The following is a 57,671-nucleotide window of genomic DNA, read 5'->3' on the forward strand; positions in this document are numbered from 1 at the left end:
CAAGCCATCAGTATTCAGGTTTAGCTATTTTGTTCAATAACAAGTTATTTGATGAGATGCCTGCTGATATTCAAGATATTATTACTGAAGCTGGTAAAAAAACAGAGGCAGACTATTATCAATTTGTTGATGAAGACGAAGAATCCATGACTACTAAATTTAAAGATGAGAATTTAATTGAAGTTACTGAACTGACAGCGGATGAAAGAGAGAAATTTATCGAGGCGGTTCAACCGGTTTATAAAAAGTATGAAGATATCATCGGAAAAGATTTAATTGATTTAGCTAAAAGCTATAGCGAATAATAAAAAATAGGAGGCGGCCAGCCTCCTATTTTTTTATAAATCCTACAGTTTCCTTTAAGGAGGGGATCCGCTTTGAAATGGAAAGAGCTCATAGATATTAAAATGGAAGAATGGTTACTTATAATTTCAACGCTCTTTATTGTAGCGCTGGTATTTCTTCAAGTTCTGTCTCGTTATGTTTTCAATATATCGGTTGGCTGGAGTGCTGAACTGGCACGTTATTTGCTTATTTGGATTACGTGGATCAGTATGAGTTACACAATTCGTAAAAATGATCATATTAAAATCACTTTACTGGTAGATAGACTTCCAGTGAATGTACAAAAAGTAGTACAAGTACTTGTGGTTTTATTGTGGTCTGTATTTGCATTTGTGATGGCTATAGTCGGAACACAGGTTGTGCAAACTCTTAAATTAATGGGACAAAAAACTTCCACGCTTGGATTACCAATGTGGGTAGTATACTTGATCATTCCAATCGGTGGAGTGTTAATGCTTATTCGTTTAGTTCAACGACTGTACTTTATTTTCAAGCCTGAGAAAATTGTCGTAAGTGGGGATTGATGCATATGACTATGTTGATCTTATTTGGAAGTCTTTTTGTTTTTATTCTATTAAGTGTACCTATTGGAGTGGCAATTGGTCTATCTTCGATGCTAGTTATTTTTTTCTCAGACTCAGTCAGTCTGCCCATGCTTATTCAGAAACTTTTTACTTCTCTTGATTCCTTTCCGCTCATGGCTATACCTTTCTTTATGCTAGGTGGTCTGTTGATGGGGAAGGGTGGTATTTCGGAGAGGATATTGAACCTGGCCAAACAGCTTGTCGGTTGGATGGTTGGGGGGTTAGCGATGGTCACGGTTGTCGCCTGCGCATTTTTTGCTGCGTTGTCAGGTTCGGGACCTGCTACCGTCGGGGCGATTGGGTCATTCATGATTCCATCTATGAAAGAAAAAAATTACAACCCTGCTTTTGCTTCGGCGATTACCGCAGCAGCTGGTTGTATTGGCGTTATTATCCCTCCAAGTATTCCGTTAATACTTTATGGTGTCATCAGTGGTACATCCATTGGTGAGTTATTTAAAGCAGGTATTTTGCCAGGCCTATTAATTGCAGTGATTTTGATGTTCGTCTCTTACAGGACAATTAAGAAGCAGGGCGATGAGATTGTCCAAGAAGATATTGATGTTAGTTTCTCTGCATTAATGAGATCCATTTGGGATGCAAAATGGGCACTGCTTGCTCCTATTATTATTTTAGGTGGAATCTACGGTTCAATCTTTACTCCTACCGAAGCATCTGTAGTGGCTATCATTTATTCATATATCATTGGCGCATTTGTTCATAAGGAATTAAAGTGGAAAGAAATCAAGGAGAGCTTGCTTGAAACCATCAACCTAACAGGCGCTACCATGTATATGATTGGAACGTCCATCGCTTTTGCCTATCTATTATCAGTTGAACGAATTCCCGCGATTATAGCCGAATCCATCGCTTCGTTTTCGTCTAATCCAATCGTGATTCTTCTTTTAATTAACCTATTTCTACTTGTAGTAGGTGCATTTGTTGATACGATTCCTGCCCTTGCCATGTTGACACCCATTCTATTGCCGATCGTACAGCAAGCGGGCGTAGATCCGGTTCATTTCGGTATCATTATGGTGGTTAACCTTGCCATCGGTTTTATCACTCCTCCTTTTGGTGTGAATTTGTTCATAGCTTCCAACGTCGGGAAAACTCCATTGGAAGACATTATCAAGAAAATGATTCCGATTATCACATACGTAATAGTAGGGCTAATGATTATCACGTACTTCCCAGCTCTTTCACTTGCATTTACCAAGTAAGTAGACAGCAGGGTATGTATAAGCTTTCATTGAAGGAGACGATTGTGATTGTTTAAAGTTGTGCGTACCTTTACATTTCCGGGGGCATTGGAGATAGAAAAAGAGATATTTGGTAATGAGTTGGAGATACTTGTGATCCCCTCTGCAACGGAAGATGAACTTATTGAAAACTGCCGTGACGCAGATGCTGTCATTTGTGCATATGAACCATTTACGCAATGCGTACTGGATGCGCTTCCTAAATTAAAATTACTTGCTTTCGGAACGATTGGTTTTAATTATGCAGATATTGACTATGCCAGAAAGAAAAATATCGCTGTTACGCATGTCTCGCAATACTGTATCAAAGAGGTTGCCGATTATACGGCAGGTATGCTGATCATGTTGAACCGTATGATCCTACCTTTCAATAAAAGCGTGAAAGAAGATCTGGTTTGGGATTTTAACTTGTTTCCGGCTATGCGAAGATTTGAGAACCAAACAGTCGGTCTACTAGGGTTCGGAAATATTTCTAGGCTTGTGACACAGCGTTTAAGACCCTTTAATTGCAACGTAGTAGCTTATGATCCGTTTGTAAGTGCTGAAATAGCAGCAGAATACGGTGTAGAACTTCTTTCTTTGGACGATGTTCTTCAACAGTCTGATTTAATCAGTCTTCATTTGCCAGCCAATCAGCAGACGAAGGAAATCATCAATTATTCTAGTATTGCCAAGATGAAAGACGGAGTCATCCTAGTTAACGCGGCAAGGGGTCAATTGATCAATGAGGATGCTATTATTCATGCGATTGATTCGGGGAAGATGGCATATTATGCTGCTGATGTTTTACAAGAAGAAGATCCGAATTTGCACACACATCCATTTGTCCAGAGAGAAAATATTATACTTACTCCACATATCGCCTATTACTCGCAGGAATCATTACGCGAGGCGACGGTGGAATGCGCAATGAATGTAAAACACTTTGCAGAAGGCGACTACTGTAAATGTCAAATTGTCAATGGTGTTAAGTTGTGAAGTTCATTGAGTAGGTACTGCATATCTAGATGCGATCCAACGCAAAAAAAGAGTCTTCATCCTCGATGAATTAGGGGATGCAGGCTCTTTTTGCCATTGATTCAGGACGTAAAGTGGACCACTGTCCATTTAAGGATTTGTGGGCCGCTGTTAGTTGATTTACTCGCTCAACCGATTTTAGGAATATGCATACTCGTTTGTTGCTCGAGCATTCTGACTGTAGTTTTTCTAATCAAGTCTGGCAATATACCAAATGAATAAGGCTTGTATACACGTTCTGTCCACTTATGTCCGTCTTTACCGTATACGCCCATATTAATAGACGGGATATTTAGTTTTTTAATGGTGTCAAAAGGAATTTCATACACATTGCCCCATTCTGGGAGGTTTTGTGTGAGTGGATCCAGTTCATCCTTTTTTTCATGCAGTGACAAGAAGCTACCATCAGCAAGATAGGGGAAAAACTTTTTTAATTCAAAGCTTTCACCAGTCGTGTCACCGACCTCTTTTAGTACCCTGGAAATGACAGATTGAATATGTGTGTCATGATTATCTTCAGCCCTCAAATAGTTATGTGGAAGAAATGGCGGAGCGAAGAATAAAATAACCCGTGCCTTTTTTTCAGGATCTGCTGCTTGAAGTGCGCTGACAATCTCAAAACAGAGGTCGCGTAAGTCACTCGTTTGCATTTCTGCAAGAACACCATCAATGATTGCACGTACATTAATGTCTCGACTTGCCAGGTAAGCGACATAATCCTCATAAGTAGTGACATCAATTTTCCACGATAAATCACGAGTCGGAAGGCCCGTTACTTGAGTATACTCTTCAAACTGTGCTTTCAGATACGTTTCGGCTTCCAGACAAGCTTCCTTCGCTTCCCGCATAAATTTCTCCAAAATAGTACCAACGGAATCTTCATAGACGAAACAATTAAAGTACAGATGGCTCGAAATAGCTGTTTGAACAGTATACAGTTCTTTCATATCACGCTGTTTCAATACAGTCGGTGGCAAGACCATCTCGCCAGGAATATTTTCGGCAAGCTTGTAGCGATTATGAATGCGTTCAGTAATTTTAGCTGAAATAAAGTTCGGATCAATACCAGAAAGAGTATCCCCGACGTGTACTTCACGACCATAAATATGGAAGCACGGTAGAATTTTGCCGGCAGCGCCTGTATATATATAGCGATTCGTATCGTTGTCATATAGTGGCGTGATGAAATCAGTGTTGATTGCAGTGATGAAATGAATACCGAGTTCAAGTTGTATGCGGTTAAGTTCGTTTAGTGCCCCGACCATTCCACGATGTTCGCTTTCTTCATCTCCATTACAAAGCAAAAGCACATTACCTTCCAGCTCTTCCAGATGTTCTGAAAAGTAAAGAATATTTGCGATGTGAACAGCAGCTCCGCTTTTCATATCAACTGAACCGCGGCCAAACATCCAGTCACCGGAACATGCTTCGGCTTGTAGGTCTGGGTCGCTGTCATAGTTGCAGAAGAAAGTTTCCAACTCATTTGGTGAAAATGCGTGTTCTTTTAAAGGTCCGAAATCCTCAACCGCGACTGTGTCAATGTGGGAATGATATAACACGGTCTGAGGAGAATGATGTGCACCTTCAACAAACGCAAAGACATTCTGACGTCCAATCGGATCATGCTGAATCTTCTGCAACCAGAGATTTTCCGGGTGTTCCTGGAAGTATGGGAATGTGGATAGAATTCTGTAAATCTCTTGGACAATACGCACTTCTCCGAGAGTACCGTTAATGCTATTTAATCCAACAAGGTATTGAGTAATTAATTCAATTTGCTCTTGTGTCTTCATATTTTTTAGCTGTTCATACATAATGTATTCCTCCCTTTATCATTTCAATTCAGTGGGTTTAAGAATTTATTGCAGATCAGTCATTTGATTAGCAAGGTATTTACTTTATTCCGCATAGTGGAATTGATTCCACAATTCGGAATAATACTTTTATTTTAGCTCTTTAAGGTGGTTCATGTCAACATCATTTACAACTTTTAGACGGCTACGAACTTACTGCGGACGAAATGGGAGATATTTGATACACTATTTAAAAGACAGGAGGAGAAATGGCTATGATTCAATCGATTGATCGGGCAATGGCAATTATAAATGTGCTGTCAGATGCACAGAAGACTAAATGGTTGCCAGCAGAGTTGGCCGAGTCTACCAGTTTACCAATCAGCACAGTCTATCGGCTTTTACAATCGTTGGAGTCGCACGCCCTCGTTTCCCTTGACTCAGAGACGAAACAATACGAACTAGGCTATAAATGGGTAGAAATCGGTTTGCAAAAATATGAGAAGCTAGATGTCCGTACCGTTGCACGGCCGATTTTGGAGAAACTAGCCGCAGATGTGCGTGAGACAGTGTATTTGAATGTACCAAACGAACTTGTTTCCATTATTATTGACCGCATCGATAGCCCGCGCAGTATTCGGATCATAGACGGTATTGGGGAGCGAATTCCCATGCATCTTGGAGCGGCCAATAAGGTGATGCTTGCAAATCTACCTCAAAAAGAAACAGAGAAGATCCTTTGTCAACTGGTCGGAACGATGGAAGAGCAAGAGGAACTTAAGAAACAATTACGAAAGATTAAAAGAAAAGGTTTTTCAATCAGTCAAGGAGAGAAAACAGTAGGCACTGTTGCGGTCGCTGCTCCTATATTTGACTTCGAAGGACGCGTACTTGCTGCGGTAAGCGTAGAGGCGATTGAGAGCCAGGTAACAGTTGAGCAAGAAGATTTGTTTATCGAGAGAGTCGTTGAAGTGGCTGAGAAGATTTCGGGGGAGATGGGGAAACATTGAGGTGGGTATGGTGGGATGGGTGCCGGGCGGAACGGGTGCCACGGAACGGGTGCCGATACGGGTACCAGGTCCCCACACAATTCCCACACAATTTACGTAAACGAACACAGAAGAGATGGGTCCTCCTATGAATTAAGAAAAAGCGTCAACTCCGAACTTCAGAGTTGACGCTTTTTGGTGACGTAAATGGTATAAACAACCAGCATTCATTGGTTCAATCCTTATCTTGATCAACAAACTCACCATAATCGGGAACCGCAATACGTTCGAAGTCATCGACTAACTTCTTTAAACTGTCGGCTAGTAACTCCTTTTCCATAGGCAATCCATGGCCCGTTATGGCGACAGTTGGTTGTAAGGCTTGGAGTTTAATTACAGATTGTAAAGCCGCATCCCAATCGGTTGTTAAATAGCGCGGTGGGCCACTGATTTCCTGTTCTTGGGTCAATACTTTATAGAGATATTCTTGCTTTACCGTGACAAATGCATCTCCGGCGATTAAAGCTCCGTCTTTCTGCCTGAAGAACGATACATGACCTGGTGAATGACCTGGGGTGTGAATCCACTGAAACTCCGGCAAAAAAGGTACACTGCCGTCAGATGGTAAGCTTTCGATATGGCTTCCCAATTGAACAGGGTCCGTTGGAAATATAGCGGACATCTTGGAAATCATCCCGCCTTCTACAGTGGTATCGGGATCTGGATAACTGGCTTTTCCGGTTAAAAACGGCAGCTCTAATTCATGCGCATACACTGGCACATCCCAATGCTTTACGAGCTCAATGACTGCTCCTACATGATCAAAATGTCCATGCGTCAATATAATGGCTTTCGGGCGACTATCCACACCGAAACGCTCTTCTACAACCGCTAGTATTTTCTCCGCGGAGTACGGCATGCCGGTATCGATTAACACAAAGTCCTTTGAATTGGGGTGGCCTACTAAAACGATATTGACAATTTGGATCGTATGGCAATATAGATCCGGTAGCACTTCTATTCCTTTTCCGCTTCCAATAGACGTGGCCATTATATACTTATAATCTTCTCCATTAGACAGTTGTGGATCCATGAAGACACCTCTCTCCTCGTTTATACAATGTTTCTCCATCATGTGTAAAAGGACACTTGTCTTATTCTTTCCCTTTACCCAATCTCAGTATTCACAAAACGGTAGCTATTATTCCATCCATGTACAGAACAAGTGGTGCATGCTTTAACCCCATGTTTCAAATTGGAATGAAATCAATCGAATATTCATAAGATGATGCGATGTGAAATTGAAGGGGGAAGTTTGTATAATGGATGAGAATAATTCAAGGTCGCATAATGAAAAGAAAGAGAAACAAAATCGGAAAAACGAGCAATTAGAACGATTCCGTATTCAAAATACAGGTAAACCTTTAACGACGAATCAAGGAAAGAAATTATCGAACGATGAAGACCAATTAAAAGCGGGTGTACGTGGTCCCACATTACGTCAGGATTATGAGTACTTTGAAAAAATGACGCATTTTCTACACGAAGAAGTGCCTGAAAGAGTAGTTCATGCGAGAGGCTATGGTGCGCATGGTGAATTTGAATGCTATCAATCCATGAAGCAATTTACGAAAGCCGGATTTCTACAAGAAGCCGGAAAAAAGACTTCGGTTTTTGTACGGTTTTCTACTGTGCAAGGAAGTAAAGGTTCCAAGGATACGGCAAGAGATTTACGTTGTAAAGGCGTGAAGTTTTATACGGAAGAAGGAAACTATGATTTAACGACCATCGCCATGCCGGTGTTAATCAATCAAGACGCGATGAAATTTCCTGACATGATGCATGCGTATAAACCCGAGCCACGTACTGGCATGCCGACAGCGTCCGCTGCACATGATAACTTCTGGGATTATGTGGCGAACAACCAAGAAGCGCTTCACATGGTGTTGTGGATTATGTCGGACCGAGGCATAGTCAGAAGCTATCGTATGATTGAATCTTGGTCGATTAATACCTATCTATTTGTGAATGAAGAAGGAGTAGCCACTTTCGTACGATTTGTATGGAAGCCAGTCCTAGGCGTTCATTCATTGCTTCAAGATGAGGCGCAAAAGATTGGTGGAATTGATCCGGATTATCACCGACGAGACCTAAGAGAGGCAATTGACCGCGGAGCGTATGCTGAGTATGAACTCGGTGTTCAATTAGTAGCATTGGAAGATGAATTTGCATTTGATTTTGACATTCTGGACCCTGCAAAGTTTTGGCCAGAAGAACTCATACCTGTACAACTGATTGGCAAGATGACGTTAAATCGAAATGTTGATAATGAATTTGCGGAGTTGGAACAAGTCGCATTTAACCCAGCAAACGTTGTGCCGGGTATAGACTTTTCCAATGACCCCGTTTTGCAGGGAAGGTTAATGGCGTATCAAAGTACTCAATATCATCGATTTGGTAGCGCGAATTTCCAGGACCTTCCTATCAACAGATCGATCTGTCCGTTCCATAATAATTCACGTCGCGGCAATATGAGGTATCGGATCGATGTAGATGAGGTAAATTATCATAAAAACTCTTTGGCCGATAACACGCCTTACACCACTCCTCCAGAAGAGGGAGGGTATGAATCGTACCCTAAAAAAATCGATGGGTACGCTATACGAGCACGAAGCAAATCGTTTGATGATTTTTATACTCAACCGAGAATTTTTTGGAATAGTTTATCTCCCATAGAGAAGCAGCATACGATTGAGGCATTGAGCTTTCAACTAGGGAGCGTAAAGAGTGTATCCGTTCGGCAACAAAATATAGAACTATTGGCTAAAGTCGATCAGGAGCTGGCAAGTTTGATTGCTGACAATATCGGAGTCAGCAGACCAACTAGTAGCCAGGTACCTGTTTCAACTAGTTACCCTTCACTAAGCCAGGCTAACACTCCGAGCTATGCCTACTCACAAAAAGTGGGCGTCTTACTAGGTGACGGATTTAACGGCGAAGAAGTAAGCCGAGTGTTAAAGACGTTAATAGAATACGGAGTGTTTGTAGTCACCGTCAGTGAAACACTTGGCACAGTTACTGGCGATAATGGGACAAAAATTGAGATTGATGAAACGTTTTTGACGTCCAGTCCTTATCTTCTTGATTCGTTATACATTGTGGGTGGAAGTCATAAGAATCAGAAGAGGTTCGATTACGACTTGAATTATTATGTGGATGTAGCCTATACGCATTACAAGCCAATTGGTGTTGCCTCTACGGGACAATCGTATGTACGAACATCAGAAAATCATCATGCGGCAGGCGTAGTGTTTGCTTCAACAAGTTCTGACTTCGGCGCGGAGTTCGTTTCAGCTGTTGCAACGCAGCGTTTTTGGGATCGGGAATAGAGATACAGGTAGTTAGTGGTACCAGGTCCCCACACAATTCATACACAATTTCGATAATTAAGCCTTAGTAGGATTACTTTCATAAAGATCATGCGTCCACTCGAATTTTTCGGAGTGGACGCTTTTGAATTTGAATGGAGACAAAAGCGCATATATACTATTATTAAGTTATAAAAGACCCAATACGCTAGATTGAAAGAGAATGAAAATTACTATATACTATTATTAGGTTTTATGGACTAGTGAAATAGTATGATTACTAAATTTATTAATAGTAAAATGGAGGCTCTTCTATGAATCAACATATCCTTTTGCGTAATAATGTTCAAGTCACTGGAAAAGGTGAAAAGACGATTATATTTGCGCCCGGCTTCGGCTGTGATCTGAATGTATGGAATTTGACAGCGCCTTATTTTGAAGAAGATTTCCAAGTGGTATTATTTGATTATGTCGGTTCAGGACAGTCTGATTATCAAGCGTATAGTGCTGAAAAATACCAAGACCTCCATGGCTATGCGCAGGATGTGCTTGATGTATGTCATGCTTTGGAATTGAAAGAAGCAGTATTTGTTGGACATTCTGTTGGAGGGATTATTGGGATGCTAGCGGCCATTCAGGAGCCGAATTTATTTGAACATCTTATAATGATAGGACCTTCTCCTTATTATCTGAATGAGCTGCCAGATTATTACGGTGGGTTTGAAAGGGAAGATATAGAAGGACTGATTCAGATGATGAACATGAATTATATTGGCTGGGCGAATTATCTTGCACAAGTCATTATGAAGAATCCTGAACGACCGGAACTTGCACAGCAATTGGAGGATAACTTCTGCTCGACAGATCCGGAAGTGGCCCATCATTTTGCGGTCGCAACATTTTTCTCTGATCATCGCGACGATGTGAGGAAAGTTGGGGTGCCGTCGCTCATTCTTCAATGTTCCGATGATAGTATTGCACCTGTTGAAGTAGGGCGTTATATGCACCGTCACCTACAGAATAGTAAGCTGGAAATCATGGATGCCACAGGACACTGCCCTCATATGAGTCATCCGGAAGAAACTGTTCAGCGGATTAGTACGTATTTGAATTCCGTATACAAGAGACCTGTCACAAATGGATAGACAGCTAGATTTTGCACCGTTCGGTTATTTCACATTGGATGATACAGGGGTCATTGTTGAAATCAATCAAACATTGCTTCGTTTACTTGGCTATCAACGTCATGAGGTGGAAGGCAAACACATCCATCTAATATTGCCGAACGCTAGCCGGTCTTTTTACCAGCTGTACTTTTTCCCGATGATCCGATTGCAGAATAAAGTAGAAGAGATGTATTTTTCATTCAAGTCAAAAGAGGGCCAGGAAATATCTGTACTGCTGAATGCGGTGCGTCAAGAACGAGATGGGAAAATATACAATGATTGTGCATGTCTGCGCATGACGAGAAGACTCGAGTATGAGGAAGTGATTCTTGCGGCCAAAAAACAAGTAGAAACACGTAATCTAATGAAGCAGAAACAAATAGCGGAATTGGACCGCTTGCGGATCGAGTTAGAATCCAAGCAAAACAAGTTATTGGCATTAAATGAGACACTTCAAGAGATGGCCATTACAGATGGACTCACAGGTCTCGGGAACCGCCACTACTTACAAGAAAGTCTTTCAACTTACTTCATGAGGCCGGATGAACAAACTTGTCCCCTTTCTTTTCTGTTGATCGATATCGACTTTTTTAAAAAGGTAAATGATACGTATGGTCATTTGACAGGTGATAGCATATTGCAGAAGTTAGGACAGGTATTTAGAGAAGAATCTAGAGAAGAAGATGTTGCTGCTCGTTACGGAGGAGAAGAATTTGCTTTAGTCCTTCCTGCTACAGAGAAAGTGGAGGCGTTAGAAATAGCGGAGAGAATTCGTTGCCGAGTTGAGAATGCAGACTGGAATACGTATGGTGTGACGGTCAGCATTGGGGTAGCGACCAAGGTGCCAGGAGATACAGAGAATTCGTTGCAGTCTAGAGCCGATCGGGCGTTGTATTCTTCGAAAGATAATGGGCGGAATCAAACTACATTTGGTTTGGTGGAAGGAACAAGGCCTTACAAAACTCGGGCAGTAGAATATGAGAAAGATGAGGGAGTCTTCTAATCGTATAAACGATTGGGAGGCTCTTTTCTCGCTGCTATGCCAGATTCCCGCGCCAATATATTATGAATGGGTTGCTAATAATTTTACTACGCAAAAAACTACGTCTATGACAAATCCTACAAATTAAAATATTTCTTTAGAATTCCCTCTTCCAAGTCCTATCAGTCAGTAGATGTGAATAAAATAACAGGACAACATATAATAGGGGGGATTTTGTGAATTCAATTTTTCTTTATATATTCTTGGGTGCATCTTTAGCCGCGCCAATCGGTCCTGTTAAAACCGTTCTTTTAAACACAGGAATTAAAAGAGGTTTTTTTCATGCTTGGGCTTTTAGTTTTGGTTCCGTGACTACGGATATTATGTATATGTTTCTTGTATACTTTGGAGTTGGGCAATTTATTGATTCACCGTTAATCAAAATCATTCTCTGGTCGTTTGGGTGTTTTGTGCTGATGTATACAGGTATCGAAAACTTGCTGACGTTAAGTAAAGTTGAAACGAGTGTGAAATTGGGTAAACGGGTTAGACTACGAACGTCTATGATGACTGGATTTTTAATGTCATTGTTGAATCCGCTTACGATTATATTCTGGCTCGGTATATACGGTTCTATTCTGGCCAAAACAGCTGGTGGAACAACAGGGTATCAAATCATTATTAACAGTTTTGCGATTTTATCAGGTATCATCATCGTGGATTTGATCATGGCTTTCTTATCCAGTGGAGCACGCAAATTCTTGTCCTCAAAACTTTTACTGGTTGTTTCTATTATCTCTTCTGTGTCCATGATCGGTTTTGGCATTTACTTCGGTATTCAAGCTTATCAAGCGTTATTTTGACAAAATTTCATTTTTTGTTGCTTGATTTTGTACATAAAACCATGTTCATGTTGGTAAAAAATATGAAAGTATAAAAACTTCTCGTTAGGAAACCATACCTTTAATTAGTAGAACAGAATAAGATGAGGTGTGGTAATGGAAAAAGGTGCAGACAAAGTTAGTGTGTGGTGTATTGTGAGTCTGGCTTCAATTCCTCTAATTATGACGCTGGGGAATTCTATGCTCATACCCGTGCTTCCTTTATTGGAAGATAAAGTGGGGATTTCATCGTTTCAATCGAGTATGATCATTACCAGTTACTCGGTGGCGGCTATTTTTCTTATACCTGTAGCCGGCTATTTATCAGACCGTTTCGGACGGAAGATGGTGATATTGCCGAGTTTGGTTTTTGCTTTGATCGGGGGACTGATTGCGGGATTTGCATCGTGGAAGATGGATGACCCGTATACGATGATTATTATTGGCCGGGTATTACAAGGTATAGGAGCGGCTGGCGCTATGCCGATCGTGCTACCGCTTGTAGGGGACTTATATAAAGACGATGCCGAAAAGAGCAGTAAGTGTTTAGGAATTATTGAAACGTCTAACACGTTTGGAAAAGTATTAGCTCCTATATTAGGTTCAGCATTTGCTGCTCTATTATGGTTCTTGCCGTTCTTCTCAATTTCTGCACTTAGTGTCATTTCTTTCATACTGATCTTTTTCTTTGTAAAGGTTCCAAAAGAAAAAGATGAACCTGTAAAGTTTAAGGCATTTATTAAGAACACTAAAAAAGTATTTGCATCAGAAGGTAAATGGTTGTACACCGTATTTCTAAATGGTGTTCTAGTCATGCTAGTATTATTCAGTATGTTGTTTTTTTTATCGGAAAACCTGGAGAAAACACATGATATTGAGGGGATTAAGAAAGGGTTCGTTTTGGCCATTCCGTTATTATTCCTTTGCATAGCTTCCTTTTTATCGGGTCGAAAAATTAAAGGGGAAACGAAAACTATAAAAAAGGTCATGGTCGTTTGCTTAATCGCCATGTCTGCCAGTGTCATTTTTGTTGGATTTGTAAGCAAGAAATTGATCCTGTTGTTGATTGTAACTAGTATAGTGGGGATAGCCATTGGCGCATTATTGCCTGCACTGGATGCGATTATTACGGAAAATATTGAAAAAGAGCTGCGAGGCACAGTTTCCTCATTCTACAGTTCAGCTAGATTTATCGGTGTAGCTGCGGGTCCTCCATTGATGTCCATTGCGATGAAAGATTTTCTGAACGGTAGTTATATCATTGCCACTGTGCTGGGAGTAATTTTAACTTTTATGGTGTTTAAGTTCATTAATGTCAAAGAAATCGAAGAATCCAATCAAAAAGATTGAAAAAGACCTGACAGTAAAAAACTGTCAGGTCCTTTTTCATTTACAGATATGTACGGAATGAAGAGTTTATTCAGATTTTAAACTATAAAGGATGAGAAAAATTCCTGCGAAAAGACAAATCATTCTTACTAAAGATACTTTTTCCGTGAGGCCGTGCAATGCGATTCCTGTTGTCACAATTAATATAAATGGGCCTACTAATGCAAGTAAAGAATTAATGTAAAACGCTTTTTCCAAGTCATTGAATTTAAACATGAGTGCAGCAGCCGTTATTTCTATACTTCCTGAAATAACTCGTAATAGAATAATCAAAAGCAGCGCCCTTTCAATCATGCAAACCACTTCCTCAATTTGTATTTATACTCACTATATGCAGCACGTCCATGAGTTATTTTACTTCCGCTTATAAACACTCGCTTCGTGTGAAAGTCTATCGATGACTAGAATAATTAAGGTGGATCTCCATCATGAACACATACATAAAAACAGTAGCTACACATAGTATGAATAGGGAAGATGTTTGCAGACTACTGTAAATGGAAACCGCTTCCTATTGCTGTGTGAAAAGACAATCTACTGTCAGAGACCTTGATGAACAGGGAGGGAATGTGTTGAAGAGTTTACAAGAAGAGATGACATTTGAATTGCGTTTTTGGTCGCGAATATTAGGTGATCATGCACGCTTCATTCACGATTCTTTAGCGCCGGATGAAGTGGAAAATATAAAGACAGCAAGCTATCATATACAGTTATTTGATGGCCTTCTTGCCAAAGCAAAGGGAGGTCGCGATACGCAATCTCTACAGGCGGTGGCACAAGAAGCTCTACAAGCATGTGAAGAAACCCGACAGTTTAAATTATTATTAATAGAACAGCACTTAGTTGGCAACATCAAAATTTCTTTGCCACCTTCCTTTATTAATCACATGGTGAATGAAGTGGAAGAGGCTATTCGCTTATTGACTTGTTTTGCGAAAGGAGAAAAACCCCCGACTGTACATCCTCTTCATCACGACTTGCTATGGTTACTAGATGCAGCAGGGCATGCAGGTGCTCTGGATGCAAATTTGGACCGTGTGGAAAAGAAGCTCAAAAAGAAAAGTGAAAAATTCACTAAAGAATGGGAAGCATTTTACTTAAAAGCAATTGAGATGGCTGGCTTTTTACGTACGAATATTTTGAAGTTCCCAGCGTTAACGAAGTTTCATCAAGATATTAACTTGGAAATGACGATTTTCACAGCATTTTTAAAAGAGTTGGAAGAGATGGGTCTGAAGAAAGAAACGCTAGGCACCCTTACCCCTTTAATGGCAGATCATATGGCGCGGGAAGAAACGTATTATTTGATGAAGTTGGCGGAGTCTACGGATATTCCGCCACCAAAGGGAGATCCGGTGAAACCGCGTGGGGAGTTGTGATGGGGAGTGGTGGATAGGGTATCTGGTGGATACGGTACCATGGATACGGTACCAGGTCCCCACACGGAGACACGGTACCAGGTCCCCATACAATTTCCACACAATTTGAGTAGTTGAAGAAAGAAAAGAGTGTCAACTCCAAAAAACGTTGGAGTTGACACTCTTTTTGACACAGTGCCAGGTCCCCACACAATTTCCATACAATTACGTTTATAGAGTATCAGTGGGTGAGGTTTGTAAGTAGTTTGGGAGAGTCGAGCGAACAGCAAGCGAAATGGCTGATTATTTTGAAGAGGTGGAAGAGATTTCAACATCCTTTTTAGGCGTTGTTTTTTTTCTTCTTTTCATGGCTTTTAGCAAATAACCGCCTTTAAACTTTCTTGGTTCATAGGTAATGATAAATGCGTTTGGCTGATATTCACCAATCATTTCATATAATCCTTCCTCTTGATTTCGCTTTGTCAGAATTTCGAGCTTATACCTGATACTGTCTCGTCCGGTACCTTCAAATACAGTTACACCATAACCTTCTTCCCGGAGTTTATCGATGAGGGGTTGGTTCAATGCAGGGATGTTTACTTGAATGCATGTGTAGCCAATTGCTAGTTTTTCTTCTACCATGGTCCCGATATAGATACCGATACTGAACCCGATCGCGTAGACAAGCATGCTCCAGAAACTTTGTTCTCCGTCAAACACTAGTGACAAACCAAAGATATAGATCAATGATTCCACAGCACCAAGGAGTGTCGCTTGCGTTCTGAGCTGCTTAACGATGAAGATCGTGCGTAGAGTGAAGCAGGGAACATACAGCAACTGCAAAAGCAAAATCATAAGGATGTTATTCATTACATATCTCCCTTCAGACATTAAGAGGAACTACTTTCATTGTATTCCGCTCATTTTACATATAGCTCAAACAGTCAGAGGAGAAGGGTTAATATTTTATGAATAGAGTGCCAGGTTTCTACACAATATATGTACAAAACAGCCGCCACTACTAAAGTGACGACTGTTTTTATTCATCAGTGTTTACGATGATGAAACAGCCCTGATAGGCCTTTCAGAATAATCGCCAAGGCGAACAACACGATGATGATCACCAAAATCACAGCCACAGCTAACAGTAGCAAGTTTCCACCGAGAGCTACTAATAAAGCGGGCACAATTAAAAACAAGCCGAGCAAAGCATATCCGGCTAAAATTCCGAAGAATAAAAGCCATTCATTGCTTACTTTTGTACATTTCGACATGAACTTCACCTCCCTGCTGTACTGTATGTGAGCTTCAGCAAGTCGATGTAATGCAAGAGACTCGGTTATGATTAAATATTAAAAATAATATAACGTTCTACACGTTGCCTAATCGGATTACTATATTTTTTCACTTAAAAAGAACCCAAATATTCCACTTTTATAAGTGGGTTATTTGGGTTCAGTTCATAAAGAAGATTTCCTTACAATCAAGAATCTTGGTGCTAGTTCGCAAATACTGCTAGTTACATTACTTCAAACGTGCCCCGCCGCCAACTTCTAGAACTTCACCAGTCACATACGATGCGTACGGAGAAGAGAAGAATAATACAGCGCCGGCTAGATCTTCAGGTTTACCAACACGCTTTAGCGGGATTTCTTGAATTAAATGCGGATATTTATTCGCTACATTTTCTGAATGGAAATTCGAGTCTACTAATCCTGGCGAGACGCCGTTCACACGAATTTTATCCGCTGCTAATTCCTTCGCAAGTGCGCGAGTTAAAGCATCGACGCCACCTTTTGCTGCTGTGTATGCACTACCACCGATAATTCCGCCATTTCGAATAACACTTGAACATAGATTCACAATAGATGAGCCCTCAGAAGACTGTAATAGAGGAAGCATTTCTTGAGTGACCAGATAAACGGATTTTAAGTTTACATCGCTATGCAGGTCCCATTCTTCATCCGTAATTTCCGAAAATGGCTTTTTTATTAACGACGCTCCCACGTTATTGACTAAAATGTCTAACTTTCCATACTGTTTCTCAATATGTAGTTTCATATTATGGACTTCAGCTCTCTTGGATACATCCGCTGCCACAAAACTTGCCTCTGTACCTTGTTGCTTTAACTCCTCAACGAACTCCAAGATATCGGGTGTTTCTACTAAGTTGTTTAAAACAACCTTTGCACCTAGCTTCGCATACTCGCTTGCGATCGCTTTGCCGATCCCACTAGCACTTCCTGTAACTAGCACTACTTTATCTGTAAATGCAAACATTTCATTTCCCCCTATTTCCGATAAATAATTCCTTATGTGAAAACAATTTTACTGTATGGAATCGGTAAATGTCAACAAAAATATGAATTTTCAGTATCCTTGTTAATGAAACGCTTCTATTAGTACAAATTACTAATGTCTACTTAAAAATTCTTATCACTAGTATTGTTTATAATCATATAGAGTCATTTCATTTTATTGAAAGATCAAATTATGAATTTATAGATACTTTTTAATATTGCACAAAATTCTATTGACAGAATACTTTACATTCCGTATATTTTAGTTAGGTAGTGAAATTAACTTTCGTATATGGAAAAAATCATATTACTACAGGGGGTATAGACGTTTCAAATGTAGATATACAATTATTCTCATTTGTTGTAATTGATTGTCGATGATTTGGTGACAGTGACAGATCTCCACAAATAGTACAGACTTCTCCATTTCAAATAATGGGTTACTGAATAGTAGAAACATATAAAGGAAAAATCTATTACATAAAAAATAAAGGGAGTGGCCAGGATGAATGAAATTTTCAAAAAGGTGAATGTCACAGTTAGTCAGGATACCGATAATCCATATTTAAAAGGGTTGTTTGAGCCGGTTGATACAGAGTATATAGCGAACACGGACAGCTTAAAGGTAGTAGGGGAAATTCCTAAAGATTTGAATGGTATGTATGTAAGAAACTCACATAACCAAGCGCACGAGCCACTTGGAACGTATCATCCGTTTGACGGAGACGGTATGGTGCACTCTATTCGTTTTGAGAATGGAAAAGCTGAATACCGTAATCGTTTTATTGAAACGATAGGTTTCTTGGCTGAGCAGGCTGCGGGTGGAAAGTCATTATGGCCAGGCATGCTGGAGCCACATTTGGAAACGTATCGCGGTTGGGGTGCAATGGGCACGATGAAAGACAATGCCGGTGTTGACGTAATCGGACATAACGGAAAAATTTTGGCTTCTATGTCTCAATGTGGCGAACCATATCAGCTAGATCCTTATACATTAGAAACAGTTGGAACAGCGAAGTGGGGTAGTCAGTTAATGCCTACTGGAATTTGTTCACACTTTAAAGTAGATGTGGACACAGGTGAGCTTATGTTCTTTAACTTCACGGAGAAGTTCCCTTTCATGAATTACGGTGTGGTTGATAAAAACCAGCAACTAGTTCACTATGAGCCGATTGAGTTGCCTGGACCAAGATGGCCTCACGATATGGGGATTACTAAAAATTATACAATCCTTCACGACTTACCATACCACTTTGATGAAAATGATTTAAAGCTAGGGATCCGTAAATTGAAGTACTTCCCGAATCAGCCAAGTCGCTTCGGTGTAGTGCCTAGAAGAGGTAATAATTCACAAGTTAAATGGTTCGAGGCTTCTCCGTGCTTTATCTTGCACCTAGCTAACTGTTATGAAGACGGCGATGAAGTCATCATGGATGGATGTATCCAAGACAATCCTGGTAAACCAGCAGTAGGTGTGCAGGATGGCAACCCTTACGATCGTATTCGTAAACACTTAGATAAGCATCATACGAAAACTCATATGTACAGATGGCGCTTCAATATGAAAACAGGTAAAACGACAGAAGAAGTATTAGATGATGAAATTACAGAATTCCCAGTAGTAGCTAACCAAACAGTCGGCAAGCCGTACCGCTATAGCTATAACGTATTATTTAAAGCGGGCGATTGGCATATGATGGGCATTAAAAAGTTCGACTTATTTACAGGAGGACAACAACGTTATGAGTTCGGCGATAATCGTTTTGGTAGTGAACCTGTTATTGCTCTACGTAAAGATGCCAAGAGTGAAGACGATGGCTATTTGCTAACATTCGTCACAGATATGAATACACTTACTTCTGAATGTATTATCTTGGATGCGAAAGAAATTGATGCGGGACCGGTTGCGGTCGTAAGTTTACCAGCACGTATTACAAATGGAACTCATGCATGCTGGATTGAGGAAGAGCGCTTAGATGGCGAAACCGCACATTCTAAATCCATCGCAAACGTTACACATTGAGTGAAGTAGACTTTTATCAAATGAAAGAAAGTCGGGTGAGGAAATGACTACTAAACAATCTGAAAATACAATTGTAGTTCGTAATCCACGTACAGGTGAAAATGACTATACTATTGAATCGATTACTGAACAACGATTAGCAGAAGTTTGCAAGAATATACGCAAAGAACAAATCGCTTGGAGCGATCTAGGCGTTGATGGACGAATCAAAGTTCTCGAACAATGGAAAGAAGTGTTGATTGAAAATAGACAAGTACTATTGGATGCTGTTTCGATCGACACAGGACGTCGTAGAGAAAGTACACGTGAAGTAGATAATATCGTGAAGTGGATTACGAAATGGAGTCTAGTTGCCAAGCAGCAACTAGCTCCGCTTACTACAGATACGTCACTACCCAATATAAAATCCACAACAGATTATTCGCCCTATCCGGTGGTTGGTATTATTAGTCCTTGGAATTTCCCGCTTTCCTTATCTTTAATGGATGCGATTCCTGCGCTCTTGGCTGGATGTGCAGTGGTGGTGAAGCCTAGTGAAGTCACGCCGAGGTTTATCGAACCATTGCTAGCGACAATCCAACAAGTTCCAGAGTTAGCCAAGGTTTTCACGTATGTTGTAGGCGCAGGTGATATTGGTGCTGCCATGATTCAACACATTGACATGGTTTGCTTCACGGGTAGTACAGCTACAGGTAAAAAAGTAGGCGTGGCTGCTGCAGAGAAGTTTATTCCTGCATTTTTAGAGCTAGGCGGAAAAGATCCTGCAATTGTTACAGAAACAGCTGATCTGGAACGCGCAACTTCAGCCATTTTAGTAGGATCTGTTCTTGGTGCTGGCCATCAATGCTACTCAATAGAAAGAGTATATGTAGCGGAGTCTGTTTATCCTCAATTTGTTGAGATGTTAACGGAGAAAGCGAAACAGATTACGATTAATTATCCTGAAATGGATACAGGGGAAGTAGGACCTCTGATTTTTGAAAAACAAGCTGACATTATTGCCGACCATATCGCAGAAGCAAGAGAGAAAGGCGCAATTGTTCAAACAGGTGGGAAAATCCAGAACTTAGGTGGTGGCCTGTGGTGCAAGCCGACAGTCATCTCTAATGTGGATCACTCGATGAAAATTATGAATGATGAAACATTCGGTCCTGTTATGCCAATCATGCCGTTCAACACGATTGAAGAGGCAATAAAATTAGCCAATGAATCTCCTTATGGTTTAAGCGGGGCTGTATTTGCCGGTACAAATGAAGAAGGTCTAGCGATTGCAAGGCAGCTGGATGCAGGGGGCATTAGCATCAATGATAGTGGACTAGCGCCATTCTTTATTGGAGATCGCGATGTGGCAGAGAAAAATGCATTTAAAGCATCAGGCTTAGGCGGTTCACGACTAGGAACAGATTCTATTAAACGATTTGTTCGAAAGAAAGCGCTTTTATGCAACTCTTCAAATGAAGCTTCTGCTTGGTGGTATACGAAGTAGTCGTACATTATGCAAAAAACAACTTGGAAACTACAAACAGAATGGAATGACTATAATGAAAAAAACAATAATCTTTTTATTAGCAGCACTTATGCTGATCGTTGCGGGATGTTCTTCAGACAAATCTTCTGCTAATGAAGTATCTGCTAAAGGTTCTTCTTCAACTTACCCTGAAAAGCCACTAGAATTGGTCGTACCATTTTCACCAGGTGGTTCTACAGACGTTTTCGCTCGTGCAGTTGCGAAAGAATTGCCAGCATTCTTGCCAAATAAGCAACAAGTTGCAGTAATCAATAAGCCAGGTGCAGGAACTACGCTTGGATTAACAGAAGTAGCAAAGTCCAAGCCGGATGGTTATACAATTGGTTTTACTACAAGCTCAGGTCTTGATATTCAACCAGCGTATGGAAAAACTTCTTATAAACCTGAAAACTTCGAACCGATCATTAAAACCTATGAACTTAATTCAGCAATTGTAGTAAAAGAAGATTCTCCATTAAATACGTATGAAGATTGGTTGACATACGTTAAAGAGAATCCAGGTAAATTCACGTATGGAACATCTGGCGGTACAGGCAGTGGTGGACATATTGCAATGGAAGATTTAAGTAAAGAACTAGATGTTGATACAAAGCACGTTCCGTTCGAAGGGGTAGCGGATGTAATGAACGCGGTAATGAGTGGTCAAATCGAAGGTGGCCAAATGCGTCCTGACACGGATGTAGGTGGAGATTTGAAACCATTACTATTCACAACCGATTCAAAAGGGGTAACTGATTACTATAAAGACACACCGAATACAACAGAACTCGGACTTCATGCAAGAAGTGAGTACTATGCGGGCTTTATTGCTCCAGAAGGTACATCAGAAGAAATTGTCACCATTTTGCACGATGCCATTAAAGAAGTGATGGATCTACCACAAATTCAAGAATTAATGGAAAAACAAAATTTAGTTGTTTCTTATGGTAATCCAGAAGAATTCACTACAACAATCGAGAATGCTGTAGAGCGTAATACAGTTGTCATGAAAGACTTAGGGTTAATAAAATAATCTTAAGTAACTAGTAACCATCACATGTTTTGTTCACTTGTGATGGTTACTCACTTATTTACAAGTGACTAGCAGGTTGATAAGGAGTGATCAAATGAGCAAAAAAAAGTTAGATATTTCTATTCTTATCGTCATCATCCTCATGGGTGTTTATTATATCTACACTGCCGTAAAAGCAAATGAAGGGACACCTGAAGGGGAATTAGGTTCGGGATTTTTTCCTATCATTCTTGGGGTAACTCTTATAGGTTTTTGTCTAATTAGTATTTTAAAGTGGTTGAAGAAAACAGACGAGGTGCTGCCTTTCAATGGAATGAAAAAAATTCTAATCACCATTGCAGCTATTGTCGTTTACTTTCTCGTCTGGGAATATATCGGATACTTCTACTTCATCACATTTATCTTGCTAGTTGTATTATTTACGTTCTTCCGTTGGCCACTTGCTATGAAAAAGTCTCGCATGATCACCGTTAATCTAATCGTCTCGCTCGTTTTAATGGCGTTTGTATATCTCGTGTTCAATAACTTGATGTATATTGATTTCTAAAATAAAGGTGGAATACATATGGACATATCAGTACTTATAGCCTGCGGAAGTGCCATCTTTATTGGACTTTTCGTTGGCATGCTTATGGGAGCGCTTCCAGGGTTAGGATTAATGCTAGCGATCTCTCTGTTATTACCGCTTTCTTACAATATGGATGCACTTAGCTCGATCCTTATGTTACTTGCAGTATATCAAGGAGCAGAATATGGTGGCTCAATATCCGCTATATTATTAGGGATCCCAGGTACAGCAATGGCTGCAGCCACGCAGTTAGATGGACAGCCTTTTGCAAAGAATAAATCGCCAGGTAAGGCATTGGCCTTCTCACTGACAGCTTCGACAATAGGTGGATTATTCGGTGGTCTAGTATTAATATTCTTATCCAAGCCACTAGCAGCATTTGCATTGAAATTAGGTGAGCCTGAATATTTCATGCTAGGTGTCATTGGATTATTAGCAGTAGCCGCACTAGGATCTTCCGATGCGATGAAAGCTTCTATCTCGATCATCCTTGGATTGATGGCAGCCACTGTAGGAATTGATATGTTCACAGGATTACCTCGTTTCACTGGAGATATACTGGAATTGTCGGATGGATTGAATATCATTGCATTAGTTGTAGCCTTGTTTGCCTTTACTGAAATATTCAAAATGATATCAGAGAATCTGAATGAAAAAAGAGAATTGCTAGCCAAGGATTTAAAAGTAAAATTAACATTTAAAGAATTTCGTGCTGTTTCTAAATCCATTGGAATCGGTGCATCAATTGGTTCGATCGTAGGGATTATCCCAGGACTAGGTTCCAATGCATCGAGCTGGTTCGCCTATATGGCAGCGAAGAAAACAGCAAAAAGCCCAGAGACCTTTGGCGAAGGAAATCCGGATGGAATTGTAGCTCCAGAAGCTGCGAATAACGCAACTGTCGGTGGGGCATTACTTCCGTTATTAACACTAGGTATTCCTGGATCTGCCTCTATTGCAATTATTGCAGGTGCATTTATCATTCACGGAATTCAACCTGGACCACAAGTATTAAACAATAATCCGGAGTTAATCAATGCTATCTTTATCGGTTTCATGTTCACAACGATTGGTATGTATATAATGGGTAAATTCATGACGGGTATGTTCGCGAAAGTTTTAATATTACGAGAGTCATTCCTAGTTCCTGCTATCTTAGTGTTCTCACTTATCGGTGTATACACATCCCAAAATGCTCACTTTGATTTATGGCTAGCGCTCGGTTTAGGGGTTGTCGCCTATATACTTCGTATGCTTGATTTCTCAGTTGCCTATTTCATCTTAGCTTTTGTACTATGCCCAATTATTGAGACAAGCTTACGTAGAATGGTCATTCTATCTCAAGGCGATATAGGTTTCTATTTAAATCGCCCCATTTTTATGGTACTGGCGATCATTACCGTGTTAATACTTCTTCAAAGTTTACGAAATACGATTGTTGCTAATAGAAAGAATAAAATGATGAAGGAAAATGCAGCGAACTAATGTAAAGAACAGTATGCGTTAAGAATAGTAGATATATCATGAAGGAGTGATTGTGTTGGGACAAAAATTAGTATTAATACCTGGTTTAAATAACACAGCAGAAACATGGGATGGTGTAGTGAAAGAACTATCACCAACCATTGAAGCATTTCCAGTAGATGTACCACAATTACCAAGTATTCAAGATATTGCAGATACACTATTAAAAGAATTACCAGAGAAGTTTTATGTTTGTGGATTTTCATTTGGTGGCTATGTAGCGTTAGAAATGCTTGCCCAAGCACCAGAGCGTATTCAAGGCATTACGTTGATGGGTTCTTTAACGACAGCAGATAGTGATACACAAAAAGAAAATCGAGCAAAATCTATCGAACGCGCTGAAAACGGAGAGTACTTTGAAATGACTGAAGCAAATGCACCGAAAACATTCCATCCAGACAGCTTGGAAAACGAAGAGTTACTTGCACTCCGTAAGAAAATTGTAGAAGATTATGGTGCGGAAAGTTATATACCTCATGTGAAAGCAATGATTAGCAGGCAAGACCGTACACAATTATTGAAAGAAGCAAAGATCCCTAAATTATTAATTGCTGGGGAAACAGACCTGGTTATTACGGTTGACAAGGTAAAAGCTGTCGCTGAACAAGTTCCAGATGCAGAGTTTGTCACGATCTCTCACACAGGTCATATGATTCCGCTAGAGCAACCCGCAGTATCAGCAGAAAAACTGAGTAACTGGATTGAATCCGTCGATCCACAATAATGAATTGGAGGTATAGTGAATATGTTAAAGCCACTAGGTGATCGAATTGTCATTGAATTAACGAAAGTTGAAGATACAACAGTAAGCGGGATTGTGTTACCCGATTCCGCACAAGACAAGCCGCAACAAGGAAAAGTACTGGCTGTTGGGACTGGTCGTGTACTTTCAGATGGCCAACGAACAGAATTGGAAGTAAAAGAAGGGGATCAAATTCTCTTCGCTAAATATGCAGGTACAGAAGTTAAATACGAAGGCAATGAATACCTGATTTTAAATGAAAATGACATATTAGCAATTATTCAATAATGTAGGGAAGACAAATGGAGGGGGATTCTAGCTATGGCGAAAGAGATTAAATTTAATGAAGACGCACGTAATGCTATGTTGCGTGGAGTAGATACATTAGCTAATGCAGTAAAGGTTACACTCGGACCTAAGGGGCGTAATGTCGTTTTAGAGAGAAATTTCGGCTCGCCTTTGATTACGAATGATGGTGTCACAATAGCGAAGGAAATTGAATTAGAAGATGCATTCGAAAATATGGGGGCTAAGTTAGTAGCAGAAGTTGCTTCTAAGACGAATGAAATTGCTGGTGACGGTACAACGACGGCAACGGTTCTTGCACAGGCAATGATTCGTGAAGGTCTGAAAAACGTTACAGCTGGAGCTAATCCAGTGGGAATTCGTAAAGGAATCGAGAAAGCAGTTTCCGTAGCAGTAGAAGAATTACAAGCCATCTCTGATGTAATTGACAGTAAACAAGAAATTGCACAAGTTGCGTCCATTTCGTCTGGCGACAATGAAGTCGGGGATTTGATCGCGGAAGCAATGGAACGTGTTGGAAAAGATGGCGTCATCACAATTGAAGAATCAAGAGGCTTCCATACAGAACTTGAAGTAGTTGAAGGTATGCAATTTGACCGTGGTTATGCATCAGCTTATATGTCTACAGATATGGATAAGATGGAAGCGGTACTGGAGAATCCATATATTTTAATTACGGATAAGAAACTTACGAGTCCACAGGAAATTTTGCCTGTATTGGAACAGGTGGTTCAACAAGGAAAACCTCTTCTTATTATTGCGGAAGATATTGAAGGTGAAGCACTTGCTACACTAGTGGTCAACAAACTTCGAGGTACGTTCACGGCTGTGGCGGTAAAGGCACCTGGCTTTGGAGAACGTCGTAAAGCAATGCTTGAAGATATTGCTATTTTAACGGGCGGACAAGTTGTATCAGAAGATATTGGGTTAGATTTAAAAACGACTGACATGACGCAATTGGGACGCGCTGCTAAAGTTGTCGTGACGAAAGATGGTACTACAATTGTTGAAGGATACGGTGAATCAGATGCAATTGCAAGTCGCGTAGGTGCTCTTCGTGCGCAACTAGAAGATGCAACTTCTGAATTTGATATAGAAAAACTACAAGAACGTCTAGCAAAACTAGCTGGCGGAGTAGCCGTGATCAAAGTGGGCGCAGCGACTGAAACAGAACTGAATGAGCTGACATTACGCATTGAAGATGCATTGAATGCAACGCGTGCTGCTGTCGAAGAAGGCATCGTAGCAGGTGGGGGAACTGCGCTTGTCAATATATATAGCAAAGTAGAGGCGAGTCTAGAAGAGGTAGAAGGCGACGTAGCAACGGGTGTACGAATCGTTTTACGTGCTTTGGAAGAGCCTGTTAGACAAATTGCGAATAACGCGGGTCTTGAAGGCTCCATTGTTGTAGATCGATTAAAGCGTGAAGAATTAGGAACAGGCTTTAACGCGGCTGAAAACAGCTGGGTTAACATGGTTCAAGCTGGTATTATTGATCCAACGAAAGTGACGCGTTCAGCACTACAGAACGCAGCGTCCGTCGCAGCGATGCTATTAACAACGGAAGCGGTCATCGCGGACGTGGGTGGCAGAGATCCGATGGAGGGCATGGGAGACTTGGGTCACGGTCATATGCATTAATAAGCAAGAGAACATCCCCTTCGTACATGTGAAACTACGTACGAAGGGGATGTTTAATTTCTTATTAGATTAGGTTCTAGCTAAAATTTAAATCTTTTAGGCAATTTAATTATTTACAGCGATAATAATTTTTCCGATGTTTTTATTTTCTTCCATATATGTGTGGGCATCATTAATCTTATCCAGTTCCCAAACCGAGTCAATAATCGGTTCAAGCTTACCATTCTCGAATAAAGGAATGGCATACTCACTGAATTCTCTCGTCAGCTTAATTTTGTTCTCAATTGGCTGAACACGTAGCATCGTACCGATCAACTGGATACGTGGAATCTTTAAATCCATTAAATTTACCTCTTGAACTACTCGTCCACCCAAGACACCGACCAATAGTAACTTACCATCCACGGCCAATGATTGGATATTTTGTTCGAAATACGGAGCACCGATGAAGTCTAGAACTGTATTCACGCCTTTTCCGTCAGTAGCTTTCAAGACCTCTTCAACAAATGGTCCTGCTTTGTAATCAATTGCTTTGCTTGCGCCTAGTTCCATACAAAAAGTGCGTTTCCTGTCCGTTCCGGCCGTAATAATCGAACGAGCACCTGCCTCTCTAACTAACTGAATTGCAGCTGTTCCGACACCACTAGCACCTGCGTGGATTAGTACATCATCGCCCGCCTGTAGATTTCCTAACGTGTATAAATTCAAGTAAGCAGTTAAAAACACTTCAGGAATCGCAGCTGCTTGTTCAAATGAGAAGTTTAGTGGAATGGGAATCGCCATGGCAGCAGGAATAACTACTTTTTCCGCGTAACCGCCTGACGGTAAAATTGCACATACACGGTCGCCAACTTTCCAATCTTTCACTTTCGAACCAACTTCTATCACAACGCCCGCCATTTCAATACCCATAATTGGCGAAGCACCTTCAGGTAATGGGTAATTTCCTTGTTTTTGAACAAGGTCTGCACGATTCAATGCCGTTGTCTTGATCTCAACTACTAACTCATCTTCATGTGGAATGGGTTCAGGGAATTGTTGCATAACGAGCTTCCCATTTTCAGCTATTACAGCTTTCATGCTACCTCTCCTCAACTAAAGTTTTTATAGTGAAATTAAATTCCCTATACGGAATCATAATGATAGAATACAATTTACAATTAACTAAATCAAGTGGAATAATCGTTTATAGTCGTAATAAGTAGATTAAACAGCATAATCAAAGTATTTTGAAAAATGAATTGACACCGCTTACATATATCGTGTACTATTAATCTACACAATGAAAAAGAGTTCCGTATGTGGAATTAAAAGGTTTGTGTGTAAGTTAAATAGCAGGAGCGATTGGTAATCGTGCATTTGGTTAGTGAGGATGACTAATTAAGTGTATAAGTAGTTCAGAACATTGGCTGTAACAAAGATCACGTAGAAAAGGGGATTAGATGATGAAAAAGAATTTACTAGTAATGCTTGCTGTACTAATGCTGATTGTAGCAGGTTGTTCATCTGGAAAGTCAACAGATGGTGAGAAGAAAGAAAGTAATGGGAAAAAGGTGGAAGCAGCATCCGTTTATCCAAAAAAACCGATTGAAGTCATCGTACCATTCAATCCAGGTGGACCGACCGATGTATTTGCACGTGCGATTGCGAAAGAGCTTCCGGAATTCCTACCAAATAAACAACAAGTAGCTGTGATCAATAAGCCGGGTGCTGGAACGACACTAGGCTTGACGGATGTCGCAACATCGAAGCCAGATGGTTATACTTTAGGATTTACTACAAGTTCAGGTTTAGACATTCAACCCCATTACGGAAAGGCGTCTTATCAAATAGATAGCTTTGAACCTATCATTAAAACGTATGTATTAAATTCTGCAATTGTAGTGAAGGAGGACTCCCCTTTAAACACGTACGAAGATTGGTTAGCTTATGTTAAGGAAAATCCAGGAAAATTCACGTATGGTACAACAGGCGGGACGGGGAGCGGTGGGCACATCGCGATGGAGAACCTAAGCAAAGAGTTAGGTGTTGAGATGAAGCACGTGCCATTCGAAGGCGTTGCGGATGTCATGAACGCAGTGATGAGTGGCCAAATCATGGCAGGGCAATCTAGACCCGATACTGAAAACGGAGGAGACTTGAAGCCACTGTTGTTCGTCACTGATTCTAAAGGCGTGACAGATTATTACGATGACATTCCCAATACAAAAGAGTTAGGCCTTGAGACAGAAACAGAATTCTATTCAGGATTTATTGCACCAGCAGGTACGCCAGAAGACATCGTTCAGATTTTGCATGATGCAATAAAAGAGATTATGGAAAAAGAAGAAATACAAGAATTGATGGTTACTCAAAACCTTGCACCTTCATATGCAGATAGCAAGGATTTTGGACAAACAATTAAAGCAGCTTCTGATCAAAACAAGAAGTCGATGGAAGAGTTAGATTTAATTAAGTAAGAACAACCCAAAAAGCAACAAAGGACATGATGTACATTTCCTTTGTTGCTTTTTACTTTGGCATGAAAATTACCTAGTGGAATTGGCCTCTATATAATAGAAGGAACTCTATCATAAGAACAATAGTATAAGGTCACTAGCACTCATGTAAAAGCTGTCAATTGTACTCTTGATACTTTCTTATAAGCGGAGAGTGAGCCTTCAAGAATGGAGTACTGAGAGGCTTGTAGTTAGTTCTTAGAATCCAGCAGAATCAATTGCCGTTCATGTCTTCCGTGGAGTATATAGTAAAGAAGGATGGACAATAAAATCATAAAAAAAGCAGTTAGGTAAATTCCACGATAGCCAATATGAGGAATTAAAAAACCGTATGTAAAGGGACCTAACCCTAAACCAAGCTCGAAAAGGATAAAGTATGTTGAAGTAGCAAGCCCAACACGATGTATAGGCGTAACTTTAATCGCAATAGCTTGAGCAATTGAATTGAAACTACCGTAGCCAAAACCGACAAGTATCGCTGCTAGTACAATCATGAACCCATAGTGTGCTTGACTATATAAGAGCATGCCCAATGCAAATAAGACGAGACAAGGGTAGATGATAATATTTGCTCCGTGTTGATCCATTAAACGACCGGTGATAGGACGAGACAATAAGACAACACTTGCATATACGAGAAAGAAAAAGCTTCCCGCCTCAACTAAATCAATCTCCTTTGTAAAGAATGGGATAAACGCCATGATGGAAGAATAAATAAATCCAAGGAACATTCCTACGACCCCAATCGGTACGGCTTTTAATTCGACATATTGAGTAATGGAGAATTTATCTTGTTTCGGTGTTCTTTCCATGGCAGGTGCCTGCACAAGAAAATAAAGAACGAAGATTACGCTAGCCAATACGAAATTAATGACAAATACAAAGAAGAAATTTTGTGTTTGCGAAATAATCCATATCCCTAAAAGCGGTCCAAGGGCGGTTGATAAAATTGTACTCAAGCTATAATATCCGATGCCTTCTCCACGTCTAGAAGGAGGTATAATTTGAGCTATGATCGTTCCTGTTGCGGTACTTGCAAAACCAAACGAGACGCCGTGAAGGAAGCGATTTATAAAGAAAAATGATAAGTCTGTTGGCAACATGTAAAACCCGGTCGTGAGTAAAAATCCTATTAAGCCGGTCAATAAGACCTTCTGGCTTCCCACTCTATGAATTATACGTCCAGCACCTAACCGACCAATTAGTGCCCCAATTACAAATATACCGGATAATAAACCAGCTGTACTGGTGGATGTATGGAATGTTTCGACTGAAAAAACTGCTATCGTTGAAACGAGTAAGAAGAATACTAGTGCTAGAATAAAATTGATGGTAAAAATGACTATAAAGTTTTTAGTCCACAGGGTGTTTCGTTGCCCCATTGCATTTCACTCCTTTCTCAAATATAGGGAGGCTAGTTTTATGAGCGAAAAGCATCTACAGCGAGAATGGTATACCTTCACGCTATAGATGCACGATGCAATATTTTTTTAAAAGGGGCTATCTTGAATGAGAATGGCTTCACTCGGACAGCCTTCGTATGCTTCTTCTAAATCTTCTTCTAGTTCTACAGGAATAGGTACTTGCCCATTGTTGTCTCCAAATTTCACATAGGAAATTCCGTCTTGATGATAGCCGAAGATTTCTTCTACTACTGAGTTACAGGCTCCACAAGCGATACAATTGTCCTGGTCGACCATTGAATATTTAGCCATAATATCATTCCTTACATATGTGTTTTATGAAGTGACTTTTTCAGTTTGTTTGTTTTCCATAATGCTCGTGCTATGAAGAGCTTGAAGTTTTGCGGACGGATCAACTAATAACTTTGCATTGGATACGGCAATGGGTGCCTCACCGAAACCAGTTGCGATCAGTTTGACTTTCCCATCGTACGTACATATGTCACCTGCAGCGAAGATTCCTGGAATAGATGTTTCCATTTTAGAGTTAACGAGTATACTATTCTTTTCTAATTCTAGTCCCCACGACTTGATAGGTCCTAAAGAAGAAGAGAATCCGTAGTTTACGATCACATCGTCTATGGAAAGTTGAATATCTGCTTCGCCTTTTGTATGTTCTATAATCACTTCTTCAATTCGTTCGCTACCGATGAAATCTTTTGGATTATACGGTGTCAAGACTTCCACTTTAGAACTCATCATCCGAGAAACCGTGGATTCATGTGCACGAAACTTATCTCTTCGGTGAACAATTGTTACTTTTTCAGCTATTGGCTCAAGCATCAACGCCCAGTCGACTGCTGAATCTCCTCCACCGAATAAGCAAACCTTTTTATTGGCAAATTTCTGCAAGTCATCAATGAAATAGGCAAGGTTTTTCCCTTCAAATAGATCAGCTTTTTCATGTGGCAAGCGTTTATAGTCGAATGCTCCGTTTCCGGCAGTAATAATAATCGTTTTGGTTAAGTAGGAATCATTTTCAGTATGAACAATGAATTCGCCATTCGGTTGTTTCTCTACTACTTGCACTGTTTGGCCGAGTGTGATGGTCTGTTCGAACATCGCCATTTGTTCTACGAGATTATCCACTAGATCTTTTGCTTTAATCTTTGGAAATCCGGCAATGTCGTAAATGTACTTCTCTGGATAGAGCGCAGCGAGTTGGCCGCCTAATTGAGGTAGACTTTCAATCACATTGACTGACATCTCTCTCATTCCTGCATAAAATGCCGTGAACAAACCTACAGGGCCACCACCAATAATTGTTATATCATATACTCTCTTTTCTTGTACCATGAGTAAATCATCCTTTCGTCATGTGATAGCTAGGGTAATTATGGTTGAATGCTTATATTTAACTCTTCTAATCCGTTAGCTACCATACTTCGAATTGGTTTCAGCTGCGTATCAAGCAGTTGAATAGAGCTGACATTTTTAACGAATACTTCTATTGCAATTTTTGCTTCTAAACGCGCTAATGATGAACCCAAGCAGAAGTGGATACCCTTACCAAAAGCAAGGTGCTGATTCGGTTTACGGTCAATTAGGAATGTATTCGGTTGATCGAAAATGGCTTCATCTCGATTGGCTGAGGCAACCCATAACTGAATTTCATCTCCTTCATGTATCGTCTGATCGCGTATGGTAAATGATTCTTTTGCATAACGTGTTGTACGATAGATAGAAGGGTATAAACGTAGCACTTCTTCCATAGCTGGATTAATTAATGAACTATCATTTTTCAATTTCTCAAATAGTCCTGGATTTTCAAGCATGGAGCGAACGAAGTTCGTAATTAAACGTGCAGTTGTACCGAATCCTGCTTGTAGTAAAATTCCAGCGAAATCTAAGATTTCTTCGTCAGTTAGATGTTCTCCATCGATTTCGGCTTGTGTTAACTCTGTGATTAAATCTTCTTGAGGAGATTCGCGTCTCTCATTAATAATCGTTAACAAATACGAATCTACTTTATCCATCGTTTCTTTTACGTGAGAAACGGATGCATTGTATGCCTCATCTGAAGCGTCTTTAGGCGAAGCTAGAAGATCTGCAGACCATGTTTTAAATAATTCACTATCTTTTTCTGGGACGCCTAATAAATTCACTAACATATTAATTGTTAAAGAGTAAGCGTATTCATTTACCACATCAATCTTTCCACTCGGAAGTGCCTGTTGAATAAGTTCATTTGATAATTCTTCAATACGTGGACCCAATTTAGACAAGGCTCTTGGCGTGAAAGCTTTACTTACCAATTTTCGTAATTTTGTATGTTCAGGCGGATCCATATTCAGTATACTGCGCAAAGGAGTGGGCGCATGAAATTTTCGAACGCTTGAAAATTCTTTTGAATTTCTAAAAATTGCATCCACGTCTTCGTAAAGGAAGATATCCCAGCACTGTCTGCTCTCATCAAAGCGGACTGGTGAATTTTTTCGCATATCCGCTAACCATGTGTGTATATTGAGGAAGTCCTCCTCAGTTCGTAATTCTTTAATTGGAATGAGATACGTTACTTTCTTTTGGGAATAAGGGCAAGTAGTCATATGTTGTTCCTCCTTGAAAATAAGTTAGTTTACTTCACTAACTATAATCTACAGCAAGCTATACCTATTAGTCAATGAAAATTTTAGAAAATTTATAACAATTCGTATCTATTGTTAATTTCATAAATTTTACAAAGAAACAATAAAGTTATTGACAAATCTGAAAACAATGAATATTATTGTAGATATCGACTCATCAAAAAGTTGAGTAGAAAAAATCTAAATAATCGAATACGGTTTTATTGTGTTAGGAAGACAACCTCTTCTTAAGTCAACAATATAACCAAGTGTTGGATAGGGAGATCTCGAATGATTCGTTCTAGATTAACTTATGAATGCTTGGTTTTTTTGTGTTTCTAAAAAGTAAAATTAGTGAACTAGTAAAATGCAAAGGTGGCTGGACGAATATGTATATTAATAACGAATGGATTGATACGAAGAATACGCTTGAAATTAGAAATCCGGCAAATGGAGAAATAGTAGATACAGTGGGTGTAGTAGGAGTGGAAGAAACGCAACTGGCGATTGATGCTGCTAAAGCGGCGTTTCCCGTTTGGTCTGGCTTAACAGCTGAAGAAAGAAGTTCATATTTAATGAAAATCGTTGATAAACTAGAAGAGAATAAAGAACATTTGGCACAAATCATTACAAAAGAGATGGGGAAATCCATCCATAATGCACGCTATGAAGTAGGGAGCACCATCTCATTTTATAAGTGGTATGCAGAAGAAGCACGTCGAATCTATGGGGATGTAATGCCAATCGTTAGCAACAATAAACGTGGTCATGTTATTAAACAACCTGTAGGTGTGGTCGCAGCCATTACTCCTTGGAATTTTCCGTTATCCATGGGGGCTAGGAAATTGGCGCCGGCCCTTGCAGTTGGTTGTACAGTTGTATTGAAGCCGTCATCTGAGGCACCGTTATCCTCTCTAGAATTATTTAAAATTTTTGATGAGGTAGGGTTACCAAAAGGCGTTGTGAACTTGGTAATAGGTTCGTCAGGACCTATTGCGAAAACATTAATGGATAGTAAAGACGTAAGGAAAATTTCATTCACGGGTTCAACTGAAGTAGGGAAAAAACTAATTGGTCAATCAGCGGATTCAGTAAAGCGTGTATCTATGGAACTCGGCGGTCATGCACCGTATATAGTTTTTGAAGATGCAGACTTGGATCTTGCGGTTAAAGGAGTCATCGGAAGTAAATTTGCTTCATCGGGTCAGCAATGTGTGTGTACAAACCGCGTCTATATTCAGGATGCAATCTATGAAGAATTTTCACAGAAGCTTCAAGCAGCTGTAGAAAGCATGAAAGTTGGAAATGGCTTAGATGAATCAAATCAAATGGGTTCATTAATTAACGACAAAGCAGTTGCTAGCGTCCATGATCAAGTCACGGATGCTCTTGGAAAAGGTGCAGAATTGCTTTGCGGTGGGGAACGATTAACAGGTGAAGGCTATGAAAATGGTAGTTTCTATGCACCCACTATCCTCGGCAATGTGACGGAAGAGATGAAAATTACTGCAGAAGAAACGTTTGGCCCAGTAGCCCCTTTAATTCGGTTCACAACGGAAGAAGAAGCGATTGAAAAAGCGAATAATACGGAGTATGGCTTAGCCTCGTACTTCTACACAAAGGATCTTGGTCGTATGTACCGCGTATCCGAGCAGTTGGAATATGGAATGGTCGGCGTGAATGATCCAGCACCATTTGCAATTCAAGCGCCATTTGGTGGTGTGAAAGAAAGTGGACTTGGTCGTGAAAGCGGAAAGTATGGGGTAGAAGATTATTTGGATACCAAATCTGTTTCGGTTATGTTTTGATGCAACGGATTGACTGAATCAAGAGAAACAATAATTCTTAAATGGAATAAAGAATATTCCGAAAACAGTTGTTGACTAGAATCTATCGGAATGTTAAGATTTTTTAAACCATAGAAGAAGGAGGCCGTTAAATTTTGGTTGAGTTAGATACCGTCCTCGTAACAGGGTATTCAAAAGCACCCCAAGGCACTGCTATGTATGAAGTATACAAGCATACAAGTATTGTTCTTGAGATCAATAGAACTACACATGTAATTCAAGATGTAGAGTTCGTTTTTTTAGCTGGATTAACAAAAAGTTTTTTCGGGAAATTACTGATTGGTTACTGTCTAAGCGATGGTTTAGAGGTATTAATAGAGAGAATTAAAACTCACTATATTGCACCATCCCAACAATCTGTTATCGTTGCGCTTCAATCGGCAGTACAACGGTATTGGGATCATTCCAAAGTTGAAGAAAATACGGTTATATTGCGATAAGAAGACAACCTCTTCTTATAGTAACAATAGAACCCAGTATTTGATGAAACTGTCATGAATGTTTATTCATGTACGTAATCATCTTATGCTGGGTTTTTCTAATTGAAGGAAATCGATGAACAGTCTACCAATCATGGAAAAAGAATTTGTATGCCGGGTAGTAGATTAGATAGTAACTCACCTGGCTTCAATAGAATTACTGGACGATTTGCATTATCACTCTAGAAAGTTTAGCAAAGAGGCCACAATGTACAACGAAAATGAAAACGCTTCCTTTTAGTCTGTTTACTCGTTGTTTCATGATCCACCCATATAAAACTTAAAATTAAGGAGTGTTGTAGAATGTTAGAAGTTCATGACAAAATCAATGTAACGGTATCAAAGGATACGGACCACCCGTATTTACAAGGTTTCTTTGCACCGATGGATACGGAATATACAGCGACTACAGATACTATGCAAGTGATTGGCGAAATCCCAAAAGACTTGCATGGAATTTATATTCGAAATACACATAACCAAGTCCATGAGCCACTAGGGATTTATCATCCATTTGATGGGGACGGCATGCTACATGCAATTCATTTTGAAGATGGTAAAGCAGAATACCGTAACCGCTTTGTTCAAACAGTAGGCTACTTGGCTGAAAAATCTGCAGGTAAATCACTATGGCCAGGAATGCTTGAGCCTCATCTAGCTACAGCGCGAGGATGGGGTAGTATCGGAAAAATGAAAGACAATGCAGGAACAGACGTCATAGCACATGCGGGTAAATTACTTGCTACGATGTCTCAAGGTAGTGAACCATGGCGTTTGGATCCACTGACATTAGAAACGTTAGGTGTCGATGCGGAAATCAATCAAAAGATTTTGCCGCGCGGAATCGCTTCCCACTACAAAGTAGACGTTTACACAGGTGAGCTCATGTTCTTCAACTATGGCGAACAATACCCATACTTGAATTACGGTGTGCTTGATCGTCAAGGTAACTTGTCACACTACGTGCCAGTTGAATTACCAGGACCACGTTGGCCACATGATTTAGGAATTACAAAGAACTATACCATTTTACACGACCTTCCATTCATTCTGGATGAAGACCTATTGAAAAAAGATATTCGACGCGTTCGTTTTTACGATGATCGTCCAGCACGTTTTGGTGTCATTCCCCGTCATGGTGACAATTCACAAATTAAGTGGTTTGAAGCAAAACCTTGCTTTATCTTACACTTAGCGAACTGTTATGAAGATGGTGACTGGGTCATTCAAGATGGATGTATTCAATTGACAACGCCAGGTAAACCGCCAATTGGTGTACAAGGTAACGATGCGTATGAAAAAATTAAATCTAACTTGAACAAACATAAGGCGAAAACGCAAATGTATCGTTGGAAGTTCAATATGCGAACGGGCCAGACAGTTGAGGAATTAATTGATGATGAAGTGACAGAGTTCCCTGTTGTGAGCAATGAAAATATGGGCTATGACTACCGTTTTAGTTATAACACGTTGTTCCATAAGGATGATTGGTTGAAAGTCGGCTTGAAACGATATGACATGAAGAATGGTGACACCATGCGTTTTGAATACGGAGATCAACGTTATGGAAGTGAACCAGTCGTTGCTAAACGTGTAGGTGCAGTTGAAGAAGATGATGGTTATGTTCTAACATTTATCACAGATATGATTGAAAACCGATCAGAATGTTTAATTTTGGATGCAAAAGATATTTCAGCAGGACCTGTAGCACGCGTAATTTTACCAGCGCGTATTTCAAATGGTATACATTCAACTTGGGTGGAAGGGGATAGAATACATGCAGAACGAAACTAAACAAAATCTAGTGATGATTCCAGGACTAAATAACTCGAAAAAAATCTTTGACGGGGTGAAAGAGCATCTAGATTCTTCAATAACTAGTATAGCGGTCGATGTGCCAGCACTTGAAGATGTAGGTAGCATTGCAGATCAGTTATTAAAAGAATTACCGACAGAGTTCCATTTGTTTGGTTATTCATTTGGCGGTTATGTAGCGCTTGCTATTATAGATAAAGCACCTGAGCGAGTAAAAAGCTTGGCGTTAGTTTCATCTGTTGCCAATGCAGATACTGCTAAGATGAAGCAAGTGCGAGAATCCGCTATTCAACGAGTACAGGCAGGAGAGTATGAAGAAATGGTTCGAGCAACAGCGTCTAAAGGCGTTCATCCGGATCATATCGATCGCCAAGACATTACAGAGATTCGTGAGCAGATGATGAAAGAGTATGGAGCTGATCGATACATGGCGCATTTACGTGCGACAGCATCACGTCCAGATCGTGCAGAACTACTTTCGACCATCGACTATCCGGTACTAATTGTAGGAAGTCCAAATGATCAAGTTGTACCTTTTGAAAGACAACAGAATATGGTGGAACATTTGCAACATCCAATTGTAAAGGAAATTGAGGATGCGGGTCATTTAATTCCTTTAGAACAACCCGAAAAATTAGCGGATATTTTAGGGGATTATATCTCTCAGAAAATAGTATCAGTTTAAGAATGTTGGCAACAGTAAATAGAAGGATGCTAGATGGGCGTCCTTCTTTTTTACACAAATTAGACGGAATATTCAATCAATTTAACTATTATTTACTATAAAAGGAGATGTATTTTATGAAAAAATTTGTATATATTTTTGTCGCAGCGCTATTCGTCATGATGGCAGGTTGTTCGAATAAGCAGGCACAACCAGAAAGTGGCTCGACTAAAGCGGCAGCGGAAACCATAGATCAGAGCTCTTCTTATCCTGAAAAGCCGATTGAATTGATTGTTCCATTTGCACCTGGGGGTTCTACAGATGTTATGGCAAGAATGATTGCTAAAGAGTTACCAAATTACTTGCCTCACAAACAACAAGTGGCTGTCATTAACAAACCCGGAGCTGGGACTACGCTTGGTTTAACGGAAGTGGCAACGGCAAAACCAGATGGTTATACGATCGCTATTACTACGAGTTCTGGATTAGATATTCAACCACATTACGGAAAAACCAGTTATTCAATTGAAGATTTCAAGCCAATTGCGAAAGCTTATGAAATCACTACAGCTATTTCAGTAAAAGACGATTCGCCTTTAAAAACATATGATGATTGGCTGGCTTTTGTAAAAGAAAATCCTAATCAATTCACATACGGTGCTTCAGGTGGAACAGGTAGTGGCGGTCACATTTCCATGGAGAAGATCAGTAAAGAGCTCGATGTGAAAACGAAGCACGTACCTTTTGAGGGTGTAGCAGATGTAAAAAATGCTATTATATCTGGTCAAATCATGGGTGGTCTCCTTAGTCCAGATACTGAAACAGGTGGGGATATTCGTCCGTTAGTATTCGATACAGCAAGCAAAGGATCTACTGATTTCTATAAAGATATTCCTACAACAACTGAAGTAGGATTGAGTTCAGTTGCAAGTTATTATGTAGGTTTCCTAGCTCCAAAAGATACTCCGGAAGAAATTGTGTCTATCTTACATGATGCAATTAAAGAGATTCTAGAGAAGCCTGAAACTCAAGAAATCATGGTGAATCAGCAACTAACTTCAGCTTATGCAGATTCAGAAGAGTTTGCAAATGTTATTGAAAACGCTTCCAAAGGTAATGAAGAAATGATGAAAGTACTTGGGTTAATTAAATAATTAAAAACACCCTACATGGTAGAAAAACTTCCATGTAGGGTGTTTCGATTTGAGGATAGGAATGTAGGAATATACTGTTAGTAAGCTATATATCTAAAAAGTAGTAAAGAGTACATTTCAGTAAGCGGGCTGACGATCAATCAAACGTCAACACAATACGTCCATTAATCTGTCCTTTTTCCAACTTTTCAAGAATCGTATTTACTTCGGAAAGAGGAGCCGTCTCAATCTGCGCTTTCACTTTACCGCGCGCAGCAAAGTCCAACGCTTCTTTCATATCAATCCGTGTTCCAACGATAGAACCTTTTACTGTAATGCCGTTTAGAACTGTATTGAAAATAGGAATCGGTAGATCTTCATGTGGAAGTCCGACCGCAACCAATGTGCCGCCACGTTTAACGGAACGATACGCTTGCTCAAATGGCACTTGGGCTACAGCTACGCTAATAGCCGCTTGAACGCCACCGACTTGGTTTTGAATGGCTTCGGCAGGATCCTCATTTTTGCCATTGACTGTAATATCGGCGCCAAGTTTCTTCGCAAGCTCTAATTTTTCATCCGCAATATCTACTGCGACTACATTGAATCCCATAGCTTTCGCATACTGTAGCGCTACGTGACCTAATCCACCGATGCCGTAAATCGCGACCCAGTCTCCTGGCTTTGCACTGGATACTTTCAATGCTTTATAGGTTGTCACGCCTGCACAAAGAATAGGTGCGGCTTCAACAGAGCTTAGGTTTTCAGGGATTTTCGCAACGTAATCCGCTGCTGCAAGGCAATACTCCGCGTATCCACCGTCCACTGAATAGCCACCGTTTTCTTGGCTATGGCATAGTGTTTCTTTCCCTTCTAGACAATAATCACATTCACCACATGCAGAGTAGAGCCAAGGGATACCGACACGGTCGCCGACTTGTACGGACGTGACGTTTGGTCCAACAGCTTCTACAATTCCTACGCCTTCATGTCCTGGAATGAGAGGAAGTTTCGGTTTGACAGGCCAGTCACCGTTAATTGCGTGTAAGTCTGTATGACAGACGCCGCATGCCTCTAATTTCACTAACGCCTGACCCGCTCCTGGTGTTGGTATTTGTGTGTCTTCGATCTGCAACTTTGTCTGGAATTCTTTAACGATCGCTGCTTTCATAGTGGTCTGTTTTGTAGTCCCTCTTGCGTTACTGTTTTGAATTGCTGGTTTCATGAATGATTCCTCCCTTTTTCTGTTACGGACTATCTATATGTAGGGGGAGTATTGGTTAGTACATGTTTTTTTTATGGCACGGTACTGGCACGGTACCAGGTCCCCACACAATTCAGGCACAATTCTGCTTCGACACAGTACCAGGCCCCCATGCAATTCAGGCACAATTCTGCTTCGACACAGTACCAGGCCCCCACGAAATTCGAAACTATCCAGATAATTACCATTCGATAATACGTAAAACACCTTCTCTCTGTTTAAAACAAAGAGAAGGTGTTTTCGTATTGTATAGTGATTACTCCCAACGACCAGTAAGTACTTTCTGACGTGTATAGAAGTTTAGCCCATCTTTTCCATTGGCGTGAAGATCACCATAGAAGGAATCTTTCCAGCCGGAGAACGGGAAGAAGGCCATAGGTGCAGGTACGCCGATATTTAATCCGAGCATTCCCGCGTCGATGTTTTCACGGAAGTTCCGTACGTTTCCACCGTCTCTCGTGAAAATACACGCGCCGTTTGCGAACCTGGATTTATTTGATAACTCGATCGCTTCATCTACATTTTTCACACGGCTAATAGATAGAACAGGGGCGAAAATTTCGTCTTGCCAAATTTTCATTTCACTCGTTACGTGATCAAAGATGGTAGGTCCAACAAAGTATCCTTTTTCTTTAGCTGCGCTGTCTTGGCGACCGTCGCGAACCAATGTTGCGCCTTCTTTTTCACCAGTCGCGATGTATTGTTCTGTTCGTTCTTTATGTGTGTCACGAATGACAGGTCCGAGGAAGATCCCTTCATCCAAACCATTTCCGATGGTCAGTTCATTTGCTCTCTTGAGTAAGGCTTCAACAAATTCATCTGCAATATCATCCTCTACCGCGACGACTGAACAAGCCATGCAACGTTCTCCGGCTGAACCGAATGCTGCGTTGATGATTTGCGTAGCGGCATTGTCCAAGTTCGCATCTTTTAGTACGATGGAGTGATTTTTGGCACCAGCTAGTGCTTGCACGCGTTTTAAATCATCCGTTCCGCGTTTGTAGACGTACTCTGCGACGGGCTGGGATCCTACAAAGGAAATGGCAGCGACTTTTTCGTGATCTAGAATACTATTTACTACGTCATGTGCACCGTGCACAATATTGAAGACGCCTTTTGGTAAGCCGGCTTCTTCGAGTAGTTCAGCTAAGCGGTTGGCTAGCATCGGTGTACGTTCAGATGGCTTAAGTACAAATGTATTCCCTGTTGCGATCGCCATCGGGAACATCCAGCATGGCACCATCATCGGGAAGTTGAATGGTGTGATTCCACCGATGACACCGATCGGATAGCGATACGTTCCAGATTCTAAACCGGATGAGATGGAGGGCAAGTTGTCTCCCATCATCAAAGTAGGGGCTCCCGTGGCAAACTCTACACATTCAATTCCACGTAACACTTCGCCGTGTGCTTCGGTAAAATTTTTTCCGTTTTCAACTGTGATAATTTTGGCGAGTTCATCCCAGTGATCTACTAAAAGTTGCTGATATTTGAATAGAATACGTGCGCGACGTGGGACAGGAACTTCTTTCCAAGTAATGAATGCTTCGCTTGCAGCTTCTACTGCGTGATCTAAATCATCTTTTGTTGAGATGGGAACATGGGCAACTACTTCTCCAGTGGCGGGATTATATACAGGCTCCGTTTGGTCTGTCGTAGCGGATACCCATTCACCGTTTATATAGTTTTGTACTGTCAATGTAGAATTTGTTGTCATATAAATGACCTCCTATTGTATTAAAATTGATATTCATAGCATATTTGATACAGCTCTGCGATTTTTTCATTGGAAGGCGTTTTCGGGTTATTGCCAGGACTCCCGCTATCGATTGCGTCTGTAGACATTTTACTGAGAGCGCTTACAAAATCTTCACGTGGGATTCCCCATTGTTCGAGATTTGGAATTTGTAGCGATTTACATAAGTCTTTCACAGATTGCACAGCAACTTCTGCAGCATCCTCATCTGATAATTGTACTGCTTTGGTAGAGAAGATTCGACCGATGTCTGCAAGTCTACTAATACATGAATCTTTGCTATACTCCAGTAAAGCAGGTAAAAGCATCGCATTTGAGAAACCGTGCGGCACATCAAATAGGGCACCAATTGGACGAGACATTCCATGGATTAAACAAACAGACGCATTGGAGAACGCACTTCCAGCTTGAAGGGCAGCGAGTGACATGCCTTCTCTCGCTTCAATATTTTGACCGTCAATGAAGGCTTTGTGCAAGTTCTTTGAAATTAACTTGATTGCGGACAATGCCATCATATCTGTCATCGGATGCGATTTTTTAGATATGTACGCTTCAATCGCGTGGCTTAGTGCGTCTACACCCGTCGCAGCTGTTACTTTTTGAGGAGATGAGAGCGTCAACAATGGATCAACAATGGCCACATTCGGCATGAAAGCAGGTTGTTTGATCATCATTTTCACTTTCGTTGCTGAGTTCGTGATGACCGTTACATCTGTTGCTTCTGAACCGGTCCCTGCAGTGGTTGGAATCGCAATATGAGGGACAGATGCCGTGTGGGCAATTTTCTTCATGCCGACATAGTCTGCAATGTTTCCACCGTTAGTCGCAACTACTGCAACCGCTTTCGCAGTATCTATACAGCTTCCGCCACCTAATGAAATGATCAAGTCGCATTGTTCGTCTTGATATAATTGAAGTGCTTCATCCACGTATTGATCATTTGGTTCTGAAGCTACACCGAGAAATAGTACACTGTCAACGGAATGATCTGATAATTTCTGCTGGCAATCTTTTACGTAACCAAGTTCGTGTATAATTTGGTCGCTGATGATCAATGCTTTCTTACCGAGAAGGACGGCTTTTTCACCAATCTGTTCAAATGAATGTTGCTGATACAGTATGGTAGGTGGCATTTGAAACGTTTTGCAAGTTTCCATTAGGTCAGCTCCTTAAATTATAATACGTGTAAAGCAGTAATGAAAAAAGTGTAGCGAATAAGCTACACTTTTATTTATAAACAGAGTGTAGCATTACGGCTACATTTTGGTCAAATATTAAATTTTCTCATTTTTTTGTATAATGTCGTTCTATGGATACCGAGTAGCTCCGCAGTCTTTGATTTATTGCCATCTGTTTTATCTAATAAATCGATAATCATCTTTTTTTCTTCCGCGTCTTGTTTTTCTTTTATCTTGTCTAAAGTATGGATACTTTGTCCATCTACAATCATTTTAGGTAAGTCTGATACGTCGATACTATCGGAATCCACTGTGCTGACTAAGCCTTCAAGTACATCAATTAAATCTTCAATATTGCCCTTCCACTCGTAATTCATCAAATACGTAACTGCTGAAGTGGTGAACGACTTCTCAGGCATTTTATGTGTGAAGCCTATTTCCTGCATATAGTGTGACAGTAAATGGGGAATATCTTCTTTCCTGTTACGAAGTGCAGGGATGGTCAGTTGCAACGGATTGAGTTGGGCATATAATTCGGAACTGAATGCATCACTTTGGGCTAATTCATATAAATTCTGTGTAGAAGAAATGATTAATTGAACAGGGAAGTCTTCTGGAGCATGTCTTAAAAAGTCCAATAGCTTCATTTGTATAGTCATAGATAACGCTTCAATGTCTTGTAAGTAGAGAGTGCTTTCTTTGCTAGAAGTGAGAATGCCGTGTATGCCAAAAAGTTGTTCTTCCACGCTTTTCGAGTTCTCTACCGTACAGTGTATGATTGCAAACGGTTTTGATGCGAGCGGGCTTAATAAATGAATACTTTCAGCGAATGCCTTTTTCCCCGTGCCTTTTTCACCTGATAGTAAAACGACAGCTCGTGTCCGTGCCGCAGTCCTTGCTTTTCTTTTCAAATCGGATATCGCTTCACTCGTTCCAATAATTTGATTGAGACTCGAAAAGCCTTCAGATGATAGGGGAGGGAGTTCTGTATCGGTCATGACTTTCTGCAATTGCAATCGTTCGTAGATTCGATAGATATCTGAAACCCCTTCAAAAATGAGCATCCCAATTGCCGCGACTACTCTGCCGTTTTTCCAGATCGGGATTCGATGAACGACCATGTCTTGTCCTTGTATATTTTGTAGAACGCCTCTTTCTGGGATGCCTTTTTGGACCGTTTCATGTAAATTGGTGTTTTCAATAACATCTGTTACATGCCTTCCCATTGCCTCGGATCTAGGTACGCCTGTGAATTTACTATATGCATCATTGAATTCGATGATCACCCCATTCTCATCGACTACAGCGACTCCTTCATACGCTTTTTCAAGAATGACAGATAAAATGTCGGTCACTTTTTCATTTTGTATATAACTCTCCATCAACGCTGTTAACCCTTTAAAGATCTCGTTTTGAGTGAGTAGGCCAGTGAGTACCCCTTGTTGATTGGTCACCATAAAGACATTCGTAGGATCGGAGTCTATGGGAAGTTCACTTAATAATATATGTTCATCTATTTCAGTTACTTGCATGGGCAATATAGTCTCAAGCAATACGTGTTGATCACGTCCAGTGACGAATGCTTCGAAAATATGGTGGGGAGTCAGCATACCGACTGGCCTATGTTGCTGATCAACAATAGGAAGATACTCTATGTTCATATCCTTCAAAACCTTCGCTGCTTCAAGCAACGTCTTGTCTGATTGGATGACCGGAAAATTTTCATTCATCCAATTCGCTACAGCCATCCACTTTTTATCATTTTCAAACTGTACAAGTGTATTAATAAATGAATCGTTAAACATAAAAGCCTCCAGAGGATATCTATTTTACTTCGTTTTATTTAATTATAGCTTGAAGATTCTACATATGCACGGGACTGAATAAGGTGTTAGGTCCAGAATGTTTGATGAGAAGTGTGAATTTTTTGTTTGTGTTGAATTAGGGGGAACGTATTTCGTTACTGTAGAAACGATTCCACCGCAGTAAAAACACCTTCCTTAAAAAACGGGTAGAAGGTGTTGGGAAATTACTGTATTTGAAATTCAGTGCTTTCGTGCAGTTTCTATTTTGCATGAAAGAAGATTATATCTTTATTTTGAAATAACAATTAAAGCTGTAGAAGTTCTAGATGAACAGGGGGAGATTAATATGTTATCGCACATTTTATAGATTTAGATTCATTCGCTATCACATTTTAACCCACTCAATACTACAGAAGTTATACTTTGAATTTCTACTACAGGATCCAGACGCTCTCTAAAAATGATCCAATCGTAGATCGTTCCGCGCATACAGCGTGTGACGAGCATTGAAATTTCATCAACCGAAAGCTCTTGTTTAAACTCTTTTCTTTCTACGCCTTCCTCTACATAGGAGCGAATAATTTGATACAGTTGACGGTTTTGATCAGTCAAATAGTGATCGTCATCTATCGTTAATGCCAGCGCACTTGTGTAAATCGTATGAATGAAATCTTTGCCCAAGACATCCCTCAAATACGTCATTTGGCCTTTGTAAAACAATAGGATTTTTTCCGAAGCTTTGATATCAGTGGGAATGCTCGGAATGAATGATAGGTAAAATTCATCGATATCTTTAAATTTTTCCAAGAAGACATCATATTTCGAATTAAAATGGACGTAGAATGCCCCTTTGGAAACATTACATGCTTTAGCAATACTATCTACCGTTACATTATCGAAACCTCTTTCATGGAAAAGCTCTAAGCCTTTTTCTAGGAGGTTTTTCTTGGTCTCTTGCGCCTTTATTTGCCTGGGTGTAAGTTCTGTCACGTTCTGTACCTCCTTTACCATGTTTGTTAACAGAATACCATGTTAGAGAATTTTTTGAAAATTTTTAGAGAATGGGTTGACTATTCGGACAATTCTCGATATTATTGAGTGACTGCAGTATGTGACTGCGGTATGTGAGAAATATTGCTACTAATTTAAACGTAGTTTACTATTTACGAACGGTTAGGTTTTTATATTTTTTTAGTAATCATGATAACGCTTACATTATCTAAGCGAATTTAAGAGGAGGGAAAACATATGGCTAACGAAAAGAAGATTGGGTTTATCGGGCTTGGAAATATGGGTTTTCCGATGGCGAGTAATTTATTGAGTAAAGGTTACTCAGTTTATGCTTTGGATATCAATAAAGAGTCGGAACAGAGCTTTGGACAATTGGGTGGACATGTAGGTCTGACTACTGCTTCGTTACTAAAGGAAGTGGATCTCGTTTTCACTAGTTTACCTACTCCAGCTATTGCGGAAAATGTTTATTTAAGCGAGGATGGGATCGTCAATTGCGCTACCAAGCCATTGATATTAGTGGATTTAAGTACGATTTCACCTGATCTGAATAGGAAGATTGAAAAAGAAGCATTGCAGCATGATCTTGAATATCTGGGTGCACCGGTAAGCGGGAGTGTCAGTGGTGCGGTAAATGCCACATTATCCATCATGGTAGGTGGCGAAAAAGAGACATTTGAATCGGTACTGCCTTATCTACAAACTATTGGATCGAATGTATTCCATGTAGGAAAAGATCCGGGAGTTGGTACTATCGTTAAGCTCATCAATAATATGATGGCAGGTATTCACAATCAAGCGGTTGCTGAAGCACTTTCATTAGCAAAGCTTGCAGGTGTTGATCAGGATATTGTGTATGACATCGTCAATGTCAGTTCGGGTGCAAGTACAATTCTTACTCGAAACTATAAGACCTATATTTCACAGGATGAGTACAATAAAGGTGCATTCACGACTTCATTATTATTAAAAGATTTGAAGCTTGCAAAGCACGTATCGGATTCTCTTGACGGAGAGCTACCGATTGCGTCGCAACTAATCGAATACTATGAAGCAGAAATAGTAAAGGGTCACGCTCATGAAGATATGTCTTCTGCCTACTTGATGATCCAAGATCAGTTGAATAAGCAAAAACAAAACGTATAAAAAATCTATTATAATTTAGGAGGAATGAACATATGCAAAAAACAGATGTAAAGACATTAACTCATTTTATTAATGGTAAAGAGGTAGAAGGCAAGAGTGGACGATTTGGAGATGTCTTTAATCCATCCACTGGAGAGAAGATTGCAAAAGTCCCATTGGCTTCCACAGAAGAAGTGAATGAAGTCGTGAAGCTAGCGAAAGAAGGATTTACTCACTGGGCTAAGGTTTCAGTAGGCAAGCGAGTGGAGGTTCTTCACAAGTTTCGTGCCCTACTTGTAGAAAATACGGATAGATTGGCCTATGCGATAGGTGAGGAAAACGGAAAAACGATCTCTGATGCAACAGGTGAGATTACACGTGGTATTGAGTCAGTAGACTTTGCGATTGGCGCTCCACACTTGTTAAAAGGTGAGCACTCGGTAAATGTAGGGGGAGAGATCAATTCGTATTCCATGCATAAACCATTAGGTGTTGTCACTTGTATTTCACCATTTAACTTCCCGGTAATGGTACCTGTCGCGATGAGTACGATGGCAGTAGCAGTGGGTAACGCAATGATTTTGAAACCTTCAGAAAAGGTACCTCATTCTGCATTAATTCTTGCGGAGCTATGGGCTGAAGCAGGATTGCCAGCTGGTGTGTGGAATGTTGTCAATGGCGATAAAGAGGCTGTGGATGCACTGCTTACGAATAAAGACGTGATGGCTGTTAGCTTTGTAGGATCGACGAAGGTAGCTGAAGCAGTATATGAAAAAGGAACGAAAAATCATAAGCGTGTACAGGCATTCGGTGGCGGAAAGAATAATATGGTCATCATGCCGGATGCGGATATCGATACAGCGGTCAATTCATTCCTCGGTGCAGCTTATGGAGCCGCATCACAAAGATGTATGGCGATCTCTACTGCGATTCCCGTAGGTGAGAAAACAGCTGATGCGTTTGTTGCGAAGCTAACAGAAAAAGTGAACGAACTAAAAGTCGGAAAGTTTGATGACAAGGAGGCAGATTTTGGACCTGTAATTAGTGCTGAAGCAAAAGCGAGTGTAGTACAGTCCATCGATTTGGCTATAGAAGAAGGAGCCGTTCTAGCAGCGGACGGACGAAACCCTAAAGTAACGGATGAAAGTGGTTATTATTTAGCACCAACATTGCTCGATCATGTAACAACAGATATGAACGTGTATAAAGAAGAAGTCTTCGGCCCTGCTCGAATTGTTGTTCGGGTGGATACGCTGGAACAAGCGATTGATCTAATTAATGAGCATGAGTATGGTAATGGCGTTACGATCTTTACCAACAGTGGAAGTGCGGCACGAACGTTCACGGATCAAATCGAGGTAGGAATGGTAGGCGTCAACGTGCCGATCCCAATTCCGGTAGGCTATCACAACTTTGGTGGCTGGAAGCGCTCCAGATTTGGCGAAGGACAAATGTTTGGTCCGGATACGGTGCGATTCTTTACTAAGACAAAGACGGTTTCTGAGAGATGGTTCGATACTTCGTATAATGAAAATAAAACAGACTTCAATTTCCCTAGCAGTTGAGTAAACAAGAGCAGGATCGTAGTGATTTAATAACTCCGATCCTGCTTTCTTTTTAAAAGCTCCCGTTAACCGAGTCATTCTGATGATTTATACCGATTATAGAGGAGGGGTTATATGCTAGGGATATTTATTGGTTTAGTGTTACTTATGGTATTGGCTTATCGAGGTTGGTCGATCATTTGGATCGCACCTATGTGTGCAGGGATTGTAGCGTTATTCGGTGGGCTGAACTTACTTGATGCGTATACAGATACCTATATGACGGGATTTGTTAATTTCGCGAAGCAATGGTTCCCGGTATTTATGTTAGGTGCGATCTTTGGGAAACTGATGGAGTACAGTGGGATGGCCCATTCAGTAGCAATCGGAATCTCACGAGTTTTTGGTAAAGAACGTGCGATTATTGGTGTGGTGGTTGCAGCAAGTGTACTAGCTTATGGTGGCGTCAGTGTATTTGTTGTCGTGTTTGCTGTTTATCCTTTGGCGGTTAATATGTTCAGAGAAGCCAATATTAGTAGACGACTTCTTCCGGGAACGATCGTAGCGGGGATGATGACATTTGCTATGACTGCGTTACCAGGAACCCCTCAAATACAGAATCTAATTCCCACACAATACTTTAATACGACGGCTGCAGCGGCTCCCATAATTGGACTAGTTTCATCCGCTGTAATGGTGGTTTGTTCCATACTTTATTTGAATCGAAGAGTACGTGTCTTAAGAGAAGCGGGTGAAGTATTCGAAGAGCGTGAAGAGGACTTGAATATGGAACAAAGAATAAAGTATCCACATGTCATTCTTTCTTTACTACCTTTATTGGCTGTAATTATTACGTTGAACTTATTAAAGTGGGATATCGTTCTGGCACTCGGAGCAGGCATTATTCTTATATTAGTTATTTCTATTAGAGAATTCAAAGGCTTTACGAAAGCTGTCAATAGTGGGGCAAGTGACTCTGTCATGGCGATGATCAACACAAGTGCCGCTGTAGGATTCGGAACTATCGTGCGATCGGTTCCAGGCTTCGAAAAGTTAAGTGATGCTATTTTAGGCATTAATGCAAATCCATTAATCTCTGAAGCCATTGCAGTAAATGTTTTGGCAGGAGCGACTGGGTCTGCTTCTGGTGGTCTCGGTATCACATTAGAAGCACTAGGCTCGCACTACTATGAAATTGCGACAACTACTGGTCCTGCACCTGAAGCTTTTCACCGAATTGCATCGATTGCTTCTGGTGGATTGGATTCCCTTCCTCATAATGGCGCGATCTTGACGATTTTGATTGTAACGGGCATGACACATAAAGAATCGTATAAAGAGATGGGCGTGATTGCGATTGTATTCCCTATGCTTTCATTGATTCCTGCGATTGCGCTTGGGATTATGGGGATTTATTGATGGTAGTCTTTGACGGTGCCAGGTCCCTACACAATTCAAAAAGACTTCTAATCCAGCACATTAGAAGTCTTTTTGAATTTCATTTTGTTGAAATTACGTCAACACTTCTAGAATATCAATGTTCTCGAGTGCATTCAAAATATCCTCTATTTCCATCAAGCAATAGTTCACATAGGCTTCTGCGGTTTTCTCGAATGGTTGAGGTAAAAAGTGTGGAAGCTTTGATGTGTCAAGATATGGATAGGGTGACGGAGTAAAAGAGTGATAGTAGGGAAATGTACTGAATGGATAATCAGCCAAATATTTGACCATAGGTATTTTTGTCGCGATTGGATTTCGGTGAATATAGCGGCTTACTACTAGCATTGCGTAAGGAGATTTTACCTCCTTTAAATAATACCGGCCTTGGTAAAATTGTCCGACGTAGCCGTAACGCTTTGAGTAATAATCACTGTATTTTCGATTAATATGCCGCATGATTTTTAGATAAGTCGTCTTCAGATTGCGGCAGAATATGGTAGTGATTTGTCATGATACAGAACGCAAAAATCGTAAATTGATAATCGATAGACGCATGGCCTATGCATCGCATCAAATGCCACATGTCTTCTTCCGTAGCGTAGATGTTCTGTCGATTGTTGCCGCGGATGACGACATGGTAGTTGGCATTAGGCCTCCAATTCCGTTTACGTCTTGCCATTGATTTCTCCTCCTATTATGTTATGAATATATTGAGTATAGAGGAGAAGTTTTGTTTTGGTCAAAAGAGTAAAATGGAATTTTGAAAAGCGTAAAGCGCATACGAATCACGTTGTGGGTTCGAAGAATTGAATTTATACGGCTATTCCTATAGAAAAATTGAATTCCTGAATGAATTGTGTGCGAATTGTGCGGGGACCTGGTACCGTATCACCACGAAAACCGAAAAACCACCTTGCAACCCCACAACAAATCCAGTATAGTAGTAGAATATTCAGAACATACCAACTGGTTAGTATAAACGAAAGGAAGTCATAGATGATGAACTTTTCATATTCCGAAAAAGTAGTAAAGTTACAGGAGCAAGTGACGCAATTTATGGAAGAGTATATTTATCCGAACGAAAGTGTCTTTCGTCAACAGCAAGAGGAACAAGGAGACCGTTGGAATAAGATTCCGCCGATTATAGATGAATTGAAAGCAAAGGCGAAAGAAAAGGGGCTTTGGAACTTGTTTCTTCCGGATGATAGTTATGGGGCGGGATTGACGAATCTGGAATACGCACCGCTTTGTGAAATTATGGGCCGTTCATTCTTGGCACCGGAGATTTTCAATTGCAATGCGCCGGATACTGGCAATATGGAAGTGTTGGCGCGTTATGGTACGGATGAGCAGAAGAAGCAATGGCTTGAGCCTTTACTTGAAGGGGAGATTCGCTCAGCGTTTGCGATGACGGAAAAGGACGTGGCATCGAGTGATGCGACGAATATTGAATCGAGTATTGTACGCGACGGCGATGAGTATGTGATAAACGGTAGGAAATGGTGGACTTCAGGTGCTGGAGATCCTCGCTGTAAAGTGATGATCTTTATGGGCAAGAGTGACCCGAATGCGGCGAAACATGAGCAGCAATCGATGATTCTTGTGCCGATGGATGCAAAAGGTGTAACAGTGGAGCGTATGCTACCTGTTTTCGGTTATGATGATGCACCGCATGGACACGCAGAAATTCTCTTTACCGATGTACGTGTGCCAGGAGAAAATATATTGTGGGGCGAAGGGAAAGGGTTTGCGATTGCGCAAGGTAGATTAGGGCCTGGCCGTATTCACCATTGTATGCGTTTAATCGGTGCGGCTGAACGTGCACTTGAATTGATGTGCAAGAGAACAAGTGAACGGGAGACGTTTGGCCAAAAGATTTCAAATCACGGTGTCGTGCAACAATGGATTGCGGAATCACGGATGGATATCGAACAGGCTCGTCTGCTGACGTTAAAAGCTGCGTACATGATGGATACAGTCGGTAATAAAGTTGCGAAAGCAGAAATCGCTATGATTAAAGTAGTGGCACCGAATATGGCATTGCGTGTCATTGATCGAGCGATTCAAGCATTTGGCGGAGCAGGTGTTAGTGAAGACTTCCCGCTTGCATATATGTATGCAGGAGCGCGAACGCTGCGTATTGCAGATGGTCCAGATGAAGTGCATTCAAGACAGATTGCTAGATTGGAATTGAAGAAGTATCGATAAATGTTAGGTATGATCAGAGTTCCATTTCATTCATTCCGCGTGAAGATTCGATCCGCCAAAATGTGATATAGTATGAGGTAAATAACATGAAGAGGGTCGGGGAATGAGTATGAAAGCTAAAATTACACAAGCGAGTGTGTTGTTGTTTGAAGAGAAAGGGTTTAGTGATACATCGATTCAAGATATAGTCGAAGCAATCGGTGTGACAAAAGGAACATTCTATTATTATTTCAATAGTAAAGAACAATTATTGATGGAAATTCATTTGGAATATATTTCGGATTTGCTGAAACGCCAGCAGACGATTTTGGAATCGGATCATTTATCAGGCCGTGAAAAGCTAGAAGCTATTATCGCATTGCTGATTCATGATATTCAGTATAACGGGCCAAGTGGTCGCGTGTTTTTCCGTGAGATGCGCCATTTAGTTGAACAGAATGTCGATACGATTGAAAAACAACGAGATCTGTTTCGCTTAAATATCGAGCAACTGATTACGGATAGCATCGAAGCAGGTGAGTTCCGTCAAGATTTGCGTGCAGATATTGTGGCTTTCGGCGTATTAGGCATTACGAATTACAGCTACAACTGGTTCAATCCAAAAGGGAATATGTCTGCGGATGAATTGATTGAACTATTTTCTAGTCTTTTACTTGAAGGAATCATTCCGCGCTAAGCTGAGAAATCAGCTTATGCACAACATACCTACTGGTTAGTATGAAAAGGAGGATGTACTATGGAGAATGCTATAACAATTGACGTACGGTCTGGAGAAGAATTGAATAAAGAGAAGCTACAACACTTTATTCATGATCATATTCCAGAAGCGCCAGAAGGGGAATTACACATTCGCCAGTTTAGTGCGGGGCATTCGAATTTAACGTATCTTCTGCGAATTAATGAATGGGAAGCAGTGTTGCGTAGACCGCCACTAGGGCCAGTTGCACCGAAAGCACATGATATGGAGAGAGAATATCAAATTTTATCGACTTTGCATCCGTATTTTAAAGCAGCTCCAAAACCATATGTATTTTCTAGCGATGAAGAGATTGTCGGAAGTCCATTTTTCATTATGGAACGTCGAAATGGCATCGTGCTAGACACGGAATTTCCTGACGACACAGCCTATACGCCTGAACTCGGCCGCAAGATTTCTGAATTACTAGTAGAACAATTGGTCAGTTTGCATCAAGTAGATTATAAGAAGACGAAGTTAGTGGATATGGTGAAACCTGAAGGCTTTATGGAGCGGCAAGTTGCCGGGTGGATCGGGCGCTATGAACGTGCGAAAACGAATGAAGTAAAAGGCCTGGATGAATTGACTGAGTACTTGAAGAGTCATGTACCAGCGTCTGCAGAGCCTACGATAATTCATTACGATTATAAATTAAACAATGCGATGTTTTCAGAAGACTATTCCGAAATGACGGGGTTGTTTGACTGGGAAATGACGACAGTAGGCGATCCACTCGCTGACGTGGGCGCTGCGATGAGTTATTGGATACAGGCAGATGATCCCGAAATGCTGAAAAAAGGACTGGGTAAACCACCCGTTACAGTGATGGAAGGGTTTTTCACAAGAGATGAATTTATCCAACGCTATGCAGAGAAGAGCGGACGTGATGTCAGCTCGATCGATTATTATTTGACGTTTGCCTACTTCAAATTAGCCGTCATTTGCCAGCAGATTTATTACCGCTATAAAAAAGGACAAACGCAAGATCAACGCTTTGCTCACTTCCATGTGTTTGTTGAAAATTTAATTCAGTACGCGTTACTTAGCGCTAGGAAGTAAGGGGTGACAGGGTGAAGATTCATTTGCTTTTTAAGAAAGAAGAGTTGGATGAGGCGAAGCTCGATACGTCGAAAACAGTTGTCGTCTTTGATGTGTTATTAGCGACTTCTACGATTTCTGCCTGCCTGTCGTTTGGAGCACGGGCAGTCATTCCGGTAGCTGATGAAGAGGAAGCGCATGAGATTGCAAAAAGCTTGTCGACTGATGACTATTGTATGGCGGGTGAGTGGAACGGCTTGCCAATTGATGGGTTCTTCTATCCGTTACCGCTAGCCCTTCAAGAAAAGGTCGCGGATAAAACGTTGATCCTGCGAACGACTAACGGTACAGTGGCGATCCGAAAGGCTACAGCTGCGCGTAAAGTATGGATTGCATCATTATTGAATAGCCCAGCAGTAGCTCGAAAAGTGTATGAAGAATATGAAGATGAAACGATTTTACTCACTTGTGCAGGATCTGCCAATCAATTTTGCTTAGAAGACTTCTACGGTGCAGGGTACTTTTTATCTGAACTCATTCAGCTAGCAGGAGAGAATGCTGTTCAATTAACGGACAGTGCGCTCGGAGCCAAGTTGTTTTACGATAGCCAGAAGGATCAAAGTGAAATAGTACTTGCACAAACACAGGTAGGCAGCGCAATGCTGGAAATGGGAGTAAGCGAGGATTTGCATTTCGTCAGTCAAAAAGAAAAGCTTGAAGTCGCACCATATTTGTCTGGTCATGAAGTTGTCTGTGATCCGTTTGTAAGCGTATACAATAGTTGAGGAGTGAATTGAATGAAACATACAGCTCATTTTGAATTTTGGCCGCCGCGTATTGCCAAATCTCTTACATTACCTGAAACAACGATTTATGATAATTTGGCGATCACTGCGAAGAAATATCCGAACAAAACTGCTTATGAATTTTATGGAGGATCCGCAACGTACAGTCAATTACTGGACGAAACAGAGAAGATGGCAGGCTATCTTGAACACGAGTGCCAAGTGAAAAAAGGGGATCGTGTTTTGCTACTTATGCAAAACTCGCCACAGTTTCTCGTGAGTTTATTTGCAATATTGCGCGTGCGGGCAGTCGTTGTCGCGATCAATCCGATGAGTACGACGAAAGATTTGCAGTTTTTCTTGGAAGACGGAGACATTCGACTGGCGTTTATCGGACAGGAATTGTATCCGAAACTAGAGCCGCTAATAGGTACGACGACACTTCAAACCGTAATTTCTGCTGCTTATTCGGATTATATTAATGAAGGAAAAGCATTAGCTGAAATACCTGCAGAAGTAAAGGCGCCTGCTAAGGAACTAGCGAAGACTATTTCGTGGAAATTTGCGCTACATGCAGCTAACATCCCGTCAGCCTACACAGGTGAGAGTGACGATATGGCGATGATTCCGTATACATCAGGAACAACTGGAGCGCCAAAAGGCTGTATCCATACAAATCGTACGGTGCAGGCCAATACGACAGGTTCGTATCATTGGATGACGATGGGTCCAGACACGGTGGTATTGACAAGTTTGCCTTTATTCCATGTAACAGGACTGACGCACAGTGCGCTGAATCCTATTTTGGCAGGGAGTAATACGGTGATTCTCACGAGATGGGATCGCGATTATGCGATGAAGGCGATTGAGCATTTCCGAGTCAGCCACTGGATCAATATTAGTACGATGCTGATTGATTTCCTCGCGAATCCTCAGCTCGCCGATTACAATATTTCCTCTCTAGAGATAGTCGGTGGCGGAGGGGCAACGCTTCCTATTGCAGTGGGTGAAAAACTCCGACAACGAACGGGACTTGATTATGTAGAAGGGTACGGTCTCTCGGAAACGATGTCGCATACTCATTTCAATCCACCGAATCGACCTAAATTGCAATGTCTTGGTATTCCTGCATTCGGTGTAGATGCCCGTATTATTGATCCGACGACTGGAGAAGAACTCGGAGTAGAAGAGGAAGGCGAGCTAGTGGTCCATGCGCCTCAAATGTTTAAAGGGTATTATAATCAAGAAGAAGAAACGAAAGCGAGCCATCTACTGCTAGACGGTAAACAATTTTTCCGCACGGGCGATATTGTACGAATGGACGACGAAGGCTATTTCTTTATCGTAGACCGCGTTAAACGGATGATCAATGCGGCTGGATTTAAAGTATGGCCGACTGAAGTGGAGTCGATTCTATATAAACATCCAGCGGTTCAGCAGGCGTGTGTCGTTCGGTCTCCTGATGAAGTGCGTGGTGAAACCGTAAAAGCACTCATTATTTTGGATGAAGGGTATAAAGGAAAAGTAACTGGCGAAGAGATTATCGAATGGTCGAAGGAGCAGATGGCGAGTTATAAATATCCACGGATCGTCGAGTTCCGTGATAGTTTCCCAACTACGAGTAGTGGGAAGATTTTATGGCGTCAGTTGCAGGATGCCTAAGCGGTAACTACGTCTTTTATTAATAGAAGTGAATATAAAAGCTGCACCGAAAAGACTGTATCGTTAGGTCTTCTCGGTGCAGCTTCTATTTTATTACTCACAGTCCGACTACGGATTGATTACGAAGAGCTAGAAGGTCTTTCAATGATTCTACTTGTTCGTCAGGCAACGCAATCATGGGTAAACGAACACCGCCAACCGGTACGCCTGTCAAGTTCAATGCAGCCTTCGTAGGTGAAGGGTTTGGAGCAGCGAACATCGCTTTCATGATGGGCAATAGGCCGCGGTAGATCGTAGCCGCTTGCTTTGTGTTGCCCATTTTGAAGTGACGCACCATTTCTTGCATTTCATTGCCTATAATATGAGCGGAAACCGATACGACGCCTGTGCCGCCAATAGCCAGTACAGGAAGTGTAGACGAGTCATCACCTGTATAGACAAAGAAGTCGTCTCCGGTATGTTCGATAATAGCTGCAACGGCGTCTAAATTACCGCTTGCTTCTTTGACGGACGTAATATTCGAAACGTTATTAGCTAATCGGATAATCGTTTCAGGCAACATATTTACTGCGCTACGTCCCGGTATGTTATAGAGCATGACTGGCAATGTAGTCGTTTGTGCGATCGTCTGGAAGTGCTGGTACAACCCTTCCTGACACGGCTTATTATAGTATGGTACGACAAGCATGATGCCGTCAACGCCAGCTTCTTCTGCTTGGATCGTTAGGTCGATCGATTCTCTTGTACTGTTTGTTCCTGTCCCGGCAATAACCGGTGCACGGCCTGCAACAGTTTGTACGGTAAACTTGAATAATTCCACTTTCTCTTGCGCAGTAAGCGTAGGGGATTCACCTGTCGTACCTGCGACGACTAACGCA

The 57,671-nt window shown here is 40.9% G+C and carries 51 protein-coding genes (2 of these 51 running past the window's edge); 33 read left to right on the plus strand and 18 right to left on the minus strand.

All coding sequences use genetic code 11. The features are described 5' to 3' along the window. The 4 genes from CSV61_RS08620 to CSV61_RS08635 all read left to right on the plus strand — a co-directional run. Nucleotides 1-305: the end of a TRAP transporter substrate-binding protein gene (locus CSV61_RS08620; protein ID WP_099638883.1), read on the plus strand. Its footprint begins 733 nt before the window's first position; only the last 305 of its 1,038 coding nucleotides appear in the window; the start codon falls outside the window, past its left edge; its stop codon occupies nucleotides 303-305. Between the two features lie 72 nt (nucleotides 306-377). Continuing rightward, the gene (locus CSV61_RS08625; RefSeq protein ID WP_099638884.1) at nucleotides 378-869 is read left to right on the plus strand and encodes a TRAP transporter small permease; all 492 of its coding nucleotides are present in this window, start codon (nucleotides 378-380) and stop codon (nucleotides 867-869) included. A 5-nt stretch (nucleotides 870-874) separates the two neighbouring features. Continuing rightward, entirely contained in the window at nucleotides 875-2,152 is a 1,278-nt protein-coding gene (locus CSV61_RS08630; protein ID WP_099638934.1) for a TRAP transporter large permease, read from the plus strand. 48 nt (nucleotides 2,153-2,200) lie between these two features. Next, a complete protein-coding gene (locus CSV61_RS08635; protein ID WP_099638885.1) occupies nucleotides 2,201-3,169 on the plus strand; it encodes a C-terminal binding protein in 969 nt (322 codons plus the stop codon). A 167-nt stretch (nucleotides 3,170-3,336) separates the two neighbouring features. Here the strand turns inward: CSV61_RS08635 and CSV61_RS08640 are convergent, their stop codons facing one another. Beyond that, the gene (locus tag CSV61_RS08640) at nucleotides 3,337-5,022 is read right to left on the minus strand and encodes a M20/M25/M40 family metallo-hydrolase (protein WP_099638886.1); all 1,686 of its coding nucleotides are present in this window, start codon (nucleotides 5,020-5,022) and stop codon (nucleotides 3,337-3,339) included. A gap of 248 nt (nucleotides 5,023-5,270) precedes the next feature. Between CSV61_RS08640 and CSV61_RS08645 the strand changes: the two genes are divergently transcribed. Beyond that, nucleotides 5,271-6,011 (plus strand): IclR family transcriptional regulator, encoded by a 741-nt coding sequence (locus CSV61_RS08645; protein WP_099638887.1) that lies wholly within the window; start codon nucleotides 5,271-5,273, stop codon nucleotides 6,009-6,011. A 214-nt stretch (nucleotides 6,012-6,225) separates the two neighbouring features. Here the strand turns inward: CSV61_RS08645 and CSV61_RS08650 are convergent, their stop codons facing one another. Continuing rightward, entirely contained in the window at nucleotides 6,226-7,083 is an 858-nt protein-coding gene (locus CSV61_RS08650) for an MBL fold metallo-hydrolase (RefSeq protein WP_099638888.1), read from the minus strand. A gap of 229 nt (nucleotides 7,084-7,312) precedes the next feature. On the opposite strand from CSV61_RS08650, the gene CSV61_RS08655 reads away from it, so the two are divergent. The 5 genes from CSV61_RS08655 to CSV61_RS08675 all read left to right on the plus strand — a co-directional run bounded on the left by CSV61_RS08655 (nucleotide 7,313) and on the right by CSV61_RS08675 (nucleotide 13,737). Next, nucleotides 7,313-9,379: a catalase gene (locus tag CSV61_RS08655; RefSeq protein ID WP_099638889.1), complete on the plus strand. Its 2,067-nt coding sequence runs from the start codon at nucleotides 7,313-7,315 to the stop codon at nucleotides 9,377-9,379. 293 nt (nucleotides 9,380-9,672) lie between these two features. Next, entirely contained in the window at nucleotides 9,673-10,503 is an 831-nt protein-coding gene (locus CSV61_RS08660; RefSeq protein ID WP_099638890.1) for an alpha/beta fold hydrolase, read from the plus strand. Next, complete coding sequence (locus CSV61_RS08665; protein WP_099638891.1) at nucleotides 10,496-11,527, plus strand: sensor domain-containing diguanylate cyclase; 1,032 nt, start codon at nucleotides 10,496-10,498, stop codon at nucleotides 11,525-11,527. The genes CSV61_RS08660 and CSV61_RS08665 overlap by 8 nt, the downstream gene beginning before the upstream one ends. A gap of 215 nt (nucleotides 11,528-11,742) precedes the next feature. Further along, nucleotides 11,743-12,369: a LysE family transporter gene (locus CSV61_RS08670; RefSeq protein ID WP_099638892.1), complete on the plus strand. Its 627-nt coding sequence runs from the start codon at nucleotides 11,743-11,745 to the stop codon at nucleotides 12,367-12,369. Between the two features lie 135 nt (nucleotides 12,370-12,504). Beyond that, nucleotides 12,505-13,737 carry an MFS transporter gene (locus CSV61_RS08675; RefSeq protein ID WP_099638893.1) on the plus strand — a complete coding sequence of 411 codons (1,233 nt, stop codon included), beginning with the start codon at nucleotides 12,505-12,507 and terminating at the stop codon, nucleotides 13,735-13,737. 66 nt (nucleotides 13,738-13,803) lie between these two features. Here the strand turns inward: CSV61_RS08675 and CSV61_RS08680 are convergent, their stop codons facing one another. Further along, entirely contained in the window at nucleotides 13,804-14,070 is a 267-nt protein-coding gene (locus CSV61_RS08680) for a YqhV family protein (RefSeq protein ID WP_099638894.1), read from the minus strand. 275 nt (nucleotides 14,071-14,345) lie between these two features. Here CSV61_RS08680 and CSV61_RS08685 point away from each other — a divergent pair, with 275 nt between their 5' ends. Continuing rightward, nucleotides 14,346-15,155, plus strand: coding sequence for a DUF2935 domain-containing protein (locus CSV61_RS08685; protein ID WP_233193560.1), 810 nt, complete (start codon nucleotides 14,346-14,348; stop codon nucleotides 15,153-15,155). Nucleotides 15,156-15,437: 282 nt separating this feature from the next. On the opposite strand, the gene CSV61_RS08690 is transcribed toward CSV61_RS08685, so the two are convergent. The 3 genes from CSV61_RS08690 to CSV61_RS08700 all read right to left on the minus strand — a co-directional run bounded on the left by CSV61_RS08690 (nucleotide 15,438) and on the right by CSV61_RS08700 (nucleotide 17,414). After that, complete coding sequence (locus tag CSV61_RS08690; protein ID WP_099638895.1) at nucleotides 15,438-16,004, minus strand: DUF2179 domain-containing protein; 567 nt, start codon at nucleotides 16,002-16,004, stop codon at nucleotides 15,438-15,440. A gap of 176 nt (nucleotides 16,005-16,180) precedes the next feature. Then, complete coding sequence (locus CSV61_RS08695) at nucleotides 16,181-16,408, minus strand: hypothetical protein (protein WP_099638896.1); 228 nt, start codon at nucleotides 16,406-16,408, stop codon at nucleotides 16,181-16,183. Nucleotides 16,409-16,658: 250 nt separating this feature from the next. Beyond that, nucleotides 16,659-17,414, minus strand: a complete 756-nt coding sequence (locus CSV61_RS08700) for an SDR family NAD(P)-dependent oxidoreductase (protein WP_099638897.1) — start codon at nucleotides 17,412-17,414, stop codon at nucleotides 16,659-16,661. 525 nt (nucleotides 17,415-17,939) lie between these two features. Here CSV61_RS08700 and CSV61_RS08705 point away from each other — a divergent pair. The 8 genes from CSV61_RS08705 to groL all read left to right on the plus strand — a co-directional run bounded on the left by CSV61_RS08705 (nucleotide 17,940) and on the right by groL (nucleotide 26,778). Next, complete coding sequence (locus tag CSV61_RS08705) at nucleotides 17,940-19,457, plus strand: carotenoid oxygenase family protein (RefSeq protein WP_099638898.1); 1,518 nt, start codon at nucleotides 17,940-17,942, stop codon at nucleotides 19,455-19,457. Between the two features lie 43 nt (nucleotides 19,458-19,500). Continuing rightward, the gene (locus tag CSV61_RS08710; RefSeq protein ID WP_099638899.1) at nucleotides 19,501-20,943 is read left to right on the plus strand and encodes an aldehyde dehydrogenase family protein; all 1,443 of its coding nucleotides are present in this window, start codon (nucleotides 19,501-19,503) and stop codon (nucleotides 20,941-20,943) included. 55 nt (nucleotides 20,944-20,998) lie between these two features. Next, nucleotides 20,999-21,997, plus strand: coding sequence for a Bug family tripartite tricarboxylate transporter substrate binding protein (locus tag CSV61_RS08715; protein ID WP_158233813.1), 999 nt, complete (start codon nucleotides 20,999-21,001; stop codon nucleotides 21,995-21,997). A gap of 94 nt (nucleotides 21,998-22,091) precedes the next feature. Further along, complete coding sequence (locus CSV61_RS08720) at nucleotides 22,092-22,544, plus strand: tripartite tricarboxylate transporter TctB family protein (RefSeq protein WP_099638901.1); 453 nt, start codon at nucleotides 22,092-22,094, stop codon at nucleotides 22,542-22,544. An 18-nt stretch (nucleotides 22,545-22,562) separates the two neighbouring features. Beyond that, a complete protein-coding gene (locus tag CSV61_RS08725; protein ID WP_099638902.1) occupies nucleotides 22,563-24,050 on the plus strand; it encodes a tripartite tricarboxylate transporter permease in 1,488 nt (495 codons plus the stop codon). 55 nt (nucleotides 24,051-24,105) lie between these two features. Next, complete coding sequence (locus CSV61_RS08730) at nucleotides 24,106-24,813, plus strand: alpha/beta fold hydrolase (RefSeq protein ID WP_158233814.1); 708 nt, start codon at nucleotides 24,106-24,108, stop codon at nucleotides 24,811-24,813. Between the two features lie 21 nt (nucleotides 24,814-24,834). Beyond that, on the plus strand, nucleotides 24,835-25,119 hold the full coding sequence (gene groES / locus CSV61_RS08735; RefSeq protein WP_083035040.1) for a co-chaperone GroES: 285 nt from the start codon (nucleotides 24,835-24,837) through the stop codon (nucleotides 25,117-25,119). A gap of 33 nt (nucleotides 25,120-25,152) precedes the next feature. Beyond that, the gene (gene groL, locus CSV61_RS08740) at nucleotides 25,153-26,778 is read left to right on the plus strand and encodes a chaperonin GroEL (protein WP_099638904.1); all 1,626 of its coding nucleotides are present in this window, start codon (nucleotides 25,153-25,155) and stop codon (nucleotides 26,776-26,778) included. 105 nt (nucleotides 26,779-26,883) lie between these two features. On the opposite strand, the gene CSV61_RS08745 is transcribed toward groL, so the two are convergent. Continuing rightward, nucleotides 26,884-27,858 carry an NAD(P)H-quinone oxidoreductase gene (locus CSV61_RS08745; protein WP_099638905.1) on the minus strand — a complete coding sequence of 325 codons (975 nt, stop codon included), beginning with the start codon at nucleotides 27,856-27,858 and terminating at the stop codon, nucleotides 26,884-26,886. A gap of 365 nt (nucleotides 27,859-28,223) precedes the next feature. Here CSV61_RS08745 and CSV61_RS08750 point away from each other — a divergent pair, with 365 nt between their 5' ends. Beyond that, complete coding sequence (locus tag CSV61_RS08750) at nucleotides 28,224-29,237, plus strand: Bug family tripartite tricarboxylate transporter substrate binding protein (RefSeq protein ID WP_158233815.1); 1,014 nt, start codon at nucleotides 28,224-28,226, stop codon at nucleotides 29,235-29,237. A 230-nt stretch (nucleotides 29,238-29,467) separates the two neighbouring features. Here the strand turns inward: CSV61_RS08750 and CSV61_RS08755 are convergent, their stop codons facing one another. The 4 genes from CSV61_RS08755 to CSV61_RS08770 all read right to left on the minus strand — a co-directional run bounded on the left by CSV61_RS08755 (nucleotide 29,468) and on the right by CSV61_RS08770 (nucleotide 33,285). Continuing rightward, complete coding sequence (locus CSV61_RS08755) at nucleotides 29,468-30,658, minus strand: MFS transporter (protein WP_099638907.1); 1,191 nt, start codon at nucleotides 30,656-30,658, stop codon at nucleotides 29,468-29,470. Between the two features lie 108 nt (nucleotides 30,659-30,766). Further along, on the minus strand, nucleotides 30,767-30,991 hold the full coding sequence (locus CSV61_RS08760; RefSeq protein ID WP_099638908.1) for a ferredoxin: 225 nt from the start codon (nucleotides 30,989-30,991) through the stop codon (nucleotides 30,767-30,769). Between the two features lie 24 nt (nucleotides 30,992-31,015). After that, complete coding sequence (locus CSV61_RS08765; RefSeq protein ID WP_099638909.1) at nucleotides 31,016-32,035, minus strand: NAD(P)/FAD-dependent oxidoreductase; 1,020 nt, start codon at nucleotides 32,033-32,035, stop codon at nucleotides 31,016-31,018. 38 nt (nucleotides 32,036-32,073) lie between these two features. Next, nucleotides 32,074-33,285, minus strand: coding sequence for a cytochrome P450 (locus tag CSV61_RS08770; protein WP_099638910.1), 1,212 nt, complete (start codon nucleotides 33,283-33,285; stop codon nucleotides 32,074-32,076). Between the two features lie 407 nt (nucleotides 33,286-33,692). On the opposite strand from CSV61_RS08770, the gene CSV61_RS08775 reads away from it, so the two are divergent. The 5 genes from CSV61_RS08775 to CSV61_RS08795 all read left to right on the plus strand — a co-directional run bounded on the left by CSV61_RS08775 (nucleotide 33,693) and on the right by CSV61_RS08795 (nucleotide 39,262). Beyond that, the gene (locus tag CSV61_RS08775; protein ID WP_099638911.1) at nucleotides 33,693-35,111 is read left to right on the plus strand and encodes an NAD-dependent succinate-semialdehyde dehydrogenase; all 1,419 of its coding nucleotides are present in this window, start codon (nucleotides 33,693-33,695) and stop codon (nucleotides 35,109-35,111) included. Between the two features lie 134 nt (nucleotides 35,112-35,245). After that, nucleotides 35,246-35,590, plus strand: coding sequence for a DUF3870 domain-containing protein (locus tag CSV61_RS08780; protein WP_099638912.1), 345 nt, complete (start codon nucleotides 35,246-35,248; stop codon nucleotides 35,588-35,590). A 342-nt stretch (nucleotides 35,591-35,932) separates the two neighbouring features. Beyond that, nucleotides 35,933-37,423, plus strand: coding sequence for a carotenoid oxygenase family protein (locus CSV61_RS08785; protein ID WP_099638913.1), 1,491 nt, complete (start codon nucleotides 35,933-35,935; stop codon nucleotides 37,421-37,423). Next, complete coding sequence (locus CSV61_RS08790; RefSeq protein WP_158233816.1) at nucleotides 37,407-38,129, plus strand: alpha/beta fold hydrolase; 723 nt, start codon at nucleotides 37,407-37,409, stop codon at nucleotides 38,127-38,129. The genes CSV61_RS08785 and CSV61_RS08790 overlap by 17 nt, the downstream gene beginning before the upstream one ends. Nucleotides 38,130-38,245: 116 nt before the next feature. Then, nucleotides 38,246-39,262 carry a Bug family tripartite tricarboxylate transporter substrate binding protein gene (locus tag CSV61_RS08795; protein WP_158233817.1) on the plus strand — a complete coding sequence of 339 codons (1,017 nt, stop codon included), beginning with the start codon at nucleotides 38,246-38,248 and terminating at the stop codon, nucleotides 39,260-39,262. A 136-nt stretch (nucleotides 39,263-39,398) separates the two neighbouring features. On the opposite strand, the gene adhP is transcribed toward CSV61_RS08795, so the two are convergent. From adhP to CSV61_RS08820, 5 genes are all read right to left on the minus strand, one after another. Beyond that, on the minus strand, nucleotides 39,399-40,412 hold the full coding sequence (gene adhP / locus CSV61_RS08800; RefSeq protein WP_099638937.1) for an alcohol dehydrogenase AdhP: 1,014 nt from the start codon (nucleotides 40,410-40,412) through the stop codon (nucleotides 39,399-39,401). 349 nt (nucleotides 40,413-40,761) lie between these two features. Next, entirely contained in the window at nucleotides 40,762-42,222 is a 1,461-nt protein-coding gene (locus CSV61_RS08805) for a CoA-acylating methylmalonate-semialdehyde dehydrogenase (RefSeq protein ID WP_099638915.1), read from the minus strand. Nucleotides 42,223-42,242: 20 nt separating this feature from the next. Continuing rightward, nucleotides 42,243-43,418: an iron-containing alcohol dehydrogenase gene (locus CSV61_RS08810; protein ID WP_099638916.1), complete on the minus strand. Its 1,176-nt coding sequence runs from the start codon at nucleotides 43,416-43,418 to the stop codon at nucleotides 42,243-42,245. Nucleotides 43,419-43,528: 110 nt separating this feature from the next. Further along, the gene (locus CSV61_RS08815; RefSeq protein WP_099638917.1) at nucleotides 43,529-45,244 is read right to left on the minus strand and encodes a sigma 54-interacting transcriptional regulator; all 1,716 of its coding nucleotides are present in this window, start codon (nucleotides 45,242-45,244) and stop codon (nucleotides 43,529-43,531) included. A gap of 375 nt (nucleotides 45,245-45,619) precedes the next feature. Beyond that, nucleotides 45,620-46,234 (minus strand): TetR/AcrR family transcriptional regulator, encoded by a 615-nt coding sequence (locus CSV61_RS08820; RefSeq protein ID WP_099638918.1) that lies wholly within the window; start codon nucleotides 46,232-46,234, stop codon nucleotides 45,620-45,622. A 258-nt stretch (nucleotides 46,235-46,492) separates the two neighbouring features. On the opposite strand from CSV61_RS08820, the gene CSV61_RS08825 reads away from it, so the two are divergent. The 3 genes from CSV61_RS08825 to CSV61_RS08835 all read left to right on the plus strand — a co-directional run bounded on the left by CSV61_RS08825 (nucleotide 46,493) and on the right by CSV61_RS08835 (nucleotide 50,343). Continuing rightward, the gene (locus CSV61_RS08825) at nucleotides 46,493-47,401 is read left to right on the plus strand and encodes an NAD(P)-dependent oxidoreductase (protein WP_099638919.1); all 909 of its coding nucleotides are present in this window, start codon (nucleotides 46,493-46,495) and stop codon (nucleotides 47,399-47,401) included. A gap of 32 nt (nucleotides 47,402-47,433) precedes the next feature. Further along, a complete protein-coding gene (locus CSV61_RS08830; protein WP_099638920.1) occupies nucleotides 47,434-48,945 on the plus strand; it encodes a CoA-acylating methylmalonate-semialdehyde dehydrogenase in 1,512 nt (503 codons plus the stop codon). Nucleotides 48,946-49,059: 114 nt separating this feature from the next. Next, a complete protein-coding gene (locus tag CSV61_RS08835) occupies nucleotides 49,060-50,343 on the plus strand; it encodes a GntP family permease (RefSeq protein ID WP_099638921.1) in 1,284 nt (427 codons plus the stop codon). A 463-nt stretch (nucleotides 50,344-50,806) separates the two neighbouring features. Here CSV61_RS08835 and CSV61_RS17085 read toward each other — a convergent pair whose 3' ends face one another. After that, nucleotides 50,807-51,043 carry a transposase gene (locus tag CSV61_RS17085; protein WP_233193561.1) on the minus strand — a complete coding sequence of 79 codons (237 nt, stop codon included), beginning with the start codon at nucleotides 51,041-51,043 and terminating at the stop codon, nucleotides 50,807-50,809. Nucleotides 51,044-51,363: 320 nt separating this feature from the next. Here CSV61_RS17085 and CSV61_RS08845 point away from each other — a divergent pair, with 320 nt between their 5' ends. From CSV61_RS08845 to CSV61_RS08865, 5 genes are all read left to right on the plus strand, one after another. Further along, the gene (locus CSV61_RS08845; protein WP_099638938.1) at nucleotides 51,364-52,572 is read left to right on the plus strand and encodes an acyl-CoA dehydrogenase; all 1,209 of its coding nucleotides are present in this window, start codon (nucleotides 51,364-51,366) and stop codon (nucleotides 52,570-52,572) included. A gap of 103 nt (nucleotides 52,573-52,675) precedes the next feature. Then, the gene (locus CSV61_RS08850) at nucleotides 52,676-53,248 is read left to right on the plus strand and encodes a TetR/AcrR family transcriptional regulator (protein WP_335695487.1); all 573 of its coding nucleotides are present in this window, start codon (nucleotides 52,676-52,678) and stop codon (nucleotides 53,246-53,248) included. 60 nt (nucleotides 53,249-53,308) lie between these two features. Further along, complete coding sequence (locus CSV61_RS08855; RefSeq protein ID WP_099638922.1) at nucleotides 53,309-54,367, plus strand: phosphotransferase family protein; 1,059 nt, start codon at nucleotides 53,309-53,311, stop codon at nucleotides 54,365-54,367. Nucleotides 54,368-54,378: 11 nt separating this feature from the next. Beyond that, nucleotides 54,379-55,131: a 2-phosphosulfolactate phosphatase gene (locus tag CSV61_RS08860; protein ID WP_099638923.1), complete on the plus strand. Its 753-nt coding sequence runs from the start codon at nucleotides 54,379-54,381 to the stop codon at nucleotides 55,129-55,131. A 12-nt stretch (nucleotides 55,132-55,143) separates the two neighbouring features. Next, the gene (locus CSV61_RS08865; protein ID WP_099638924.1) at nucleotides 55,144-56,793 is read left to right on the plus strand and encodes a long-chain-fatty-acid--CoA ligase; all 1,650 of its coding nucleotides are present in this window, start codon (nucleotides 55,144-55,146) and stop codon (nucleotides 56,791-56,793) included. A 97-nt stretch (nucleotides 56,794-56,890) separates the two neighbouring features. Here the strand turns inward: CSV61_RS08865 and dapA are convergent, their stop codons facing one another. Then, nucleotides 56,891-57,671, minus strand: the 3' portion of a protein-coding gene (dapA, locus tag CSV61_RS08870) for a 4-hydroxy-tetrahydrodipicolinate synthase (RefSeq protein ID WP_099638925.1). 113 nt of this gene lie beyond the right edge of the window; 781 of the gene's 894 nt are visible here — the last part of the coding sequence; the start codon falls outside the window, past its right edge; its stop codon occupies nucleotides 56,891-56,893.

It is taken from the genome of Sporosarcina sp. P3 (assembly GCF_002743415.1).
In the GTDB taxonomy this organism is placed as follows: domain Bacteria; phylum Bacillota; class Bacilli; order Bacillales_A; family Planococcaceae; genus Sporosarcina; species Sporosarcina ureae_A.

Excerpts from the sequence above, each read along its gene's own strand:
- CSV61_RS08725 (WP_099638902.1), top strand. The coding sequence starts at position 22,563 with ATGGACATATCAGTACTTATAGCCTGCGGAAGTGCCATCTTTATTGGA.
- CSV61_RS08855 (WP_099638922.1), top strand. The coding sequence starts at position 53,309 with ATGGAGAATGCTATAACAATTGACGTACGGTCTGGAGAAGAATTGAAT.
- CSV61_RS08705 (WP_099638898.1), top strand. The coding sequence starts at position 17,940 with ATGAATGAAATTTTCAAAAAGGTGAATGTCACAGTTAGTCAGGATACC.
- CSV61_RS08765 (WP_099638909.1), bottom strand. The coding sequence starts at position 32,035 with ATGGTACAAGAAAAGAGAGTATATGATATAACAATTATTGGTGGTGGC.
- CSV61_RS08795 (WP_158233817.1), top strand. The coding sequence starts at position 38,246 with ATGAAAAAATTTGTATATATTTTTGTCGCAGCGCTATTCGTCATGATG.
- CSV61_RS08760 (WP_099638908.1), bottom strand. The coding sequence starts at position 30,991 with ATGGCTAAATATTCAATGGTCGACCAGGACAATTGTATCGCTTGTGGA.
- CSV61_RS08775 (WP_099638911.1), top strand. The coding sequence starts at position 33,693 with ATGTATATTAATAACGAATGGATTGATACGAAGAATACGCTTGAAATT.
- CSV61_RS08865 (WP_099638924.1), top strand. The coding sequence starts at position 55,144 with ATGAAACATACAGCTCATTTTGAATTTTGGCCGCCGCGTATTGCCAAA.
- CSV61_RS08690 (WP_099638895.1), bottom strand. The coding sequence starts at position 16,004 with ATGAATAACATCCTTATGATTTTGCTTTTGCAGTTGCTGTATGTTCCC.
- CSV61_RS08700 (WP_099638897.1), bottom strand. The coding sequence starts at position 17,414 with ATGTTTGCATTTACAGATAAAGTAGTGCTAGTTACAGGAAGTGCTAGT.
- CSV61_RS08810 (WP_099638916.1), bottom strand. The coding sequence starts at position 43,418 with ATGGAAACTTGCAAAACGTTTCAAATGCCACCTACCATACTGTATCAG.
- CSV61_RS08680 (WP_099638894.1), bottom strand. The coding sequence starts at position 14,070 with ATGATTGAAAGGGCGCTGCTTTTGATTATTCTATTACGAGTTATTTCA.
- CSV61_RS08835 (WP_099638921.1), top strand. The coding sequence starts at position 49,060 with ATGCTAGGGATATTTATTGGTTTAGTGTTACTTATGGTATTGGCTTAT.
- CSV61_RS08715 (WP_158233813.1), top strand. The coding sequence starts at position 20,999 with ATGAAAAAAACAATAATCTTTTTATTAGCAGCACTTATGCTGATCGTT.
- CSV61_RS08720 (WP_099638901.1), top strand. The coding sequence starts at position 22,092 with ATGAGCAAAAAAAAGTTAGATATTTCTATTCTTATCGTCATCATCCTC.
- CSV61_RS08695 (WP_099638896.1), bottom strand. The coding sequence starts at position 16,408 with ATGTCGAAATGTACAAAAGTAAGCAATGAATGGCTTTTATTCTTCGGA.
- CSV61_RS08805 (WP_099638915.1), bottom strand. The coding sequence starts at position 42,222 with ATGACAACAAATTCTACATTGACAGTACAAAACTATATAAACGGTGAA.
- CSV61_RS08675 (WP_099638893.1), top strand. The coding sequence starts at position 12,505 with ATGGAAAAAGGTGCAGACAAAGTTAGTGTGTGGTGTATTGTGAGTCTG.
- CSV61_RS17085 (WP_233193561.1), bottom strand. The coding sequence starts at position 51,043 with ATGGCAAGACGTAAACGGAATTGGAGGCCTAATGCCAACTACCATGTC.
- groL (WP_099638904.1), top strand. The coding sequence starts at position 25,153 with ATGGCGAAAGAGATTAAATTTAATGAAGACGCACGTAATGCTATGTTG.
- CSV61_RS08825 (WP_099638919.1), top strand. The coding sequence starts at position 46,493 with ATGGCTAACGAAAAGAAGATTGGGTTTATCGGGCTTGGAAATATGGGT.
- CSV61_RS08790 (WP_158233816.1), top strand. The coding sequence starts at position 37,407 with ATGCAGAACGAAACTAAACAAAATCTAGTGATGATTCCAGGACTAAAT.
- CSV61_RS08745 (WP_099638905.1), bottom strand. The coding sequence starts at position 27,858 with ATGAAAGCTGTAATAGCTGAAAATGGGAAGCTCGTTATGCAACAATTC.
- CSV61_RS08845 (WP_099638938.1), top strand. The coding sequence starts at position 51,364 with ATGAACTTTTCATATTCCGAAAAAGTAGTAAAGTTACAGGAGCAAGTG.
- CSV61_RS08770 (WP_099638910.1), bottom strand. The coding sequence starts at position 33,285 with ATGACTACTTGCCCTTATTCCCAAAAGAAAGTAACGTATCTCATTCCA.
- CSV61_RS08640 (WP_099638886.1), bottom strand. The coding sequence starts at position 5,022 with ATGTATGAACAGCTAAAAAATATGAAGACACAAGAGCAAATTGAATTA.
- CSV61_RS08650 (WP_099638888.1), bottom strand. The coding sequence starts at position 7,083 with ATGGATCCACAACTGTCTAATGGAGAAGATTATAAGTATATAATGGCC.
- CSV61_RS08645 (WP_099638887.1), top strand. The coding sequence starts at position 5,271 with ATGGCTATGATTCAATCGATTGATCGGGCAATGGCAATTATAAATGTG.
- CSV61_RS08750 (WP_158233815.1), top strand. The coding sequence starts at position 28,224 with ATGAAAAAGAATTTACTAGTAATGCTTGCTGTACTAATGCTGATTGTA.
- CSV61_RS08755 (WP_099638907.1), bottom strand. The coding sequence starts at position 30,658 with ATGGGGCAACGAAACACCCTGTGGACTAAAAACTTTATAGTCATTTTT.
- adhP (WP_099638937.1), bottom strand. The coding sequence starts at position 40,412 with ATGAAAGCAGCGATCGTTAAAGAATTCCAGACAAAGTTGCAGATCGAA.
- CSV61_RS08815 (WP_099638917.1), bottom strand. The coding sequence starts at position 45,244 with ATGTTTAACGATTCATTTATTAATACACTTGTACAGTTTGAAAATGAT.
- CSV61_RS08785 (WP_099638913.1), top strand. The coding sequence starts at position 35,933 with ATGTTAGAAGTTCATGACAAAATCAATGTAACGGTATCAAAGGATACG.
- CSV61_RS08630 (WP_099638934.1), top strand. The coding sequence starts at position 875 with ATGACTATGTTGATCTTATTTGGAAGTCTTTTTGTTTTTATTCTATTA.
- CSV61_RS08665 (WP_099638891.1), top strand. The coding sequence starts at position 10,496 with ATGGATAGACAGCTAGATTTTGCACCGTTCGGTTATTTCACATTGGAT.
- CSV61_RS08830 (WP_099638920.1), top strand. The coding sequence starts at position 47,434 with ATGCAAAAAACAGATGTAAAGACATTAACTCATTTTATTAATGGTAAA.
- groES (WP_083035040.1), top strand. The coding sequence starts at position 24,835 with ATGTTAAAGCCACTAGGTGATCGAATTGTCATTGAATTAACGAAAGTT.
- CSV61_RS08710 (WP_099638899.1), top strand. The coding sequence starts at position 19,501 with ATGACTACTAAACAATCTGAAAATACAATTGTAGTTCGTAATCCACGT.
- CSV61_RS08850 (WP_335695487.1), top strand. The coding sequence starts at position 52,676 with ATGAGTATGAAAGCTAAAATTACACAAGCGAGTGTGTTGTTGTTTGAA.
- CSV61_RS08655 (WP_099638889.1), top strand. The coding sequence starts at position 7,313 with ATGGATGAGAATAATTCAAGGTCGCATAATGAAAAGAAAGAGAAACAA.
- CSV61_RS08660 (WP_099638890.1), top strand. The coding sequence starts at position 9,673 with ATGAATCAACATATCCTTTTGCGTAATAATGTTCAAGTCACTGGAAAA.